At 58.7% G+C, this 57,522-nt stretch carries 51 protein-coding genes and 1 tRNA gene (1 of these 52 only partly in view); 34 read left to right on the forward strand and 18 right to left on the reverse strand.

What is annotated here, in order from left to right:
• The first annotated feature begins 152 nt into the window (after positions 1–152).
• Entirely contained in the window at positions 153–1,337 is a 1,185-nt protein-coding gene (locus tag ADM64_RS07525; RefSeq protein ID WP_049193114.1) for an IS256-like element IS3503 family transposase, read from the forward strand.
• Between the two features lie 123 nt (positions 1,338–1,460).
• On the opposite strand, the gene ADM64_RS07530 is transcribed toward ADM64_RS07525, so the two are convergent.
• Positions 1,461–1,531, reverse strand: a tRNA-Gly gene (locus ADM64_RS07530).
• 265 nt (positions 1,532–1,796) lie between these two features.
• Between ADM64_RS07530 and dcd the strand changes: the two genes are divergently transcribed.
• Positions 1,797–2,378: a dCTP deaminase gene (dcd, locus tag ADM64_RS07535; RefSeq protein ID WP_005511764.1), complete on the forward strand. Its 582-nt coding sequence runs from the start codon at positions 1,797–1,799 to the stop codon at positions 2,376–2,378.
• 201 nt (positions 2,379–2,579) lie between these two features.
• Positions 2,580–3,962: a UDP-glucose dehydrogenase family protein gene (locus ADM64_RS07540; protein WP_049193752.1), complete on the forward strand. Its 1,383-nt coding sequence runs from the start codon at positions 2,580–2,582 to the stop codon at positions 3,960–3,962.
• Here the strand turns inward: ADM64_RS07540 and ADM64_RS07545 are convergent.
• The 3 genes from ADM64_RS07545 to ADM64_RS07555 form a co-directional block, all read right to left on the reverse strand.
• Positions 3,959–5,446, reverse strand: a complete 1,488-nt coding sequence (locus ADM64_RS07545) for a YibE/F family protein (protein WP_049193753.1) — start codon at positions 5,444–5,446, stop codon at positions 3,959–3,961. The two genes, ADM64_RS07540 and ADM64_RS07545, sit on opposite strands and share 4 nt — an antisense overlap.
• A gap of 496 nt (positions 5,447–5,942) precedes the next feature.
• Entirely contained in the window at positions 5,943–7,313 is a 1,371-nt protein-coding gene (locus ADM64_RS07550; protein WP_370449407.1) for a pyridoxal phosphate-dependent aminotransferase, read from the reverse strand.
• Positions 7,314–7,461: 148 nt separating this feature from the next.
• On the reverse strand, positions 7,462–7,998 hold the full coding sequence (locus ADM64_RS07555; protein ID WP_048734412.1) for a YceI family protein: 537 nt from the start codon (positions 7,996–7,998) through the stop codon (positions 7,462–7,464).
• A 304-nt stretch (positions 7,999–8,302) separates the two neighbouring features.
• Here ADM64_RS07555 and ADM64_RS07560 point away from each other — a divergent pair, with 304 nt between their 5' ends.
• A complete protein-coding gene (locus ADM64_RS07560) occupies positions 8,303–9,424 on the forward strand; it encodes a CE1758 family FMN-dependent luciferase-like monooxygenase (RefSeq protein ID WP_049193754.1) in 1,122 nt (373 codons plus the stop codon).
• Entirely contained in the window at positions 9,424–10,191 is a 768-nt protein-coding gene (locus ADM64_RS07565) for an FMN reductase (protein WP_049171746.1), read from the forward strand. The genes ADM64_RS07560 and ADM64_RS07565 overlap by 1 nt, the downstream gene beginning before the upstream one ends.
• A 50-nt stretch (positions 10,192–10,241) precedes the next feature.
• On the opposite strand, the gene ADM64_RS07570 is transcribed toward ADM64_RS07565, so the two are convergent.
• Positions 10,242–10,433, reverse strand: coding sequence for a hypothetical protein (locus ADM64_RS07570; protein WP_049171743.1), 192 nt, complete (start codon positions 10,431–10,433; stop codon positions 10,242–10,244).
• A gap of 518 nt (positions 10,434–10,951) precedes the next feature.
• Between ADM64_RS07570 and ADM64_RS07575 the strand changes: the two genes are divergently transcribed.
• From ADM64_RS07575 to ADM64_RS07585, 3 genes are read left to right on the forward strand one after another with little or no spacing between them, the layout of a single operon-like run.
• The gene (locus ADM64_RS07575) at positions 10,952–11,545 is read left to right on the forward strand and encodes a hypothetical protein (protein WP_016421574.1); all 594 of its coding nucleotides are present in this window, start codon (positions 10,952–10,954) and stop codon (positions 11,543–11,545) included.
• Between the two features lie 45 nt (positions 11,546–11,590).
• Positions 11,591–12,265, forward strand: coding sequence for a hypothetical protein (locus ADM64_RS07580; RefSeq protein WP_005511744.1), 675 nt, complete (start codon positions 11,591–11,593; stop codon positions 12,263–12,265).
• Between the two features lie 8 nt (positions 12,266–12,273).
• Positions 12,274–12,873, forward strand: coding sequence for a hypothetical protein (locus ADM64_RS07585; RefSeq protein ID WP_016421572.1), 600 nt, complete (start codon positions 12,274–12,276; stop codon positions 12,871–12,873).
• 140 nt (positions 12,874–13,013) lie between these two features.
• Here ADM64_RS07585 and ADM64_RS07590 read toward each other — a convergent pair whose 3' ends face one another.
• The 3 genes from ADM64_RS07590 to ADM64_RS07600 all read right to left on the reverse strand — a co-directional run bounded on the left by ADM64_RS07590 (position 13,014) and on the right by ADM64_RS07600 (position 18,539).
• Complete coding sequence (locus ADM64_RS07590; protein WP_016421571.1) at positions 13,014–13,667, reverse strand: response regulator transcription factor; 654 nt, start codon at positions 13,665–13,667, stop codon at positions 13,014–13,016.
• A 133-nt stretch (positions 13,668–13,800) separates the two neighbouring features.
• Positions 13,801–14,907 carry a histidine kinase gene (locus tag ADM64_RS07595; protein ID WP_222865557.1) on the reverse strand — a complete coding sequence of 369 codons (1,107 nt, stop codon included), beginning with the start codon at positions 14,905–14,907 and terminating at the stop codon, positions 13,801–13,803.
• Positions 14,908–15,170: 263 nt separating this feature from the next.
• Complete coding sequence (locus tag ADM64_RS07600) at positions 15,171–18,539, reverse strand: (Fe-S)-binding protein (protein ID WP_049193756.1); 3,369 nt, start codon at positions 18,537–18,539, stop codon at positions 15,171–15,173.
• Positions 18,540–19,327: 788 nt separating this feature from the next.
• Here ADM64_RS07600 and ADM64_RS07605 point away from each other — a divergent pair.
• Positions 19,328–19,936 (forward strand): YdcF family protein, encoded by a 609-nt coding sequence (locus ADM64_RS07605; protein ID WP_049193757.1) that lies wholly within the window; start codon positions 19,328–19,330, stop codon positions 19,934–19,936.
• A 6-nt stretch (positions 19,937–19,942) separates the two neighbouring features.
• Here ADM64_RS07605 and ADM64_RS07610 read toward each other — a convergent pair whose 3' ends face one another.
• Entirely contained in the window at positions 19,943–20,719 is a 777-nt protein-coding gene (locus ADM64_RS07610) for an enoyl-CoA hydratase (RefSeq protein ID WP_049193758.1), read from the reverse strand.
• A 246-nt stretch (positions 20,720–20,965) separates the two neighbouring features.
• On the opposite strand from ADM64_RS07610, the gene ADM64_RS07615 reads away from it, so the two are divergent.
• The gene (locus ADM64_RS07615) at positions 20,966–21,730 is read left to right on the forward strand and encodes a cyclase family protein (RefSeq protein WP_049171735.1); all 765 of its coding nucleotides are present in this window, start codon (positions 20,966–20,968) and stop codon (positions 21,728–21,730) included.
• A gap of 277 nt (positions 21,731–22,007) precedes the next feature.
• Here ADM64_RS07615 and ADM64_RS07620 read toward each other — a convergent pair whose 3' ends face one another.
• Positions 22,008–22,739 (reverse strand): YcnI family protein, encoded by a 732-nt coding sequence (locus ADM64_RS07620; RefSeq protein WP_049171733.1) that lies wholly within the window; start codon positions 22,737–22,739, stop codon positions 22,008–22,010.
• Between the two features lie 518 nt (positions 22,740–23,257).
• On the opposite strand from ADM64_RS07620, the gene dnaK reads away from it, so the two are divergent.
• The 4 genes from dnaK to ADM64_RS07640 are packed head-to-tail and all read left to right on the forward strand — an operon-like array spanning position 23,258 to position 27,356.
• Positions 23,258–25,099 carry a molecular chaperone DnaK gene (gene dnaK, locus ADM64_RS07625; protein WP_048734453.1) on the forward strand — a complete coding sequence of 614 codons (1,842 nt, stop codon included), beginning with the start codon at positions 23,258–23,260 and terminating at the stop codon, positions 25,097–25,099.
• A 2-nt stretch (positions 25,100–25,101) separates the two neighbouring features.
• Positions 25,102–25,689, forward strand: coding sequence for a nucleotide exchange factor GrpE (gene grpE, locus ADM64_RS07630; protein WP_016421563.1), 588 nt, complete (start codon positions 25,102–25,104; stop codon positions 25,687–25,689).
• Between the two features lie 60 nt (positions 25,690–25,749).
• Positions 25,750–26,946 (forward strand): molecular chaperone DnaJ, encoded by a 1,197-nt coding sequence (gene dnaJ, locus ADM64_RS07635; protein ID WP_005511752.1) that lies wholly within the window; start codon positions 25,750–25,752, stop codon positions 26,944–26,946.
• Positions 26,946–27,356, forward strand: a complete 411-nt coding sequence (locus ADM64_RS07640) for a heat shock protein transcriptional repressor HspR (RefSeq protein WP_016421562.1) — start codon at positions 26,946–26,948, stop codon at positions 27,354–27,356. The genes dnaJ and ADM64_RS07640 overlap by 1 nt, the downstream gene beginning before the upstream one ends.
• A 108-nt stretch (positions 27,357–27,464) precedes the next feature.
• On the opposite strand, the gene ADM64_RS07645 is transcribed toward ADM64_RS07640, so the two are convergent.
• On the reverse strand, positions 27,465–29,027 hold the full coding sequence (locus tag ADM64_RS07645; RefSeq protein ID WP_049189444.1) for an alpha/beta hydrolase: 1,563 nt from the start codon (positions 29,025–29,027) through the stop codon (positions 27,465–27,467).
• Positions 29,015–29,332 carry a hypothetical protein gene (locus ADM64_RS07650; protein ID WP_016421560.1) on the reverse strand — a complete coding sequence of 106 codons (318 nt, stop codon included), beginning with the start codon at positions 29,330–29,332 and terminating at the stop codon, positions 29,015–29,017. The genes ADM64_RS07645 and ADM64_RS07650 overlap by 13 nt, the downstream gene beginning before the upstream one ends.
• A gap of 143 nt (positions 29,333–29,475) precedes the next feature.
• Here ADM64_RS07650 and ADM64_RS07655 point away from each other — a divergent pair, with 143 nt between their 5' ends.
• The 3 genes from ADM64_RS07655 (at position 29,476) to ADM64_RS07665 (ending at position 31,763) form a co-directional block, all read left to right on the forward strand.
• Positions 29,476–30,324 (forward strand): carbon-nitrogen hydrolase family protein, encoded by an 849-nt coding sequence (locus ADM64_RS07655; protein ID WP_049193760.1) that lies wholly within the window; start codon positions 29,476–29,478, stop codon positions 30,322–30,324.
• Positions 30,325–30,423: 99 nt separating this feature from the next.
• Positions 30,424–31,041 carry a trimeric intracellular cation channel family protein gene (locus tag ADM64_RS07660; protein WP_016421558.1) on the forward strand — a complete coding sequence of 206 codons (618 nt, stop codon included), beginning with the start codon at positions 30,424–30,426 and terminating at the stop codon, positions 31,039–31,041.
• 83 nt (positions 31,042–31,124) lie between these two features.
• Positions 31,125–31,763 carry a DedA family protein gene (locus ADM64_RS07665; RefSeq protein WP_016421557.1) on the forward strand — a complete coding sequence of 213 codons (639 nt, stop codon included), beginning with the start codon at positions 31,125–31,127 and terminating at the stop codon, positions 31,761–31,763.
• Positions 31,764–31,894: 131 nt separating this feature from the next.
• Here the strand turns inward: ADM64_RS07665 and ADM64_RS07670 are convergent, their stop codons facing one another.
• Positions 31,895–32,782 (reverse strand): fructose bisphosphate aldolase, encoded by an 888-nt coding sequence (locus tag ADM64_RS07670; RefSeq protein WP_038626781.1) that lies wholly within the window; start codon positions 32,780–32,782, stop codon positions 31,895–31,897.
• A 360-nt stretch (positions 32,783–33,142) separates the two neighbouring features.
• On the opposite strand from ADM64_RS07670, the gene clpB reads away from it, so the two are divergent.
• The 3 genes from clpB (at position 33,143) to ADM64_RS07685 (ending at position 38,321) form a co-directional block, all read left to right on the forward strand.
• Positions 33,143–35,722 (forward strand): ATP-dependent chaperone ClpB, encoded by a 2,580-nt coding sequence (clpB, locus tag ADM64_RS07675; protein WP_049193761.1) that lies wholly within the window; start codon positions 33,143–33,145, stop codon positions 35,720–35,722.
• A gap of 184 nt (positions 35,723–35,906) precedes the next feature.
• Positions 35,907–36,554, forward strand: coding sequence for a GNAT family N-acetyltransferase (locus ADM64_RS07680; RefSeq protein WP_049193764.1), 648 nt, complete (start codon positions 35,907–35,909; stop codon positions 36,552–36,554).
• Positions 36,555–36,782: 228 nt separating this feature from the next.
• Positions 36,783–38,321 (forward strand): HNH endonuclease signature motif containing protein, encoded by a 1,539-nt coding sequence (locus ADM64_RS07685; protein WP_049193765.1) that lies wholly within the window; start codon positions 36,783–36,785, stop codon positions 38,319–38,321.
• A gap of 24 nt (positions 38,322–38,345) precedes the next feature.
• On the opposite strand, the gene ADM64_RS07690 is transcribed toward ADM64_RS07685, so the two are convergent.
• Positions 38,346–38,639 carry a hypothetical protein gene (locus ADM64_RS07690; RefSeq protein ID WP_193390814.1) on the reverse strand — a complete coding sequence of 98 codons (294 nt, stop codon included), beginning with the start codon at positions 38,637–38,639 and terminating at the stop codon, positions 38,346–38,348.
• A 131-nt stretch (positions 38,640–38,770) separates the two neighbouring features.
• On the opposite strand from ADM64_RS07690, the gene ADM64_RS07695 reads away from it, so the two are divergent.
• The 8 genes from ADM64_RS07695 to ADM64_RS07730 all read left to right on the forward strand — a co-directional run bounded on the left by ADM64_RS07695 (position 38,771) and on the right by ADM64_RS07730 (position 47,412).
• Positions 38,771–39,601, forward strand: coding sequence for a sulfurtransferase (locus ADM64_RS07695; protein ID WP_049193768.1), 831 nt, complete (start codon positions 38,771–38,773; stop codon positions 39,599–39,601).
• Between the two features lie 207 nt (positions 39,602–39,808).
• Complete coding sequence (locus ADM64_RS07700) at positions 39,809–41,848, forward strand: hypothetical protein (protein ID WP_049193769.1); 2,040 nt, start codon at positions 39,809–39,811, stop codon at positions 41,846–41,848.
• Positions 41,849–41,899: 51 nt separating this feature from the next.
• Positions 41,900–42,460: an orotate phosphoribosyltransferase gene (gene pyrE / locus ADM64_RS07705; RefSeq protein ID WP_049193770.1), complete on the forward strand. Its 561-nt coding sequence runs from the start codon at positions 41,900–41,902 to the stop codon at positions 42,458–42,460.
• Between the two features lie 117 nt (positions 42,461–42,577).
• Entirely contained in the window at positions 42,578–43,423 is an 846-nt protein-coding gene (locus ADM64_RS07710; RefSeq protein WP_016421548.1) for a lysoplasmalogenase, read from the forward strand.
• Positions 43,410–44,081, forward strand: coding sequence for a TrmH family RNA methyltransferase (locus tag ADM64_RS07715; RefSeq protein WP_038626765.1), 672 nt, complete (start codon positions 43,410–43,412; stop codon positions 44,079–44,081). Before ADM64_RS07710 ends, ADM64_RS07715 begins: the two co-directional genes overlap by 14 nt.
• Positions 44,082–44,150: 69 nt before the next feature.
• On the forward strand, positions 44,151–45,368 hold the full coding sequence (locus ADM64_RS07720; RefSeq protein WP_049169856.1) for a glycoside hydrolase family 76 protein: 1,218 nt from the start codon (positions 44,151–44,153) through the stop codon (positions 45,366–45,368).
• Positions 45,369–45,500: 132 nt separating this feature from the next.
• Entirely contained in the window at positions 45,501–45,911 is a 411-nt protein-coding gene (locus ADM64_RS07725) for a DUF3151 domain-containing protein (RefSeq protein ID WP_016421545.1), read from the forward strand.
• Positions 45,912–46,008: 97 nt separating this feature from the next.
• Positions 46,009–47,412, forward strand: coding sequence for an FUSC family protein (locus ADM64_RS07730; protein ID WP_005510217.1), 1,404 nt, complete (start codon positions 46,009–46,011; stop codon positions 47,410–47,412).
• Between the two features lie 101 nt (positions 47,413–47,513).
• Here the strand turns inward: ADM64_RS07730 and ADM64_RS07735 are convergent, their stop codons facing one another.
• Both ADM64_RS07735 and ADM64_RS07740 read right to left on the reverse strand, forming a co-directional pair.
• Positions 47,514–48,206, reverse strand: a complete 693-nt coding sequence (locus tag ADM64_RS07735) for a DUF1707 SHOCT-like domain-containing protein (RefSeq protein WP_049193771.1) — start codon at positions 48,204–48,206, stop codon at positions 47,514–47,516.
• Between the two features lie 133 nt (positions 48,207–48,339).
• Positions 48,340–49,284 (reverse strand): hypothetical protein, encoded by a 945-nt coding sequence (locus ADM64_RS07740; protein WP_224433541.1) that lies wholly within the window; start codon positions 49,282–49,284, stop codon positions 48,340–48,342.
• A gap of 51 nt (positions 49,285–49,335) precedes the next feature.
• Between ADM64_RS07740 and ADM64_RS07745 the strand changes: the two genes are divergently transcribed.
• The 6 genes from ADM64_RS07745 to purT all read left to right on the forward strand — a co-directional run bounded on the left by ADM64_RS07745 (position 49,336) and on the right by purT (position 56,189).
• A complete protein-coding gene (locus ADM64_RS07745; protein WP_016421542.1) occupies positions 49,336–50,625 on the forward strand; it encodes an adenylosuccinate synthase in 1,290 nt (429 codons plus the stop codon).
• Between the two features lie 257 nt (positions 50,626–50,882).
• The gene (locus tag ADM64_RS07750) at positions 50,883–51,473 is read left to right on the forward strand and encodes an LppP/LprE family lipoprotein (RefSeq protein WP_049193802.1); all 591 of its coding nucleotides are present in this window, start codon (positions 50,883–50,885) and stop codon (positions 51,471–51,473) included.
• Positions 51,474–51,635: 162 nt separating this feature from the next.
• Positions 51,636–52,274, forward strand: a complete 639-nt coding sequence (locus ADM64_RS07755) for an LppP/LprE family lipoprotein (protein WP_049193773.1) — start codon at positions 51,636–51,638, stop codon at positions 52,272–52,274.
• A gap of 193 nt (positions 52,275–52,467) precedes the next feature.
• Positions 52,468–53,724 carry a glycerophosphodiester phosphodiesterase family protein gene (locus ADM64_RS07760; RefSeq protein WP_049169869.1) on the forward strand — a complete coding sequence of 419 codons (1,257 nt, stop codon included), beginning with the start codon at positions 52,468–52,470 and terminating at the stop codon, positions 53,722–53,724.
• A 96-nt stretch (positions 53,725–53,820) separates the two neighbouring features.
• On the forward strand, positions 53,821–54,852 hold the full coding sequence (locus tag ADM64_RS07765; protein WP_049189472.1) for a nucleoside hydrolase: 1,032 nt from the start codon (positions 53,821–53,823) through the stop codon (positions 54,850–54,852).
• A 116-nt stretch (positions 54,853–54,968) separates the two neighbouring features.
• On the forward strand, positions 54,969–56,189 hold the full coding sequence (purT, locus tag ADM64_RS07770; RefSeq protein ID WP_048734516.1) for a formate-dependent phosphoribosylglycinamide formyltransferase: 1,221 nt from the start codon (positions 54,969–54,971) through the stop codon (positions 56,187–56,189).
• Between the two features lie 90 nt (positions 56,190–56,279).
• Here the strand turns inward: purT and ADM64_RS07775 are convergent, their stop codons facing one another.
• The gene (locus ADM64_RS07775) at positions 56,280–56,783 is read right to left on the reverse strand and encodes a phosphoribosyltransferase (protein ID WP_048734520.1); all 504 of its coding nucleotides are present in this window, start codon (positions 56,781–56,783) and stop codon (positions 56,280–56,282) included.
• 64 nt (positions 56,784–56,847) lie between these two features.
• A protein-coding gene (locus ADM64_RS07780; protein ID WP_049189473.1) for an FAD-dependent oxidoreductase crosses the window boundary here: on the reverse strand, positions 56,848–57,522 show its 3' portion. It continues 831 nt past the right edge of the window; 675 of the gene's 1,506 nt are visible here — the last part of the coding sequence; its start codon lies off the right edge, out of view; its stop codon occupies positions 56,848–56,850.

Consider the following 57,522-nt stretch of genomic DNA (forward strand, 5'->3'; position numbering starts at 1 on the left):
GGGTTAAGTAAAGAAAAGTGTGTCCGCATGCCACCATAACCCCAGACCACACACCACAAATCACCAAAGAATAGCTCCCCGAAAGCTATTACCCACACCATCCCGCACCTCCGGCCACATTTGTGCTAACCGCACACCGGTTGGATTAAAGGATGACCACCAACCGCCCCAGCTGCCCACTATGCGGCAACAACACAAAGAAAAACGGCACCACCAGCAAATCAACCACCCGTTGGCGCTGCACCCACTGCGGACACTCCTTTACCCGCAACACCCAAACCCACAACAAAAACACCGCCACCATGGCTTTGTTCATCCAATGGGCCACCGGCACCCAATCTCTAACCACCTTCGCCGCACACCATGGCGTAACCAGGCAAACCATGCACCACCGATTCCGATGGTGCTGGTGGATCATCCCCACACCCACCATCGACTCATTCCGCATCCATGACCAAATCTTCCTCGACGCGACCTATCTAAAGTCCGGATGCCTCCTGATCGCAGCCAGTAAAACCCACGTCATCAACTGGACCTGGGCCAGACACGAAACCACCGCCGCCTACACCGAACTCCTACGCCCCATTGCCGCACCACTAATCGCAGTCACAGACGGCGGACAAGGTGCCCAATCAGCCATCCACCACTGCTGGCCAACAACACGCATCCAACGCTGCCTCGTCCACGCCCAACGAACAGTCTGCCGCCACACCACCAGCAACCCCCGCACCGATGCCGGCAAAACCCTCTACCGCCTAGCCCTGAAACTCACTCGCATCACCGACCTTGACCAAGCATCCACATGGGTCGCCCACCTGCACGAATTCGACCACACCTACCGGGAATGGATGAACGAGAAAACCACCATCAAAGACCCCGTTACCGGCGCCTACACCAAGGTCTACACCCACCAACGCGTCCGAGCGGCCTATCAATCATTGCTATCTCTGCACCGCAGAGACCTGCTGTTTACCTACCTGCAACCCCCACCAACAACCATCGACCCCGACAACCTTGCAGCAACAACAAACAGCCTCGAAGGTGGCATCAACGCCCCCATAAAAGAACTAGCCCGCAGACACCGCGGACTATCACTACCGCATCAACGCACAGTGATGGATTGGTGGCTGTATCTACATACAGAAGTCCCTGACGATCCGGTCAAGATCGCCAGGGACCAACGATGGGGTCAAGACGCACTTTCCACAGCAACAGACCTGATCACCCACAACACCACAGCCACTACCAATGACATCGGTGCACCAGCAGAATACGACACCGCCATCGACACCAGCTACCAACACAACCTCGGCATCCAAAAAGGCTGGATCAAATAACCGCAACACGCCCGGAAAAGACACACTTTTCTTTACTTAACCCTGTTGTGGTACCGCGGGATGTAGCTGAAAACAGCGGAAACAAAAATGAGGCTCAGCTTGACGCTGAGCCTCATTGGGCGGAGCCGATGACGGGAATCGAACCCGCGCCGCCTGCTTGGGAAGCAGGAGTTCTACCATTGAACTACATCGGCACACAGTAGGCGGAATGATTAAAAGCACGCCACGGGATTGGCACAGTAGGTGTGGCATGCAGGCAATCAGTCGCCCTCTGTAACTTCAATGTAGCACTCTCGATTCGTGTCGAAAAAATTGGTCTTGAAGACCCTCTGTCCGTCTTTTCGGGTTAAGCGCTGATCTCCTTGTAGGGCCTCATCCAGTCCTGCCCGGGGGATTCAGTGCGGGCATATCCTGCAACCCGCACACGCTGTGTATTACAGAGCGGTTAAGCTGGTCTATGTGTTGCTCTCAGATCGTGATATTCGTGCCGCTATCGATGCCGAAGGCTCCGGCCATCTCGGCATTGATCCTTTTGACCCGAAGATGATTCAGCCTTCGTCCATCGACGTGCGTCTGGACAAGTTCTTCCGAGTTTTTAACAACTCGCAGTACACACACATCGATCCGAAGTTGCCACAGGAAGAACTGACGTCCCCGCACGAGGTTCCAGAAGGGCAGCCCTTCATTCTTCACCCGGGCGAGTTCGTCCTGGCATCGACCTTGGAGTACTTCACTATTCCTCCGCACTTGGCAGGCCGCCTGGAAGGTAAGTCTTCGCTGGGGCGTCTGGGCCTGGCAACGCACTCGACCGCCGGCTTTATTGACCCAGGGTTTTCAGGCCACATCACGCTGGAGCTATCCAATGTGGCGAACTTGCCTATCGCACTGTGGCCGAACATGAAGGTCGGCCAGCTGGCACTGTTCAAGATGTCCTCGCCGGCAGAGGTGCCTTACGGTTCCGGCAAGCTCGGTTCGAAGTATCAGGGGCAGCGCGGCCCGACGCCGTCGCGTGCGTACCTGAACTTCCGCGATGAGGAATAAGGCACCTGAAACTCGGGATATGAACTCGGAATATAAATGAATTGTGAATAGCCCCGAGTGAATTCTTGGTGAAGAAATGGAAACAATTGTTCAATAAAGAGTTTTCGCAGGTGAAAAGCCTAAATATGGGCCTTTAGTTCACACCATTTAAGGGTTAAATCGGCTTGATGGCCTTTTATCTTTCGATAAATAATAGCCCTTATGCGTATTACGGTTATTGGTACGGGTTACCTTGGCGCCACTCATGCCGCGGCGATGGCGGAGTTAGGCCACGAGGTTCTCGGCGTAGATGTTGATCCCGCCAAGATTGAGGCATTGTCCGCAGGCCAAGTTCCTTTCTTTGAGCCTGGCTTGCCCGAACTGCTAAAGAAGCACGTTGAGTCAGGGCGACTACGTTTCACCACTAACTACGACGAAGCCGTTGAATTTGCGAACGTCCACTTCGTAGGTGTCGGAACTCCGCAGGTTAAGGGCTCGTACGCCGCCGATGTTCGCTATGTGGACGCCGCCATTACCGAATTGGCTAAGCGCGTCGTCGGCAAGCATTTAGTGTTTGGTAAGTCCACTGTGCCCGTCGGTACCGCACCGCGCCTGCAGGAGCTGGCTGCGAAGATGATCAGTGAGCGCGCAGCAGCTGGTGATGAGCAGTTGAAGAACACCAGCCTCGAAATCGCCTGGAACCCGGAGTTCCTGCGTGAGGGCTTCGCAGTAAAGGACACTCTCGAGCCGGACCGTGTGGTGCTGGGCACCCAGAAGCCGGGCATGATCCTCAATGGTGCGGGTCAGGAGGTCGAGTCAATCGCTGAGGACAGCCTGCGCGAGTGCTTCGGTCCTATCTTCGAGCGCGAGACGCCGCTTATCGTCGCGGACACTGCCACCGCAGAGCTGGTGAAGGTGTCGGCGAACGCATTCCTCGCCACCAAGATTTCCTTCATCAACGCGGTCTCTGAAATCTGTGAGGTCACAGGTGCGGATATCACTACGCTTGCCGACGCCATCGGTATGGACGCCCGAATTGGTCGCCGCTTCCTCAACGCGGGTCTGGGCTTCGGCGGCGGTTGCCTGCCGAAGGATATCCGCGCATTCATGGCCCGCGCCGGTGAGCTGGGCGTTGACCAGGCGCTGACCTTCCTGCGTGAGGTCGATGCGATTAACATGCGTCGCCGTGAAAAGACCGTTGACCTGGTGCGTGGTAGCTTCGGCGGCTCGCTGCTCGGCCACACCGTGACCGTGCTGGGTGCGGCTTTCAAGCCGAACTCTGACGATGTGCGTGACTCCCCGGCGCTGTCGATTGCTGGTTCGCTGTCTCTGGCGGGCGCTTCGGTGAGTGTTTATGACCCGCAGGCCATGGAGAACGCCAAGAAGAATTTCCCGACCTTGGAGTACGCACCGAGCATCGAAGCTGCCCTGGAAGGCACGGAGATGGTTGTCGTCGCCACCGAGTGGCAGCAGTTCCGCGACATCGACCCGGTGGCTGCGAAGAAGCTGGTCAAGCGTGCAGCAGTGCTCGACGGCCGCAACTGCCTGCCAGCCGACCAGTGGCGTGCCGCAGGCTGGGATGTCACCTGCCTCGGCCGCGGCTAAATGCTAGCCGCCCTCGAGCGCTTCGGAAACTTCATACCCTCCGGGGCCACGGTATAGGCGGCGATGAGGGTGGTAATCGGCACTGCGAGTACCAAAGCCACCGCACCGATGGTGGAACGCAGCAGCTCTGTGGCCACGACATCGGAGGTCAACGACTGCATCAGCGGCCGGTCGGAGACGCTTAACAAAATCGATAGCGGTAGTGCGGTGCCGAGGTACGCCAGTACCAGTGTGTAGACCATCGACGCGATGTGATCGCGACCGACGCGCATTGCCGAGCGGAAGACCTCCATAGGCCGCGACCGCGGAGCTGCTTCGTAAAGCTCCTGGACGGTCGATGCCTGGGCGATGGTGACGTCGTTAAGCACGCCCAACGCGCCGATGATGAATCCCGCCAGAAGCAGACCTGTGACGGAGACGTCAGGCAGGTAAAGCTGAATGAGCAGGTTGTCCTCGTTGCCGAGACCACGTAGCTGTGACGTGGAGATTGCGAGGTTGGCCAGGCCCGCCGCCAACACCATCGTGGTGAGTGTTCCCGCCAGTGCGGAAGCTGACTTCCAATTGATGCCATGTACGAGGAAGAGCACCGGGAAGAGGATCGCCGCGCCCGCCGTGATGGCTAAGGCCACAGGATCGCCACCGCGTAGCAGTGCCGGAACCAGGAATCCCATCACTGCGGCCAGCGTGATGCCAAGACCAATGAGGCTCAAGACTCCGCGAGTCATGCCGACGAGGATGATGAGCAGCACCGCTGCGCCGAGCCACATCCAGATGGTCGTGGTGCGATCCATGTCCAGGAAGGTGTAGGTGTTGCCGATGCTAGCGGTGTCGACAACCTGATGAGGTGCGAGGTCGACGACATTAGTGTCGGTGGCAGGAGCAGGAGCTTCGGGGGCAGCGGGGGCAGCGGGGGCTTCTGCGTCGGATTCAGGTGCTGGTTCCTGCTCCGGGGCTGGAGCTGGTGCCGGAGCCTCTGCATCAGGAGCAGGCTCACCCTCTGCGCCCTCAGGGGCAGGCGCGGGAACAACGCCGGGAGCCGGTGTCATCAACCCCGGATCCGGCACGGCACCATTGTCGACAGCTCCGGTACCGGCCGCGTTTGGACGGTGAATTGCCAGGACGACCTTGTCTCCCTCCTCCAGCTCAATCTCGCCGGGAAGGCCGGATGCTTCCAGCAGAGTCTTCTTGCCCTCGTCTGGACCCGAGGTCAGCTCAATGACCGAGAGCTGGCACTTCGGCGCCGCGGGGTCATTGAGGGAGGCCGCCAGTCCTGGCCGCGGCTGGTCATCGAAGACGCGTCCGTTGTCAGGCGAATTGCACGCGCCGACGCTGTGCTTTACGACGGTTCCCTTAACCGTCTCTGCAGCTGACGTCTGTGACTGCAGGAATCCCGGCCCTGGGCTCGGAGCTTCACCCGATGGCCAGAGCCCAATCACTGCGAGGAAAGTGGCAATACCAGCAACTGTGAGAACTGTGGCCAGCAAGCGACGTGCTCTTGTGGGGTTGTGCCGCGGTTTCGTTGGTTTTGGTTTGGCTTGCGCAGGTTCGTTTTGCCGTGCCGGTGCTGGTTTTGAATGTGCGGCAGGCTCTGCATGTCGTGCTGGGGCAGCCGAAGTTGCAGAGTTGGGTTGATTCGCGGCATTGACAGCCCGGAACCGGCCGGTAGGGGAGCCGTTGTTCGAGTTCTTCAGTACGTCGAGATGCGCACCTATGTCGGAACCCGGAGCAACGCGAAAAGGTTGCTGGTTGTCAGAGTTCATTGAATCTTTTGAATGCCTGCCCACCCTTAATAACCTAATCGCTGCACCAGCACCGGAAGGCGTACCGCCATTCCGGCGCGCCGAGCCGTAGTCATCAGCGCTATGGCCCACCTATCGATGCAATACTCACTCATCGATGCGCTCCAGTGTGTCCATAAGTGAATAGCGCATCGATATGTGAGAAGGGCAGAACCAGTAGCGTGCGCAACCTTAAGTACTGCTATTGCTTGTAGCTGACCAGGAAGTTGCCTAGGCGCTCGATAGCTTCCTTCAGGTCGCGTGCCCACGGCAGGGTGACAATTCGGAAGTGATCCGGCGTCGGGTAGTTGAAGCCAGAGCCGCCGACCATCAGGATCTTCTCTTCACGCAGGATGTCGAGCATCAGCTTCTCGTCATCGTGAATTTCGTAGACGTTCGGATCCAGCTTCGGGAATGCGTACATGGCGCCCATCGGCTTCACGCAGCTCACGCCTGGAATTGAGGTCAGTCCCTCGTAGGCGACATTGCGCTGCTCCAGCAGGCGACCGCCTGGCAAGATCAAGTCCTCGATGGACTGGTAACCGCCAAGTGCCACCTGAATGCCGTGTTGAGCAGGGACATTCGGGCACAGACGGGTGCTGGCCAGCAGGTTGATGCCCTCGATAAAGCCCTCTGCGTGGCGCTTCGGGCCAGTCAGCACCATCCAGCCCGCGCGGTAACCGGCCACACGGTAGGTCTTGGACAGGCCGTTGAAGGTGATACAGAGCAAATCCGGGGCCAAGGAGGCAGTGGAAATGTGCTCTGCATCGTCGTAGAGGATACGGTCGTAGATTTCGTCGGAAAGCAGCAGGAGCGAGTGCTCACGAGCGATATCCACGATGGCTTCGAGTGTCTGGCGTGTGTAGACCGCGCCGGTCGGATTGTTCGGGTTGATGATGACAATCGCCTTCGTGCGATCCGTCACCTTCGAGCGAATGTCTTCGACATCCGGGGCCCAGTTATTCTCCTCATCGCACGTGTAGTGGACGGCCTTGCCGCCGGCGAGGGTGGTTGCTGCAGTCCAGAGCGGGTAATCCGGAGCTGGAATGAGGACCTCATCGCCCTCGTTGAGCAGCGCCTGCGTGGTGATGGAAATCAGCTCGGAGACGCCGTTGCCCAGCCAGACGTCGTTGACGTCGAAACGGGGGAAGTCCGGGTCCATCTCATAGCGCGTGACGACGGCACGGCGTGCGGAGTAAATACCCTTGGACTCGGAATAGCCCTGTGCGTGGGGGAGAGCGCGGACCATGTCCTGCACGATGGTGTCAGGTGCATCAAAGCCGAACTTCGCCGGATTGCCAGTGTTGAGCATCATGATGCGGTGGCCGTCGGCCTCCATCTGCTCGGCGAGAGTAGTCACCGGACCGCGAATGTCGTAGAGGACGTTCTGCAGCTTGGAGGATTGGTCCAGTGTCTTCAGTGGAGTGCGGCGAGGTGCCCTGATGTTTCCACGACGGGCGGCAACACGGGCAGCACGGGACTGCTCGGCCTGAGCGGCCTGCGCAGCCTGAGCGTCCTGCGTTGTCTCGTTGGTGGTTTCGGTGCCCTGGGAAGTGTCTTTACTGGAACTCACCTGTCTAAGCATGCCACTTTTTTGCTCCCGCACCATGCTTTTCTCACAGCGGGGGCAGATTAATTGCACATTGATTGCGCAAAAGCGCCCTGCATGAGGATGCAGGACGCTTTACTGGGTTGCGGGCAGCTGGGGTTCTGGCTGCTAGTTACTGCTTAACTGCGGAGCCGTCGATCTGCAGGGAAATCTCGTTGCCAAGGAGCAGGCCGCCAGTCTTAATAGGAGCGTTGTAATCGATGCCGAAATCGGTGCGGTCAATCTTGGTGGCTGCCTCGAAGCCAACGCGAGTCTGACCCCATGGGTCTTCAGCGGAGCCGAAAATGTCGACATCCAGGGTGACCGGCTTGGTGATGCCGTTGATGGTTAGGTCGCCGGTAACGGTGGCCTTTTCTTCGCTCTGGAGCTCGATAGCGGTGGAAACGAATTCGAAGGTTGGGTTTTCGTCGGTGCCGAAGAAGTCCTTCGAGCGCAGGTGGTTGTCGCGCTCTTCATTGTTGGTGTTGATGGAGTTCGCCTGAATGGTCGCCTTTGCCGTGGAATTCTCCGGCTTGTCGGCATCAAAATTAATAACGGACTCAAACTGAGTGAACTGACCGTGGACCTTAGTGATCATTGCGTGACGAACGGTGAATCCAACGGTGGAGTGCTGTGCATCAAGAACGTAGTTGCCAGACTGAAGAGCCATAGTGAATCTCCTAAAAGTTAAAAGTATCTCGAATGTTTCGAAGTATTTTTGTCCGCCGGAACCAACTTCCGGTGTTGACGTGTCAACGATAACTCTAGATGTGATGATGTGTCAACAAAGGTCAAAGAAAATGCCGAATATTTTTTTAGAAGCGCACATCCGGTCGGGCGATCGGTTCGGGGTTTTGTCATGGCTGGGCGAGGCTCCTTTGGTTGGAGACGGTTCATATGGAGTCGTTTTAAGTGCTTATGTCCAGCATAACAGGCGTTGACATGTCAACAACTGCTATTTAGGATTGAGAATTATGCAATTCGGAATTTTTACAATTGGCGACGTCACAAAAGATCCCACGACTGGACAAATCCCTACTGAACATGAGCGAATTAAGGCAACTGTCGCGCTAGCGAAGAAGGCCGAAGAGGTCGGCCTCGATGTATTTGCTACTGGCCAGCACCACAATCCACCGTTTGTGGCACCGGCGAACCCGCCGATTTTATTAGCCAACCTCGCAGCACAGACCGAAAATCTGATTCTGTCGACCTCGACAACGCTGATTACCACCACCGACCCCGTGCGCATCGCCGAGGATTACGCCTACCTCCAGCACCTTTCCGAAGGTCGCATTGATCTCATGATGGGCCGCGGCAACACCGGGCCGGTTTATCCGTGGTTTGGCAAGGATATTCGCAAGGGAATTCCGCTGGCCATCGAGAACTATCACCTGCTGCGCACCCTTTGGCGTGAGGAGAATGTGGATTGGCAAGGTCAATTCCGCACTCCGCTGCAGTCCTTTACGTCCACACCGCGCCCGCTCGACGGTGTAGCACCTTTCGTGTGGCACGGCTCAATCCGCTCCACTGAGATTGCTGAGCAGGCCGCCTTCTATGGGGACGGCTTCTTCCATAACCACATTTTCTGGAATATCGAGCACACCACAGCCATGGTCAACCTCTACCGCCAGCGCTATGAGCACTACGGCCATGGTGCTGCTGATCAGGCAATCGTCGGGCTTGGCGGGCAGGTCTTCGCCGCTGAGACGGAGAAGAAGGCCAAGGAGGTTTTCCGCCCATACTTCGACAATGCCCCGGTCTATGGACATGGGCCATCTCTGGAAGAATTCGAGAACATCACTCCACTGACCGTCGGCACGCCTGAGCAAATCATCGAACGTTACCTGGGCTATGCAGACGCCGTTGGCGACTACCAGCGTCAGCTCTTCCTTATCGATCACGCCGGCCTGCCGCTGGAAATGGCGTTGGAGCAGGTTGAAATCCTGGGAACCGAAATCGTTCCGGTCCTGCGTGAAGAGTTCGAGCGCCGCCGTCCGGCGCACGTGCCTTCCGACCCGCCGACGCATGCCTCGCTGGTTGCCGAGGGCGCAGATTCCCCGCACCTTCTCGTCCGCCCGGCTGAAAGGAATCAGTAGTGAAAAAGCTCGTCGTCGTAAGTGCCGGTGTTTCCGATCCATCAACCACGCGCATCCTTGCCGACCGCATCGCGGAGGCCGTCGAGGCGCAGGTCTCCAAGCGTGGCGAGGGGGTCCAAGTTGAGTACGTCGAGCTGCGCGAACTCGCTGTCAGCCTCGGCACTGTGATGTCCACAGGGCTTTACGACGAAAAATTGCGCGCCGCCCTCGATACTGTCAGCGGTGCTGATGGATTGATTGCCGCGACCCCGGTGTTCGCAGCGTCCTACTCTGGGTTGTTCAAGATGTTTTTCGACGCCCTGGATAAGGATGCGCTGACTTCCATGCCGGTCATTATTGCTGCGACGGCTGGCACAGCACGACATTCGTTGGTGCTGGAGTATGCGATGCGTCCGCTGTTTAGCTACCTGCGCGGCACGGTTATGCCGACTGCTGTATTTGCAGCCACTGAGGACTTTGGTGCTGGCGATGGTGCCGGAAATGGCGCCGGCGGAGTGTCCGGCGCGGAGATGAATAATCGCGTGGTGCGTGCAGCTCGTGAGCTTGCCGAGTACCTTGTCGGTGTTCGCTCGGCCGTAGTCGGTTTTGGTCCAGATTTTGGGAACGAAGCTGAAGAAAAGGGTGCGGAGCATTCAGCGGGCGGGGCCAGCGAGGGGAATCGGGGTGTTGGCGAGCCGAACCAGCGACGCAGTACAAACACGCGGGTGGATACTAATGTCACGGATTTTGCCACACTGCTAGAGGGGCTCGACGGCACCGCGAAGTAGCCGCGCTCACGTGAAGGGGCGGCAGAGGAGGGGTAGGGGGTCAGCGCTCTTTAGCGGCACCACGGGAGGTTGTAGTAGTCGCAAGAGAAGGTATCGGAAAGAGCGTATTCCTTAACCTGCAGGTCGTCGCTGCTGGTCGTAGCTGTCGGTGCTGCGGTAGCGGTCGGGGCGCCGGTCAGCGCGCCCAGGGAAAGTGCTGCGGATGCAATGGTGGTAGCAAGAACGGAAGTGCGTCGAAACATTAGGTAGTACTCCGAAAGATATCTGCCTCGGCAAAGTGTCAGGGCTTTGTGGACTGCCGGACTTCGCCAGTGATTAATAAAGAAATCATAACTATTTAATCAAGAGTGTGAAGTGTGGAGGTCTCTCTACCTGCCCGCGCCTGGGGGTGGCCATTCGGCTACTCTCTGGTGTCTTTATGTAGGTGGGCTAGTGGCCGAAATGTTGATTGTCTAGTACCAAGTGGCCGACCGAGGCATTTTTGAATTGGTTCAAAAGGCGTAGTTCTGATGCGATTGAATTGATCGCCGAAATCTTATTGTGGCGCCCATAATCGCTGGTCAAAGTCAATTAGATGTCGTATTTTCGCGTGGTAGAAATCGGTGAGATTCCATTTTTACTATGTGGATAATCGCTGCGGCCGTCGTAAAGCCAGTCGAAAATTTTCCATTACAAAACGCTGAATTTCGACTTACCTTTGCAGGTGTCAGTTCAAGTATTTCCTTACGAGTTGCTCGTCACATCCTGAAAGGATTTCGCCGTGAAGAAGACCCTGCTCTCCGGCTCCATTGCAGCCCTGGTCACCATGTCCTCGCTGGCTGTCGCCCCGATGGCTGAAGCTGCCCCAGCCCCCACCCCGGGCACTGTCGGTGGCACTTGCTCCGTTGAAGGCCAGTCCGGCCAGTCCCTGAAGATCACCGGCTCGAAGTTCGAGGTCGAAGGTACTGCGACTGTCGCTAACTACGGCGACACCGACCTGCCGCTGACTCAGACCCTGAAGGAAGGCAAGACCAAGTCCTGGAACGTCGGCGGTTCGGTCGACTTCGATTTGCTCAAGCTCTTCCACGTCACCTTCAGTGCCGGCTACCAGTCCACTCAGACCTGGGAAGTTGGCCAGACCCTCGGCCCGTACCCTGTCAAGCCCGGCTACACCGGTGTTCTGGAGTATGGCTTCCTGAATCAGTCCTTCGAAGGTACTCACCTGACCTGTAAGGGCGGAAAGTGGATTGACGCGGGTCGTCCGTACTGGGGCACCATCCCGAAGGAGCGTCACATTCGCGTTTCCATGCGCGCCAACGAAGCTGACCGCTCCGTGGACGGTGCTGCTCCGCAGGTCAAGGAGTACGCCGTTTAAGACGGCCAGAGCCCCTAAAGCCTCGAAGCAGAAGGAAGTTTCTCCATGTTGAGCCTGAAAAAGAAGGCCCTGGCCTGCGCGGTGATGGGTGCAAGTCTTCTTGCACCAGGCATCGTTGGACAGGCCGCGGCGACCCCGCTGACCCAGACCCCTGACCAGGATGAGCACCACACCGGTTTCACCAATACGGATAAATGTGACCCGGTCAAGGATGCCAAGCGTCACCCCTGGGAACAGTGGATTACCGACGAATGGGACCGCTACAATGGCACTAACTCATTCACCAACCGCACTGACCGCCCTATTCAGTACACCCTCGAGGTGACAGAGGGAGTCAACGAGTCTGTGAAGGCCATGAGCTCCGGAAATATGTGGGACGTGTTCCTCCACGGGGTGAAGAACAAGTACGGCATCGTCGAGGTCAGTCAGTGGTCGGTTGGCGACAAGCTGGGCCCGGTGACCGTCAACCCCGGTGAGACCGTTCGCGCAGACTACGGCGTGCACATGAAGTCCTTCATTGGCCGTGTTCGCACCTGTGACCAGAAGACCGGCCTGTGGCGCGGTGAGCCCTACTTCGGTGAGTACAACGGCAAGGGGCCGTCGACTCGCTTCGTGGTCTGGCACAAGACCACCAAGGAGGGCGAGCACCGTCAGCAGTGGGCGCCTGTCAGCGGTAACTCCGGTGACGGCGGCCCGGCATCCGCCACGATTAACGACTAGGAGCAGTTATGAAAAAGCGTGTTGTCGCCATGTGCTTGACGACGGTCTTTGCGCTCGGACTCGGTGCTCCGACAGCGGTGGCCGCCCCGAATCCAGGAGCCGGTGAACCGTTCGCGCCGGAGGAGTGGGTACCAGTGCCCAAGCCGGCGGCAGTTGACCGCGGTCCGGCACCGGGAACCACTTGTGAAGCTCCGGGTTCGGTGGCTGAGTTCGTGGAAATCACCGGCTCTCGCTACGACGTTGAGGGCGTTGTTTCTACGAAGAATGACATCGGTGATGAGCCGATTCCGCTGACGCAGACCATCAAGGAGTCCAAGACCAAGAAGTGGTGGACCAATATCTCTGTCAGTGTGAAGGTCAGTAAGGAGCTCAACCGCAAGTACTCCTGGGAATACTCCCGAGAGATGGTTTGGAGCCTCGGGCAGAAGATCGGACCGTACGAAGTGCGCAAGGGTGAAACTGGTCGTCTGAGCTGGGGATTCCTGGTTGACGAGTTCGCCGGACAGACTGTTCGCTGCAACGCCAACTCGAAGACGTGGGAGCCAATTGGGCGCACCTACTTCGGTGTGGCTCCGCGCGAGCGACATGTCGAGGTGACCATCCAGTAGTTACACAGTTCTCTCTCCACACTCAGCACGGGTAAAAGGGGCATATTCGCGAAAGTGAATATGCCCCTTTTTGCTATCCATCTCGGGCCTGCAAAGGCTCAATTCAGAGCCGCTAACCGGCCAAATCTCAGAGCCCCTGGTTATTCTGCGGCAGCGGATGCCGGCGGGTGGAAGCCTGCGTCTATTGCTTTCAGCGCCAGGTCCAGGCGAGAGGTAGCTCCAAACTTATTGAACATGCTGGAGAGGTGCTTCTTGATAGTGCCCGGCGACTTGCCGAGTTCCTTGGCGATGTCGTGGTTTGACTTACCGCGGCAGATCAGGCCGAGAACCTCTCGCTCGGCTTGAGTGATCTTGTACGAGGAAATGTTGCGGGACGGCAGGGTTTTAATCAGCCGAGTCGCAGAAATCGGTGAGATGACGGTGCCGCCCTGGAAAACATCTTCAACGGTGCCAATGACGGATTCCGGGCGGGCAGTTTTGAGAATGTAGCCATTTCCGCCGAGACTCAAGATTTTCAGCATTGTTTCATCGGTATCAAATGAGGTGATAGCGATGAATTTCGGTGGATTCTCCACCTTCTTAATGCGCTCAAGTAGCTCAACGCCGTCCATGTTAGGCATATGAATATCGGTCAAAACTACGTCAACGCCACCACGGGCAATAATGTTGAGAGCCTCGTGGCCATCGCTGGCTTCATCGACCACGGTGATATGCGGTGCCTTCTTGAAATAGGTTCGCAGCGTCGAGAGTACAAGTGGGTCGTCATCGACAATGAGAACCTTAATGTCAGACATCCGCGAACCTTTCATAGAAGTTATAAAAACCGAACAATATCTGTCATCGTGTGATATTACTACGCTAACCAGGACTTTTCGAGAGATATCTTCGTCACAGGCGGCTACTACATCAATCTTACGCTAGCGTAACCTACTGGTTGGTAGGTGGCATGTGGAGTTTGCAATTCCACACATTTCCTTCTCGTTCTGACGTGATGGAACCGTCCCACGGTCGCACTCGCCGATGCAGTGAGGAAAGCCCCAAACCGCTCGAGAGCATCGCCCGCGGCAGAAAATGCGGTAGCGCCTTCGATATCTGATTGCTGATGTCGAGCGTGAAGCCATCTTCCTCATTGCTCAGCGCCAGAATGTGAACGTTCGTTTGCGGTTCGCCGTACTTCTGAATGTTCGTGCAGAACTCCGACAGCGCCGGCGAGATAACCTCTGAAATCTGCGTCAAAGAGGGCTCGGTTTCAATCTTCGTGGCCAGCGAAACGTTAAACCCAGCTTCCTGCAGTTCATCCTTGGCCTGTTGGAGCACCTTGTTCATGCTGGGAACTCGCTCATCCTGGCCGATAGCTGAGGTCAAAGAACTCTCGTCGTCAGCTGATTTCAGCAATGAAAGCAACTGGCGAAGCTGTAGCAGGCCTTCTCGGGAGGTCTCTGCGATGTCCTCCAGGGATTCTTCAAGTTTTTCATCGGTCCCTTCTCGCTCGATGGCGAGCGCCTGCGCCAGCATGGTTACGCGAGTAAAGGACTTGGCAGTGGAGTCGTGCAGTACGGTCGCCAACTCAAGGCGTTGCTCTTCCAGAGCGCGGTTAGATTCAATCGTTGCCCGCCGGCGTTGTTCTTTGTAGCGACTGCGCATCATGCCGATGGCGTAGGCAATTACAAAAAGCAGTGTTGTCACAAAGGTCGCGACATGGTCACGTGCGAAAGTACTTGTGTTGACGTCGTAGTTTGAGATCACCAACAAGAGCAACGCAGTGATTCTCGCCGGCATCTTGTTGTTGTTAGCACGCATCACTTCCACGATGAGAAGCGCGCAGAAAATCTGCATTGGAGCCTGCTCTGTGGGAAGGAAAGTCAATGCCAAGAAATTCGCTGGGACAACCACCATGGCAAAAAGTGGCAGATAGGTCGCCACTGCAACAAGAATGACCTGAAGGCCACCGATAATGGTCGGCAACAACAGATCAGAGTTGCTCTCGCGGAAAATTAGCGCATCGAGAGCCGTGAGAACCAGCGCAATGACCATCTCCACTGACCCTGGAGTCCTCAGAAAGTCCCTTATCTGTGACAGCGATTTCTTAATCACTACGCCAAGACCTCTTTCCACACCACAACGCGGTCATCTCTAACGGGATGCAGTAATCAATATGCAGTAATCAATATATTGTCAGTGCGGTTGAGAGTGCCATTTGCATGATTAATGCCGTGGCGCAGGGATCGTCGTAAAGCACAAAAAATCCGCCCGGGAAGAATAACCTCTCGGGCGGATTCCTGCTTACTTAGCGAGCGCTACTTACGTCGCGCCGATCCTGGCAGCGGAACTCCGTGCTGGTTGCGCGGAAGGTTCTTAGCGCTTGCCGACGGCGCCTGCGTCTCCTCGGCTGGGGTCTCAGTGGCCTGCTCGGTGGAGGTGGCATCTTCCGCCGACTGCTGTTCGGTAACCTCTGGTTGCGCCGGAGCCTGCTCTGCCTCTGGCTGAGCAGGAGCCTCCTGAGCTTCGGTTTCCTCTGCTGCCGGGGCAGGGGTGCTAGCGACTGGCTTGGCCTTGCGTGCGCCACCCGGGATTGGAGCGCCCTTGCGTGCGCCGCCCGGAACCGGAGCACCGGATGCGGTCTTCGGCTGCTCAGCTGCTGGCTGCTCGGACTCGGTGGCCGCTACTTCAGCAGCGGCTTCCTCGGCGGGAGCGGTTTTCTCGGCCTTCGGCTTCGCGGCCGGAGCTGCCTTCTTAGCGCCACCCGGAACCGGAGCGCCCTTGCGTGCGCCACCCGGAATCGGAGCGCCCTTCGTTGCCTTCGGAGCCTCAGTCGGAGCTTCGGTTTCTGCAGCTGCTGGCTCTGCCTGCGCGGCCGGTTTAGCGGCCTTGGCGCCGCCCGGAACTGGAGCGCCCTTCTTAGCGCCGCCTGGAACCGGGGCACCGCCCTTGGCACCGCCTGGCTTCGGAGCGCCGCCCGGAGCTGGAGCACCCTTCTTGGCACCGCCTGGGGTCGGGGCGCCGCCCTTTGCACCACCTGGAACCGGTGCGCCGGCCTTGGCACCGCCTGGCTTCGGAGCGCCACCCGGAGCAGGAGCACCCTTCTTGGCGCCACCCGGAGTTGGTGCGCCGGCCTTGGCACCGCCTGGCTTTGGAGCACCGCCTGGAGCTGGAGCGCCCTTCTTGGCACCACCTGGGGTCGGTGCGCCGCCCTTGGCGCCACCCGGCTTCGGAGCACCACCCGGAGTCGGAGCGCCACCCTTGGCAGCAGCGCCTGCAGCAGCACCAGCAGCTGCGGCACCAGCGCCGGCAGCGGATGCCTTCTCTGCCTTCTTCTTCTCGGCAGCCTCAGCCTTCTTGCGCTTAGCTTCCTCTTCCTCGAGGCGCTGACGCTCTTCCTCTTCAGCCTTCTTTGGATCGACCCAGCCACGCTCCGGCTGCTCAATCCACTCCGGTTCGCGTGCCTGCGGCAGCTCGCCGTCGACCTTCACGGAGTCGCGGAGCATCTGGGCGATGTCCAGGACCTCCGGCTTCTTCTCGTCGTCCTCGATGACGTTGTTGACGCCATCGTTCATCATCGTCTTACAGAACGGGCAGCCGATGGCAATTGCCTCAGCGCCGGTTCCGACAGCCTCTTCGGTGCGGTTTACGTTGATGCGCTGACCGATGGTCTCTTCCATCCACATGCGAGCGCCACCAGCACCACAGCAGAAGCCGGTGTTCTTATTACGCGGCATTTCGACGAGGTTGGCGCCGGACGCGCCAATCAGTTCACGCGGAGCCTCGAATACCTTGTTGTGGCGGCCCAGGAAGCATGGGTCGTGGTAGGTGACCTGGCGGCCCTGACCCGAAGCAACCGGCTGCAGGCGGTTAGCACGAACCAGCTTGTTCAGCAGCTGGGTGTGGTGGACAACTTCGTACTGTCCGCCCAGCTCCGGGTACTCGTTCTTGAAGGTGTTGAAGCAGTGCGCACAGGTGACGACAATCTTGCGCTGCTTCGGCGGCACACCGTCGAAGACCTCGTCGAGCTGCTCGATGTTCTGCTCAGCCAACATCTGGAAGAGGAACTCGTTACCAGCACGGCGAGCGGAGTCACCAGTACAACCCTCAGCCTGGGAGAGCACAGCGTACTTCACACCGGCGGTGTAAAGCATCTCTGCAACAGCCTTGGTGGTCTTCTTCGCATTGTCGTCGTAGGCACCGGCACAACCGACCCAGAACAGGTACTCGGTGTCGTCGAAGCTCTCGACATCCTCGCCCCAAATCGGGACAACGACGCCTTCCTTGCGGACCTCATTGATCCAGTCGGCGCGAGTGGAAGCGTTCTGGCCCCACGGGTTGCCCTTGGTTTCAAGGTTCTTGAACAGGCCAGCCAGCTCGGTCGGGAAGTCCGACTCGACCAGAACCTGGTAACGACGCATATCGACGATGTGGTCGATGTGCTCAATGTCAACCGGACACTGCTCGACACAGGCGCCACAGTTGGTGCAGGACCACAGGACGTCCTGGTCGATGATGCCCTCATCGCCGTCGCCAACCAGCGGCTTGGTCAGGAGTGCTGCGCCAGCGCCTTCGCCCTCGCGAGCGGTTTCGATGGTCTCGCCAGCCAACAGGTACGGGGCAGAAGCGTAAGCGTGGTCACGCAGCTGGTTAACCAGCAGCTTCGGGGACAGCGGCTTGGAAGTGTTCCAGGCCGGGCACTGCTCCTGGCAGCGACCACACTCGGTACAAGAGGTGAAGTCCAGCAGAGCCTTCCAGGAGTGGTCGGTAACCACGCCGGTGCCCATGGAGTCAACCTCCGGGTCAGCCTCTTCCAGGTTCAGGATCTCGCCGTTAGAGGTCATCGGCTTAGCCCCAGCGAGGGCGTTGTAGCCGTCAGCGTTGCGCTTGAGCAGGATGTTGGCGAACGCCAGGAAGCGGTGCCATGCGACACCCCAAGTGAGGTTGCGGCCAACAACGAAGAGCCAGACCATACCGGACAGCAGCTTAATCAGCGCGAAGATGGACACCATGACTCCGGAGGCCGGCAGAATCTGTGCGATACCACCGGTGACGAAGTTCGCCCAGGTCCAGACCTCGGCGCCAGTGTGACCGTGGTCGCCGTAGGTAGCCAGCTTGGCAGCCTTGACGAACATCATGCCCAGGCCCTCGATGAGGACGACGGCCTCAACGAAGTAGGCAGCCTTGGCGTTGGATCCGTAGAAGCGGCTCAGACGCTCCTTGCCCAGGTTGGTCTGGCGGACGAGAATCAGTGCCAGGATGCCCAGGGTGGTGCCCAGGCCGAGCAGTTCGTCGATGAAGTGCCAGGCGGTCAGATTCCTGAGGATTGGCCAACCACCGGCTGGCCAGAAGGTCTGAATGTACGCCTCGAACCACACTAGGGAACCGAGGAGGAAGCCCACCATGACGAACCAGTGAGCCACAGCAACGCCGGGCTTCTTGGCCATCTTGGTGTGACCGACGATCTCTCGGATCATGGTCCAAATACGGGTTCCCCATTCACCGGTGTGACCGTACGTCTTTTGGCCCACCATGATGGTCTTCACCATATGGGTGAATCCCTTAATAAAGATGAACCAGCAGGGCAGGGACAACAGGACGCCAATAACGCCGACTGCGACGGTGAATCCGGTAGATTCCGGAATCGCCGTGTCAGCCGTCGCCGCGGCGAGGTTGAGCACGCTCATAATGTTCCTTCTAGGCTGGCTCAGCCAGGGTGATGGCTGAGTGAAAATAGTTCTCTTGTGAGTTCTATCACGAGCCGCGGACGCTTACCTAACTAATGTGCAAAATAGTGCTGAATTCATTGATACACGGTGTAACCAGCGGTTATTTGACGAATTACGCAAAAAAATCGTTGTTTTATTCGAGAGGGGTTCGAGGGGGTTGACGCCTTCGCTTGACGACGGCGCGCGGCACTTTCGTCGTCACGCATTTGTAGGCGGAAGTGGCGGCGGAGTTGCGTGTATGTAGTTGTCGAGTGTTGTCGATTCGATGTTTTGCGGACGCATTGTGGGGGTAGTGCTGGAGTGCAGGGGTGGGGCTGTGTTGCGAGGTGGAGAAGATGTTCGGTGGCGTGTTGATTTTTGAAGATTGACTGAAGCGGACATCTATTCACATGCGTTACATCCTTAACTTAAATAACAATAGTGACTTCTGTACCTGTGTTTTGGTGGATAATTTGCTATTGGATCCCGGGATTTGCTGGCAGTTAACGAAAAAGTCATTAAATGTAACTCACTTTTATGAATCCCAAGTGGATTTAAAAGCCTCTACGTCCGCAATTTACCTGGTAGGCGGCGTGCTATTTTGGTGGCGAAGAGAGTGCCTGGCCACCCCCGCGTAATTCTTATGTAGGCGCCATTTTGTGTAGCGCCTAGTATTAGCGGCGTGATACTGCGGATTTATCCGCCTGATTCTAAATGGCATGTGGGGTATGGATTTTTCCGTGCCACTTTTCTTGAGAGGGACTTTAATGGCGCGATCTTTCCGTGCAATCGCTATGGCTGGAGCTGGCCTTATTCTTACTGCGAGTGCGGTCTTTGGCTCGGGCGCAGTGGCAAACGCCAATCCGGTCAGTGCAGTCGCAGTCAAGGCGTTCAATAGCTCGCTTGCGACTCCAGTGGTGGTTTCCCCGGTCGGACGTGCAGCTGCGGAGACTGCGTTACTTGATCCTCAGGTGCCGATTATTGTGCTCGGGGCCCGTCTCAATCCCGACTGCAGTGCTCCTGCTGTGTTGACGTCCCGATTGGAAACTGCACGTTCGCTGGCGCTGCGTCATCCGCTTAACCCGGTCGTCGTCACGGGTGGTCGTACTCAGCCGGGCTGCCAGACTGAGGCTGAGTACATGCGTGATGCGCTTGCATCTATGGGAGTGTGGAAGCGACGAATCACGATGGAAACAAACTCAGACTCCACCGTTGAAAACGCGGCAGGCACTGCATACCTTGCAGGATCGGGAGCCCGTGGCGTTCGTGCTGCTGTCATTGTGACTTCTCCAACGCACACACCGCGTGCACGAGACACCTATGCTGCCGCCGACAACTCGGCTCTGTGGCTGGCAGTCCCGTCGACTGTGAATTAGCAGTTTCTAGGAATTGGTGAAGTTTGCCTCGCGCTTTTCAGTGAAAGCGGCCATGCCTTCCTTCTGGTCATTGGAGGAGAACAGGGAGTGGAAGGTGCGACGCTCAAAGAGCAGTCCCTGCGACAGCGTCATTTCGTAGGCCTGGTTGATCTGTTCCTTAATCTGGGTAGTGGCAACCAGAGACTTCGACGCAATGGTGTCGGCGACTTTCAGGGCCTCGTCGAGAAGCGCGTCCGGCTCGACGACGCGGGCGACCAGACCTGCGCACTCAGCTTCCTCGGCACCCATCATGCGGCCGGTGAGGCACATCTCCATTGCCTTAGCCTTGCCGATTGCGCGGGTGAGACGCTGCGAGCCGCCCATGCCCGGAGAGATGCCGAGGTTGACCTCAGGCTGACCGAACTTGGCCTTAGCGCCAGCGATGATGAAGTCCGCCATCATAGCGACCTCGCAGCCACCGCCCAGGGCGTAGCCGTTGACGGCGGCGATAACTGGAGTGCGGACGGAAGTCAGAACATCCCAACGTGCGAACCAGTCAGAGACATACATCTCGGTGCCGGACTTGTCCGCCATCTCCTTAATGTCCGCACCTGCGGCAAACGCCTTCTCGGAGCCGGTGATGATAATCGCGCCGATTCCCGAGTCGTTGTCGAAAGCGGTGGCTGCTGCGCCGATCTCTTCCATGGTCTTGTGGTTCAGGGCGTTCAGTGCCTTCGGGCGGTTCAGGGTGATAATGCCGACGCGACCTCGGGTTTCGGTAAGGATGTTTTCGTAGGTGGTCATTAGATACTCCTTTGGGATGGCTTGAGTTTGGTGAAAGTTGTGTATGTAGCCCGCAATTCCAAAATCTGAAGAACGTGGCTGCGGCTTGAAAAGTCTTTCCTGTATGCGAGGGTACCTGCGGTAGCGGGTGTCGTCAGGCTGTTTGAGCTGATAGGTGCAGGGTGGGGCGAGTTGGTGTCTTTTAGTGCTCGATGTGCCGGTGGCCATATTGGCTAACTAGACAGCTTTGTCTATATACTTCGCTTTATGTCGAACAAGAACACCGCAAACACGCACGAACTATGGGACATTGCTCGCAAGCTTCGGGAAAACCACACCTATGTTGACTTGACTCACGCGTTTCACGCCGGTCAGCCGAAATTCCCTGCGCTTCCCGACGAACAGCGAACACGGCTTTTCACCGTTGCTGAGCATGGATTTGAAATCGACCAGTATCAGTTTGTTGGCCAGTGGGGTACGCATGTGGATCCGCCTGTGCATTTCGTCCAAGAGACGAGAACTCTTGACAATATTGGCGTCGAGCAGATGATCCTGCCTTTGGTCGTCCTAGATTTCACTGCTGAAGTCGCTCGGGATAATGATTTCTCCCCTTCGATTGCTGATGTCGAGGCGTGGGAGGAACGCAATGGTTTGATTCCGGGCGGTGCATTTGTCGCATTTCGCAGTGACTGGTCAAAGCGGTGGCCTGACGCTGAGGCAATGGCCAATGCGGATGAAGAGGGCGTGACTCACTACCCAGGATGGAACGTTGAGGTTGTCGAATGGTTGATAGACAACCGTGGCGTTGTGGCGATTGGGCACGAGACCACTGATACGGACCCCGGCATCGTGGCTCATGGTGGCAGCTTGCCGACGGAACTCTATCTATTAGGGCGTGACCGATGGCAGATTGAACTTCTGGCTGGGCTCGACCAGGTGCCGGAAACGGGGGCTCTCGTGGTTGCCTCCTGGCCGAAGCCAAAGGATGGGACGGGGTTCCCAGCTCGAGTTTTTGCTGTTTTGCCAGTGTAATCCTCCCACTGCCTTCGAACGGTTTTCGAATACGCCATAAAGCTTCGCCTAACTCAATCCGAGCCTAGATGCGTGATTCAGCCGTCATTGTTTGAGAGCTTTGCATTGTCCGTTCACTGCGTCGACCGAAACGACGAGCCGACAGCACGGATTATCCTCCGGCGTGCATTGTCAAGATCGGCCGGCTCTATGTGCTCGCATGGGGTGAGCTCTGTGAAGGCATGGGCGGCAGTGCCGCGGTGAAGGCGGATTCCCGAGTGGCAATCCGCCTGTGGTCTTAACCTCGCTTACGCAGTGAAACTACCAATGCGGCAATACCGGTCAGCGCGCCCACGAGGCCGAGCCCCAGGCCCCAGCCGCCAAGCGTGCTGCTCGAATCCTCGCTGGTAGCAGCTGCGGAATGCTCCACGTCGTCTGAGCGGCTATCGCCGTGGTTTGTCTCGCTGGTGCCATGGTTGTGGCTGTGGTCGTGGCCGTGGCTATGTTCATTGTCTTCCGACTTCTCAATCAGCTCCACAGTTGGAACCGGGTAGTCACTATCGTGGTCCTTTTCAGCCCAGTTCATCGAACCCTTTTCACAGGTTTGCAGCGTCGGCACCTCAACTGTCGACGGCTTTGCGTCATCAGCCACCTTCACGCTGAGCGTCAGAGAATCCTTCAGGTCCGACGGCAGTGGAGTCTTTGCGGTGTAGATGACCTTCTGCACCTTTTCATTCTTGCCAGAGCCGGTCGACTCCTTGGTGACATCCCAGTTCGCGTTCACGTTCGGCGTAACCTTTTCGAACTCCTCCGGGATGGTGAACTCGACCTTCGTCGTCGGCGAACCGTCGCAGCCATGGCCGACCCCGAAAGCCAGATCCGCGTAGCCGCCAATCGGGGCAGACGACGGGGTTGCATGCACATGTGCGGATGCAATGGCAGGGAAGGCGAGGGTTAGTGCGGCGCTTGCCGACGCTACTGCGAGCCCACGGAAAAAGGGGAAATGGTGTCGCTGTGCATTCTGAGGCACGAAAAACTCCTAAATAAGTGGGATGAATTCTTGGCTCAATCGCCCCGTAAATGGGGAGAATTTAGACATGTATTAGTGGAGCCGCCAGAGCTGATTCGGTGTCAGGCCATGGGGTAACAAGGGCATGGCCTGTTGATGAGCCGGTGGCTGCAAAACACGTCAGGGGATTAGTCGGTTCGCTGTGCAGGAAAGTTCCCAGGGCTAGTGCTAGGAAATTCTTTGTCCCCCTGGAGTCCAGAGGCAGGATTCTGTATAGAAAATTGCGCTGTCGGCTACCGTGAGTGGCTTTAGAGCATAGTCTTGTAAAAATCTTTTATCGCGGTGACCTGCGGTGATGACGGTTTTTTTAGAAAAGTTGAGTCGGGTTGGAATAACTTTGTCCCATAGTCCGTTGCATAGCATGACAAACATTGAGTCGGACACACTCAAGTTTGCTTGACAGATTTTCTACGGCAATGCAGACTTGAGCGCGTAAGACTTAAGGGCAATTCTTTTACTCTTCTAGAAAGGTGTTCATCATGGGACGCGCTGTTGGTATTGACTTGGGTACGACGAACTCCTGTGTCTCCGTCCTCGAGGGCGGCGAGGCTCAGGTGATTGCGAACGCTGAGGGTTCGCGCACCACTCCGTCGGTGGTTGCATTTGCAAAGAATGGTGAGGTCCTGGTTGGCCAGTCCGCTAAGAACCAGGCTGTCACTAACGTTGATCGCACTATTCGTTCGGTCAAGCGCCACATGGGTACTGACTGGAGCATCGAGATTGATGACAAGAAGTACACTCCGCAGGAGATTTCCGCTCGTACGCTGATGAAGCTGAAGCGCGACGCTGAGTCTTACCTGGGTGACGACGTCACTGATGCGGTTATTACCGTTCCGGCTTACTTCAACGACGCTGAGCGTCAGGCAACCAAGGAAGCGGGTCAGATTGCTGGCCTGAACGTCCTGCGCATTGTCAATGAGCCGACTGCTGCTGCACTTGCTTACGGTCTGGAGAAGTCCGACAAGGAGCAGACCATTCTGGTCTTCGACCTCGGTGGCGGTACCTTCGACGTCTCCCTGCTGGAGATCGGCGACGGTGTTGTTGAGGTTCGCGCAACTGCTGGTGACAACAAGCTCGGTGGCGATGACTGGGATCAGCGCATCGTTGACTGGTTGGTTGAGAAGTTCCAGTCCAGCAACGGCATTGACCTGACCAAGGACAAGATGGCTCTGCAGCGTCTGCGTGAGGCTGCTGAGAAGGCCAAGATTGAGCTGTCCTCCTCGCAGCAGGCATCTATCAACCTGCCGTACATCACCGTTGATGCTGACAAGAACCCGCTGTTCCTGGACGAGACCCTGTCCCGTACTGAGTTCCAGCGCATCACCTCTGATTTGCTTGACCGCACTCGTAAGCCGTTCCAGCAGGTCATTGCTGACGCTGATGTTTCGGTTTCCGACATTGACCACGTCGTGCTGGTCGGTGGTTCCACCCGTATGCCGGCAGTCTCCGAGCTGGTCAAGGAACTGACCGGTGGTCGTGAACCGAACAAGGGCGTTAACCCGGACGAGGTTGTCGCAGTTGGTGCTGCTCTGCAGGCCGGCGTTCTGCGCGGTGAGGTCAAGGACGTGCTGCTGCTCGACGTCACCCCGCTGTCGCTGGGTATTGAGACCAAGGGCGGTGTCATGACCAAGCTGATCGAACGCAACACCACTATCCCGACCAAGCGTTCGGAGACCTTCACCACTGCTGAAGACAACCAGCCGAGCGTTCAGATTCAGGTCTTCCAGGGCGAGCGTGAGATGGCTGCTGCCAACAAGCTGCTGGGCTCTTTCGAGCTGGGCGGTATCGCTCCGGCACCGCGTGGTGTCCCGCAGATTGAGGTCACCTTCGACATCGACGCCAACGGCATTGTCCACGTCACCGCTAAGGACAAGGGCACTGGTAAGGAAAACACGATCACCATCCAGGACGGCTCCGGCCTCTCCAAGGAGGAGATCGACCAGATGATCAAGGACGCTGAGAAGCACGCTGACGAGGACAAGAAGCGCCGCGAGGAGCAGGAAGTCCGCAACTCGGCTGAGTCCATGGCTTACCAGACCCGCAAGTTCGCATCGGAGAACGAGGACAAGGTTTCCCAGGACATCCGCGACCGCGTTGAAGAGGCCGCCAAGGAAGTCGACGAGGCTCTGAAGGGCTCCGACATCGAGGCCATCAAGTCCGCCGTCGAGAAGCTGTCCACCGAGAGCCAGGAGATGGGTAAGGCTATCTACGAGGCTCAGGCAGCTGAGGGTGCAACCGCAGCCGAGGGTGCTGAGGCCGCTGACGCTGACGACAACGTCGTTGACGCTGAGGTCGTCGACGAGGACGAGAAGGACAAGTAAGAATGACTGACCAGGATCAGGGAAACCAGCCCACCCCGGAGGAGCCGGCCAACCTGGCCGATCAGGTCAACGAGGTCTTCGAGCAGGCCAAGCTTGACGACGACGTGGAGCCGGCGACCGAAGGTGCCGCCGGCGACACCGCCGCGGAGGAAGCTGCAGACCCAGTTGCAGCCATCCAGCGTGAGTTGGATGAGCGCACGGAGGACCTGCAGCGCCTGTCGGCGGAGTTCGCAAACTACCGTCGTCGAGTTGACCGAGACCGTGAAGCCGAGCGCGTACAGGCGAAGGCAAAGCTGGCTGGAGAACTGCTGGTTTTGGCTGATGACCTCGACCGGGCTGAAGAGCACGGCGACTTGGCAGACGGCACGCCGCTGAAGGCTTTCGCGGATAAATTCCGTGGCGTGCTGACCGCACAGGGTGTTGAGGAATTTGGTGCCGCAGGAGAGGAGTTCAACCCGGACATCCACGAGGCTGTCCAGGATCTCTCTGAAGGGGATGACAAGGTTCTAGCCAATGTGCTGCGCAAGGGCTACCGAATTAATGACCGTGTCATTCGTACGGCGATGGTAATCATCGGCGATCCGCAGTAGCGGAGACACAAGTGACGCAGATTTCTTTGAATTAGTTTTTCTGAAAGGAGGAGATGCACCATGACTCAACGGGAATGGGCAGATAAGGACTATTACGCTGACTTGGGCGTCTCTAAGTCTGCGTCACTCGACGAGATTAAAAAGGCCTACCGCAAGTTAGCCCGGGAGAACCACCCGGACAAGAACCCGGGTAACAAGGCCGCTGAAGATAAGTTCAAGCGAATCTCCGAGGCATACTCGGTGGTCGGTGACGAGGACAAGCGCCGCGAATACGATGAGCTGCGTGCAGCTCTCGCAGGTGGTTTCCGATTCCCCGGTGCCGCAGGTGCCGGCGGAGCCGGTGCTGCCGGTGCACGTGGATTCGACTTCGACGTGTCGGATCTCTTCGGCGGAGGTGCCGGATTCGGTGGCAATGCTGGTGGTGCAGGTGGCCTAGGTGATTTCCTGGGCGGCTTCGTAAACCGCAATGGTGGCGCTGGTGCTGCCGGGCGGCAGAAGGCCCGCCGTGGTGCGGATGTGGAGACAGAGATTACGCTCGATTTCCGCGAGGCTGCCCAAGGTGTCACCATCCCGCTGCAGCTCACCAACCCGTCGCCATGCACGAACTGCAATGGTTCGGGTGCAGCGCCGGGAACCTCACCGGTGACGTGTACCACCTGTCATGGTTCGGGATATGTCAAGGAGCAAAAGGGGGCCTTCGGCTTCTCCAGTCCGTGTGCGGACTGTGGTGGCCAGGGCACTCGTATCGAGAACCCTTGCTCGCAGTGTAACGGCACCGGTGTGACCACCCGCCGTCGTACCATCACCGTTCGCGTCCCCGCAGGTGTGGTGGACGGCCAGAAGGTCCGTCTTGCGGGCCAAGGTGAAGCGGGACTGCGGGGACGTCCGGCCGGTGACCTCTTTGTCACCGTTCATGTTCGCCCGGATGAAGTCTTCACCCGCAGCGGCAACGACCTTGAGGTCACGGTGCCCGTGAGCTTCGGCGAGCTCGCACTCGGCGGCACCATTACCGTGCCGACGTTGGGTGACAAGATTCGCGTGCGTGTCCCGGCTGGCACAGCCGATGGCCGAACACTGCGTGTGCGCGGTCGAGGAATCCCGAAGCGCAATGGCACTCCGGGTGACCTGCTGGTAACCGTGCGTGTGAAGGTGCCGACCAATTTGGACGACAATGCCACTTCGGCATTGCGCTCCTACGTCGAAGCGGAACGTGCCAGCGGGTTCAATCCTCGTGAGGGTTGGGCAGGTGCGAAATAATGTCCGACAACACTGAGGTCTATGTCATATCCGTAGCCGCGAATCTCGCGGGCATGCATGCGCAGACGCTGCGCAATTATGACCGACTCGGGTTGGTAACTCCGCAGCGAACCTCCGGCGGAGGTCGGCGCTACACCAAACGCGATGTGGCGCTGCTGCGTGAGATTCAACGTCTGAGTCAGGAAGACGGCGTCAACCTGGCCGGTATTAAGGCCATCATCGACCTGACTGAGCGGGTGGATTCGCTTGAGCAGGAAAATGCAGAACTGCGAGAGCAGCTCTATCAAGCAAAGGCACAGGCTCGTCGTTCGCGAGGCGAACTGGTTCACGTCCCACGCTCTACGGCAGTGGTGATGTGGGAGCCGCGCACACGACGCCGGCACAAAGACAACCGCGGTGGGGAAAGGTAATCCCACACGGCTGAGTGAACGGACTAACCAGCGTCGCCTGGTTAGTCCGTTTTCTTTTGGCTTGTTAATTTGGGCCGTGGATTCGCAACCGCTGATCTGAGAGACCGGTCAGCTGTCAGTTAGCCACCGGTTGGCCTCGCGGGTGAAAACTTCGTCGTCAAAGTAGTGTTCGATGTGTGGGTTGCCCTGGATGTGCCGATACTTTTGAGGAATATCCTGCACGGGAGTGACCATGAATTCGGCCAAGTCTCGCATGGACAGGCCACGCTCACTCAGGTTGAGTGCGTACGCGCCGAAATCCTTATCCGCTGGGTTTTTCCCATGAATCCCCAGTTCGGCAGGAATACGAATGGGGTCCATCGGGGACGTCGCCACTGCCACACGGTGGCTATTTTCATCTTCGGGTCGGACTGTGCCGTCCGGCTTGAGTAGTTTCATGTCGTTTGCGCGCTCCAGTCCGGGGCCAACACCTGGCGGAGCTATGAGCAGCACCCTATCCGCGTAGAGGCCACTACCAAGGGAAGCCTGCGAGACCACCGTCGCCCCATAGCTATAGCCGGCAACAACGTGCCGCTGAGTAGAAGACGTGCCGTGGCTAGTAATGCCACCGGCAATCGCAGTGTCACCACTATCGACACCACCGGAACGTTCAATCAAACCAGCTTGCAAATGCTGCAGCCGCTCAGCGGCAAAATTGTGATACTCGGTGCGTATGGCCTCACGGAGGTCGGGCGGCGCGTCATAGGAAAACAACACCACCGCCACATCCTCCGGATCTTCACCGGCGGCGTGGAAGGTCGCGGCTACGCGCTCGAACTGCCTGCTAGCATCCTCCGCGCTAGAGCTGGTGCCGGGGACGAGAGTAATCACAGTCGATGCTCGCTCAACGTCACCGAACGCAATCGCAGAATGTCCAGGCGAGGACTCCAATAGTTGTCCAGGAGGCAGCCCCAAAGCCCGGGCGCGAGCGGACATGGCAGCGTCTATCTCCGATAGCGGTCTACTCGAATACGCCCCAGTCAATCCGCTCCCAACTTCCAAGTCCCAACCACCGTCAAGCCCTCTGTCAGCAGGGTTGCCAGTACCACTGCCAGCCTGTGATGGCTGCAATCTACCCGAGCCGCTAACTTCGCTTGCCACCAGTGGTGAAAGAGCTGAGATTGCGCCCGCCGCCTTCTCATCGAGTCGGTTGAGTTCAGCCAAAGCCGACTGAATCCGAAGCTGCGAGGTTGCACGCCATTCGGCCATGGTGAAAGGCCCGGCAGGAATTTTGGGATGAACGAGGCTGCGCGCAATCGCAGACAGCATGCCCTCCGGCGGAGTCACCGCACCAGAAACCAGGTTCACCTGAAACCCCAGGTTGGTTGCCTGGTTTACCGCGGCGGTAAGTTCGCGGATGACGTCGTTAAGCATGGCGGCGGTGTCGCTGCAGCAGGCGGCGAGACGTTCGAGCGCGACGCTGCTTCGGCGCAGACGCGTGGAGCTGTGGGTGACAGAAACCTCGGCGGCGCTGCGGTTGTCGCCGGCGAAGTCATCCTCTGAAAGCGCGTTGAGTGCGGCCTGGGAACTGTCGGCGGAATCGGCGAGGGCGCGCGCCCCGGAACGCAGTGCCCGGGCAAGCGTCTCCAGCGAATCCACACGCCACAGCAGCGCTTCGCCTACCGTGACCATGACAGCTTTTCCAAGGCGGCGGACTGGTCATGCTCGTGCGCGAGAGCGCTGACAGCGAGGGCATCGGCAGCCTGCGCAATAACGTCGATGTTTGTGCACGCAGCAAGCAATGATTCCGACCACTTCCCACAGGTAGTGGAGGCAGCGGGGACGATCCGTGAGCCGGGCAGGGCAGAGGTGAGCTCGGCGCTTCCCGGGGCAGCTGCGACGATGGTGGAAAGACCATCAATACGAGTGGAAATCTGCTGGTAGGAACGACTTAAGGCGGATAGTTGAGCTGGGTTGACTGTGATGTGTTCGGCCATGTTTTTGATTCTGCTGGGTGGCGAAAGGCAGCGGAAGACCATCTTCAGCGAACTGTGGATAACTCTGAGCGGAAGCAACGCAGGAAGCCGCGCTGTGGATAACTTCAGGGCGGTCAATCCGGGGTAGTCGGTAGCATTTAGGCATGCGTATTGCACTGGCTCAGTTGGAATTGTCAGCGTCGGTTGAAGAGAATCTGGACGCGGTGAAGGTGACTATCGCGCGGGCAGCACAGGACAACGCCGATTTGGTGGTTTTCCCCGAGGCCACGATGAAGGCGTTCAATTCCGGTCGCCTGGATGTCGTGGCGGAGTCCAGCAGCGATAGGTTCGTAGCGGAGGTCTCGCAGGCCGCTCACGATGCCGGAATCAGCGTGGTGGTCGGCATGTTCCGGCCGGCAGATGAAGTGGAGCGCGACGGTAAGACGATGCACCGCGTCTTCAATTCGCTGCTTCTGGCTTGGCGTGATGAGGACGGCCCCGGTGTCGAGTTCTACGACAAACTCCACCTCTTCGACGCTTTTGGGTTTCGCGAATCGGATACTGTCGCGCCGGGCAACGCGCACGTGGTCTGTGATGTCCCGCTTGCCGACGGATCGTCGGTCGCCCTCGGTCTTGCGACATGCTTTGACATCAGGTTCCCGGAGCAATTCATTCAACTGGCCAACCTGGGCGCAGAGGTCATCGCGCTGCCTGCATCGTGGAATGACGGCCCGGGCAAGGTAAGGCAGTGGCAGACGCTGGTGTCGGCACGCGCACTGGATAGCACTTGTGTGATTGCGGCAGTCGATGCAGCCCGGCCTGGTGGGGCGAAGGCCGCGGGGAAAGATGAGGGGCCGACCGGCGCGGGGCACTCCATGTTGGTCAATGCGGACGGCGGAGTTATTGCCTCGGCGGGCTACGACCCGCAGTTGCTTGTGGCCGATGTGGATATAGCGGAGGTGGAGCGGATTCGTCGCTCGATTCCGGTGCTGGAAATTCGCGATCAGGGCTAGCCGGGAAGCAATGAAGCGGGCCGAGTCGAGGGGGCGAAGATTGCGGGATATTAGCCTATAGTTCTACCGATTCGGGCGAAGTCCTTTATATTTCTTATCATGCTGCTCCACATCCTCTGGGTCATCGGAATTACGGCCGAAGGCGTCACCGGCGCACTAGCGGCCGGTCGAATGCGCATGGATCTCTTTGGAGTTTCAACAATTGCGTGCATGACTGCTATCGGCGGCGGTACCCTGCGCGATGTCATTCTCGGTCACTATCCGTTGGTGTGGGTTGCAAGCCCACAATATTTGCTGGTTATTGTCGGTGCAGCACTGATCACGGTGCTGTTGGCCGACTTCCTGATGAAGCACTTCCGGGTCGTGTTCTTGGTCGCTGACGCAATCGGTTTGTCGGCGTTTTCCATCATTGGTGCCCGCGTGGCCATGGAAATGGGGCACGGCGTCATCATCGCTATTGTCGGCGCCGTTCTTACCGGTGCGTTTGGAGGTGTGCTCCGCGACCTGATGTGTGACCGCGTCCCGCTGGTGTTTCAAAAGGAGCTCTATGCCTCCATCGCAGTCGTCGCGGCGACGCTTTACTACGTGCTCGACATGGTTGGCCTGCACGAGAACATCAACATCATCTGTGCGGTGCTGTCCGCACTGTTCATTCGACTAGCGGCGCTTTGGCGTGGCTGGTCGCTGCCGGTATTTGACTATCAGGGGCGCGATTAAAACACAGTACCCAGAAAAACTCTCAGCAAAATACTCTAATTAGCTCAGCAGAATCGATAGTTGTTGCTGAAAAGATTGCCGTTATGGATTTTTCTGGATTCCTCTCCGGTATCGGAGACCCCGAAGCTCTACTCCAGGGGTTTGGCCCTTGGGTGCTTGCGGGGCTTGGACTCATCATCTTTATTGAGTCCGGTGTGCTCTTTCCTTTTCTGCCCGGTGACTCGCTGTTGGTCACTGCTGCCGTCTTAAGGTCAGAGCTAGATGTCCACACCTGGCAGGTGCTGGTTATCGGTATTATTGCCGCGGTGCTGGGTGATCAAGTCGGTTACTTCTTAGGCCACTCCTTCGGCCGCAAACTGTTCAGCGACAATGCCAAGGTGCTCCGAACTAATCGGCTGGAAGCGGCCGAGAAGTTCTTTGCCAAGTACGGACCACTGTCGTTAGTGCTGGGGCGATTTGTTCCCATTGTGCGCACCTACGTTCCGCTGGCGGCGGGCACTGCGAATATGCCCTACGGAAAGTTCATCGGCTGGAATGTCACCGGTGCGATTGGCTGGGTCGCCAGTATGGTCGCTGTTGGTGTGCTGCTGGGCAACATTCCGGGAATCACCAGTTCCATCGACAAGATCATGTTGCTGGTCATTGCAATTTCCGTGCTACCGGTTGTCATTGGTGGTGTGAATGCGCGTCGTAAAGCAGCTGTTGCGAAGCGCTCGGTGTAGGACGGTGCTGTCGTAAGGGCAGAGGCGCCGACAGAAAAACTCCCGCACCAAGAAAACCTGGTGCGGGAGTTTTTAATTGCGCTAGCGACTACCTAGAGGTGCGCACAAGCGCAGATGCACAGCGCGGACGATTAGGAAATCGAAGCCTCGTAGATGCCCTTGACGGACTCAGCCATAGTTGCGTTGAACTCTTCGTCGGACTGCTGAGCGGACAGGCCCTCAGACAGTGCACGGGAGAAGGAAGCAATCATGCCGTGGTTGCGGGACAGGCGCTCGTTGGCGTCCTCGCGCTCGTAGCCACCGGACAGGGCGACAACGCGCATGACCTTCGGGTGCTCAATCAGCGGCTTGTACAGGTCATCCTTGGTTGGGATGGAAACCTTGATCATGACCTTCTGGTCATCAGCCAGGTCATCCAGGCCAGCGAGCAGCTCGCGCAGGACAATGTCCTCAGCCTCTGCCTTGTCAGCAGCGTTGATGTCGACCTCCGGCTCCAGGATCGGAACCAGACCGTGGGACAGAACCTGCTTGCCGAACTCGAACTGCTGAGCAATGTTGGCCTTGATGCCCTCTTCGTTTGCCTCAGCAATGAAGGAACGCATCTTGGTGCCGAAGATGCCCTTAGCGACAGCGCGCTCCAGCAGCTCATCCAGGCCCGGGCACGGCTTCATAAGCTGAACGCCGTTTTCCTTGTCTGCCAGGCCCTTGTCGGTCTTCAGGAACGGGACGATGCCCTTCTTTTCCCACAGGTACTGAGCGGTCGGGATTCCCTCGATGTCGCGATCCATTGTCTGCTCGAAGAGAATCGCGCCAATAATCTGCTCAGAGTTGAAGGACGGGGAAGTGATGATGCGGGTACGCATCTCGTGAACCAGGTCGAACATTTCATCTTCGTTCGAGTACTGATCCTCGTTGATGCCGTACAGGCGCAGAGCCTTCGGGGTAGATCCACCGGACTGGTCGAGAGCGGCGATGAAGCCCTTGCCCTCAGTCATCTGACGTGCCTGCTCGATGTTCATTCGAGTCCTTTCGTGAGAATGAAGGAATGTCACCTACTAGGGTAACCAAAACAGTATGAGTGCGCTGTCCACCCATCACTCACATGGGGGAAGTTGAATCCGGCGGGAGTGTGCTGGTGAGGACGTCGGGCGGTGTGTCGGAGTGTGTTCGCACGTGGTTTCTGGAGCTTTCCAACGTTTTCTAGTGCTTTCCGGCGCGCTACTACGCTTAACGACGCTGCCGAGCTCAATCCTTTTTGCTATAGGTGTGGTGTGAATCACGGTCGGGAAATTGAAAAACTTGAAGTTGAGTGGAACAGACTCAAGGTTGAATGCGTTATGGGTAGTGAATGACAAAGTTGAGCCAAAGGGGCGCAAGTTATGAGTTTTACACCAACAACTAAGACTGGAGAAGTTCTCCAGGAAGCTATGAAGGCCGCGACCAGCGCGGGTAACCCGGATATCCGGCCTGGGCACATTCTGGTAGCACTGCTGGAGCAAAAGGAGGGTATTGCGGCTCCACTGCTTGAAGCAGCGGGCGTTAATCCTTCCGGGGTTTTGACCCGCGCTAAGGAGTTGGTCGCGGGGTACCCGTCGGCAAGCGGGGCGAATATGGCGAACCCACAGTTTAATAGGGACGCCGTTAATGCTCTGAACGCCGCCGAGGAGCTGGCGGGGGAGCTGGGAGACGAGTACGTTTCCACGGAAATTCTGCTTATCGGTGTGGCAACTGGCCAGTCGGAGGCGGCAACTGTGCTGCAGTCGGCGGGTGCTACTGCCGAGGCGTTAAAGGGTGCGCTGACTAGTGTGCGTGGATCGAGGAAGGTAACAACGGAGAATCCAGAAGAGCAGTACCAGGCTCTGGAAAAGTATGCGACGGACTTAACCGCGCGGGCACGTGAGGGCAAGATTGACCCAGTTATTGGCCGCGATGCGGAGATTCGTCGCGTGGTACAGGTCTTGAGTCGTCGTACCAAGAACAATCCGGTGCTCATTGGTGAGCCGGGCGTTGGTAAGACGGCCATTGTAGAGGGGCTGGCACGACGCATTGTTGCAGGTGATGTGCCGGAATCTCTGAAGGGCAAGACGCTGATGAGCCTGGATCTGGGCTCTATGGTCGCCGGTGCGAAGTATCGCGGTGAGTTCGAGGAGCGCCTGAAGGCGGTTCTGGACGAGATTAAGGAATCCGACGGTCAGATTATTACCTTCATCGATGAGATTCACACCATCGTTGGCGCTGGCGCCACGGGTGATGGCTCGATGGATGCGGGCAATATGATCAAGCCGATGCTGGCTCGTGGTGAGCTGCGTCTGGTCGGTGCGACGACCCTGGATGAGTACCGCAAGTACATCGAGAAGGATGCTGCGCTGGAGCGTCGTTTCCAGCAGGTCTTTGTCGGTGAGCCGAGCGTTGAGGACGCCATTGGTATTCTGCGTGGTCTGAAGGAGCGCTACGAGGTCCACCACGGTGTTCGCATCCAGGACTCCGCGCTGGTGGCTGCAGCAACGCTGTCGGACCGCTACATCACATCCCGCTTCCTGCCGGATAAGGCTATCGACCTGGTTGATGAGGCCGCATCGCGTCTGCGTATGGAGATTGACTCCTCGCCGGAGGAAATCGACTCCGCGGAACGCATCGTGCGCCGCCTCGAAATCGAGGAAATGGCCCTGGAGAAGGAAACTGACATCGCGTCGAAGGAGCGTCTGGACAAGCTCCGTGAGGAACTTGCAGATGAGCGCGAGAAGCTCAACGCTCTGAAGACTCGCTGGCAGAACGAGAAGTCCTCGATTGATGATGTCCGCTCCGTCCGCGAAGAGCTCGATGCCCTGCGCACTGAGTCCGAAAAGGCTGAGCGCGAAGGTGACTACGGGCGCGTCGCAGAGCTGCGTTACGGACGCATCCCTGAGTTGGAGAAGAAGCTGGAGGCCGCCGAGGAATCGGTCGCTGACGCAGAGGAAAACTCCATGCTCAAGGAGGAGGTCACGCCTCAGGAAGTCGCTGAGGTTGTCTCCGCCTGGACGGGTATCCCGGCTGGCAAGATGATGCAGGGTGAGACCGAGAAGCTGCTCGAAATGGAGCTCAACCTCGGCCGTCGCGTTGTTGGTCAGAATGCCGCTGTGGAGGCTGTCTCCGATGCCGTCCGCCGTTCGCGTGCGGGTGTTGCCGATTCGAACCGTCCGACTGGTTCCTTCCTGTTCCTCGGTCCAACTGGCGTTGGTAAGACAGAGCTGGCCAAGGCGCTGGCGGAGTTCCTCTTCGACGATGAGCGTGCGATGGTGCGCATCGATATGTCCGAGTACGGCGAGAAGCACTCTGTCGCTCGTCTGATTGGTGCTCCTCCTGGATACGTCGGCTACGACGCTGGCGGTCAGCTCACCGAGGCTGTTCGTCGCCGTCCGTACACCGTCGTGCTTTTCGACGAGGTCGAGAAGGCTCACCCGGACGTGTTCGATGTGCTCCTGCAGGTGCTCGATGAGGGTCGCCTGACCGATGGTCAGGGCCGAACCGTGGACTTCCGAAACACGATTCTGATTCTGACCTCCAACCTCGGTGCTGGTGGTACGCATGAGCAGATCATGGATGCGGTCAAGATGGCCTTCAAGCCGGAGTTCATCAACCGTCTCGACGATGTAGTGATCTTCGATCCGCTGACCTCCGAGCAGCTGCGCGGCATTGTGGACATTCAGGTTCGCAACCTGGCAGAACGCCTGGAGGCACGTCGTCTGGTGCTGGATGTCTCCGATGAGGCACTGGATTGGCTGTCGGAGCGCGGCTACGACCCGGCCTACGGCGCCCGTCCGTTGCGTCGTCTGGTGCAGAAGGCAATCGGCGATGAGCTGGCACGTCGACTGCTCGCTGGTGATGTTCGCGATGGTGACCGCGTAGAGGTCACGGTTGCTGACGATGGCGAGTCGCTGAAGGTTGTCGGCTATGACGAGGATGGCGTAGCCCGAATCTAGGGCGCCTGATACTCAGGGCGATAACTGCTGAGCAGGCTGTCTGTTTGTTGGGGCGGTTTGAGAGAGTTTTCTCCTGAACCGCCCTTTTTGTGCTTTTATTGTCCAGATTTATGTGTCTTGTGACCGACCGTGTGGGCTTGTTGCATTCCGGTCAGTCTGGAGTGCGCCGGTATAGTGCGCAAATATGACTAACTTTCAGTGGCGACCAGCGACAGACTCCGACCTCCCCTTCATTGCCTGGATGGACGAACTAACGGAAACATTCGGAGATGAAAGTCAGCCACTGCCGGAAGATTATGTAGTCACGAGGCGTCAATACGTCGACCAGTGGGACGCGAGTCAGGGCGGGGTTATCCTTTTCGCCACTTCGCTTGACGACGCTGACCTCGAGTCGCTCAGTAGCGACATGACCCGCACTGACCCATTTGAACCGAGGGTTTCTCGCGAGGCTACCTACAGTGCGGCCGCCATTAAGAAGGAATGGTTGGAGCGCGGGGATTCGTCGTCAAGTGAAGAGCACGAGAGCTACGAAGTGCCGGTGGGGGCGGCCTGGCTGCGTACGTTTACGCAGGACGGACCGGGGTACGGTTTCGTGGAAAATGGGATTCCTGAGGTAGCGATTGCGCTGCGTCCAGGTGTTGTTGGGCGCAGGCTGTCGCAGCCGATGATTGCGGGGCTCCTTGAGTATGCGCGTGAGCTGGGGTACCCGGGGGTTAGTCTGGCTGTCCATGATGCCAATCCGCGGGCGGCGAAAGCTTATGTGAAGGCGGGGTTTGAGCTAGTGGGACGCTCGAGCTTCCCGGACCATGACGTGATGGTGGTGCGGTTTTAGGGTTTCGGCGTGCAGTTTTTGGTGGGGGCTGCGCGGGTTGGTCGGGTGTTCAGGGCGGATGGTGGGGTGTTTAGGCGCTGGAAGCGAGGCAGCGTTTCGGAAAAAAGTTCGAAAAAGTTGACTTAGGGGGTTGTGGTGTGTCGAATGGGTGTGCGATAATGTGGGGGAGGGAAATTAGTTAGTCCATTTGGGGATTCGGATTGCTAGCGTTTTAAAAGGGGTGGGGAAATGTCTACACCATCGGCGTCAAACGGCGGTGGACCGCTTTCGACATCGCAGGTTTTAGATGCGGTTGCGCAGTTTGAAGCTCTGTCGACAGTCATCGTGGAGAACTTCGAAGTACTTTCGCCGGATCATGCGCACGATGCATATAAGTCGATTGAGAAAGCGCGAAAACGACTCGCAGTAATTGATGCGACTTATGTGGAGACCATGAAGGGGCGGATGCCCAGCGCGGAGCACCGAAGGATCGCGTGGCTAGCGCAGGAGATGCGAATCTCGCGAGCAGAAGCGAGGCAGCGTATCAATGTCGTCGGACGTCTGAGTAGGAATGTTGATCCGTTTGCTCCGGCGAATGAGGATGTGCGAATGCCGAACCTTCGTCAGAAGGTTGAGGAAGGTGTTGTCGGTGCGGATGCTGTTTCGAAGATTGACAAAGCCGTTCGTGAGCTGCCGGCAACGGAGCATGCACAGCTGTCTAGGCTGCTGGACAAGCACATTGCAGATTTAGTGGACAAGATCCGTGTTGATGATCTCAATAAATTGCCGAACCGCCTGCGGGCGATGTTGGGGGTTGATGACCCGTATACGGATGAGGACCGCGCTCGGAAACGAAGCCTAAAAATCGGTGCTCAGGGGCCGGACGGCATGAGCCGGTTGAGCGGTGTGGTTACGCCTTCGTTTGCAGCGGTGCTCAAAAGGCTGCAGGCGGATCATGCGCGCCCTGGCGGGTTACTCGAAGAAGGTGCCGATGACCAGCGGAATCCGGAGCAGCGTTTTCATGATGCCGTGGAAGCGGCGGTGAATGGGGGCTTTCAGCCAGGCGGTGACCTTCAGCCGGCGCGGGGGACGACATCGGTGGTCACCGTCGCGCATATCGCAGATGTGGCAGCGCTAGCTGGAGTCTCCTTGCCTGATGGGAAAGATTTTGTACTTCCTGGATCGGGCAAAGCGGTCTCTGATGCGGGAGTGCGATTTTCCATTAGTCAGGCCGTGCAACAGATGGTTGATAGAAATTCGTTCCTCCAAGTCTTGGGGAATGAGGGGCAGACCTTGTACTTTGGTCGGTCCCGCAGGCTGGGGACTTTGCCACAGTATCTGGCCCTTCTTGGAGAGGAAGGAGGTTCCTCCGCGCCGGGCATGGGCACTCCGGGAGCTATGTGTGATGTTCACCATGTGCAGTCGTGGTCTTCCGGTGGTGGCACTGATCTGGATAATCTCACGTTGGTTGATCCGGGTACGCATCGAAAGATCGATGATGCTCGATGTGATGAAAATGCTTGGTGGACGCTTCGGCCGGATGAGGTGCCGGGGATTCTAGGAACTGACGAAGGGGACGGGGTTAGTGGGGAGTGCGAGCCGGTCTCTACTGATCGTGTGGTCTGGGTGGCCCCGAAAGGCAAGGAAGGAAACCGAAAAGCGGAATCCAATGAGGACCCCGATACGTTCGATAGCCCGGGGCGCTGGTTGCGTCGTAAAGCGCGAGAGACACGGGCGGGGGACACAGCGGATGGCAATGGTGAGACGGGACAGGATCCCGGTGGGTAGTCGGGTAGGGAGCGGGGTCCTGGCTTAGAGGCTGATCTTCCGTTTCGTAGTCAGCTTTGCGTTAATGAAGCGGTTGAGGAAAGGGGCACCGACGCTGGCGGCATAGTGCAGCAATTTTGTCGGCAGGCTGACAGGGAAGTCAGCCTTAGTAATCGTGTCCTGTTTCTGGTCGATGCAGTCGACGATTGCGTTGGCGACATCAGCTGGTGTGATGCGAATACCCATGCGCTTGGTGCCGTCAGTGCTGACATTTTCGAGCAGAGACGTCAACAACTCCGACGGTTTAGCCGCGGGAAAGCAGTTTTTCTGCGGTGGCACGGCCGATTCCATGGCCTGCGTTTGAGATGAAAACGGCCAGGTGGGCAGCATCTTCAGACATCTTCCCGAGCTCCTAGTTTTAATAACGTACATATCGCGCTACCAAGTCAATCGATTTAGAATCCGGGATTATGACAACATCCATCTCGGTACAAGAGCTTCGTGACAAGATTGCCGGCGGCGGTCGCATCGTCGTCGTTGACGCACGCTGGTCGCGCGCTAAAAAACCATATGACTCCTACGCTACGGCTCACATCCCTCTGGCCGTGTTTTGTGATCCCGAGTTGGATCTAGCGGGTGTTCCCAGCCGAGAAGCTGGTCGCAACCCGCTGCCGGATATCGAGCGTGTGCGCGATGCCGTCCGTCGTTGGGGAGTCCGCTCGGAGCATCTGGTGATCGTCTACGACGCGGGCGATGGGCTGTTCGCGTCACGTGCTTGGTGGATTCTGCGCTGGGCGGGTCTGGAGAATGTGCGTGTCCTCACCGGCGGGTTAGCTGCTTGGGAAGCAGATGGAAACGAGACTGCCTTCGGTCCCGGCAATCTGCCGCAGCCTGGAACGATTGCGGTGAGCGAGGGCAATATGCCTGTTGCCAGCCTCGACGACGTACGCACCTGGTCTGAACGTGGAATTTTGGTGGATGCGCGTGAGTCCAGCCGCTTTGAAGGCCGCAGTGAGCGCGTCGATCTGCAGGCAGGTCACATCCCGGGTGCCGTGAACCTGGCGGCTCGCAGTCTGCAAAATGCCGACGGTTCCTTCCTGCCTGTTGAGAAGCTCCGTGAGCGCTTTGCCTCCGTCGGTATCGAAGCCGGTCGTAACGTAGCGGTCTACTCCGGTTCCGGTCTTCATTCCTCACTGTTCATTCAGGCCATGGAAGAAGCGGGCATTACTGACGCCTCGCTGTATGTCGGAGGCTGGTCCCAGTGGGCTGGCAATCCGAGCCTGCCTATCGTCCGTTTCTAAGCGGCGCCGGACTCGCATGTGTCCGGGGCAGGGCGACCGCCCCCCAGGGAACCCCTGATGTGTCGTCCATGTGGATATTTCCCCTCGCCCTTACGGTTCTAGAGAGTCCTGTACGCTCTCGCCTCGGGCATTGGCATTGCGCCAGACGGGGGACGGCATATTGTCGCTGACCAAATAGAACGGCTTCTGGCTTAAGCTAGGAGATTAATGATTCCCCTAGTATTCACCCTCGCAGCGATCCTCATCATCGCCGCAGTCGCGCTGTTCGTTGTCGACCGCCGCCGTCGCAGCACAAGTGAGACTGCTGTGGCGTCTCCTTCGTCGCCATCGCTTTACGACGAGCCTTCGGACTCCACCGGCGAAGTAACCGGTGTGGCGGCAGAAGATGTTGTGCCTGAACAGCCGGATTCTTCAGAGCAGGGCAGCTCTGAGACAGCTTCTGTGGTGAGACCGAATGTCGCAGCTGGCGCTGACTCTGAGGTTGTCGCTGAGACTGATGGTGCCGCTGAAGTTGACCCTGAAACTGAGTTTTCGACGACAGAACTGGGTACTTCAGCTGGGCAAATGATGCCGGCGGAGCCTGAATCTGTCGCGGGAATCGAACCGGCGGCCCCTGCTGAAATGTCCGAAGCAACAGAAAACACGGGAGCTTCCGAAACATCGGGACCAGCAGCTGACCTGAATGCGGGAACGGACGGGACTCTCCGAAGTAACGCGGAGTCCGGCGCGGAGTTTGGCACAGGGGCCGGCGCGGAGCCAGCCGAGTCAGTGACTGCTGAAGATACTGATACCGTGGATGAGCCCGAGACAGGTTCAGTGGGCGACACCATTGCCACAGAGGCCAACAGCACCACCGCCGCTGACGCTCGCACTGGAACTGTTGACGGTACAGAATTCCAGGCTGCGTCGGTCGAAAATACCGAGACCGGCGAAGTGCCGCAATCATCCGATTTTGCGGCGCACGCCCAGGCCACTCAGGTCACCCAACCCGCCCAGCCCACAGAGCCCACCCAGCCCGCGCAACCGCAGCGCGCCCAGCAGAAGTCAGTGGCTCCTGTCCGTCGACGTATCAGCGGTCGCCGGGTGCGTCACTTGCGGAAGGCCTGGGCGCAGGAACGTAATTCTGTCTACAACCGTGTGGACCATGAGCTGCCGTCGTACTGGCAGCGCACGCCGGACGGCGATGCCAAGGCCGTGGTCTCCGGTTTCGCCTTTGGCCGGGAAATGCACCTCGCCGATGTCGGTGGCATCACCACCATCGCCATCCGCCGCTCTGTATCCAGCGATGAGGTTTTCGAGCTGCGCCGCAGCGGCGGCACGACGCTGCCTCACGTAGCCACCGAAGCCGGCCTGGTAGTCGCAGCTACCGACCCAGAGCTCATTCATCGCATCTTCGACGACCGTGCAACTCGCATGCTTGCCGACGTGCACCCGGCCATTACCCGCATGTGGTCCGAAAACTCCTGGTCCTTGGCTCAGTTGATTGATAATTCAGTGCCAGAGGACTGGGACGGTGCACTGGCATCGCTGTCGGACTTCTCCGACATTGCGCGCAGGTTGCCACCGGCGGAAGGTGAAACCGTCGCTCCGGACGCTAATCAGTGGGATCCCACTCGTTTGCAGCTCACCGAGCAGTCCGTTGACTCTGGTTCCTTGATCTCGGATGGAACCGGGCGTGGGCACTTGCACGCGGTACCAGACCAGCGTCGCAACGGTTCTGCTAACCATGAATCGCAGAATCACAGCTCACAGAACGGGCATGCCCAGAGTCACAGCGCGCAGAATAGCAAGGGCGAAGAGCCGCTGGACGTTGAGGAAATTGTTTACGCAGATTCTCCTTCGTCCTCGTCCGCTGCCACCGTGGATGCAACCACGGATGATTCGCAGTGGTCGTCGCAAAGCAATGCACAACCCACGGTGGTGCAGGCGATTGACGGCTCGTCGTGGCGCCCTACGCGGGATATACCGCTTGATCCGACGGCGCTGCCTTCGCGGTCAACGGCACGAAAGATGGGTGCAAACGTTGGTGAGTCGGAGGACATTGGGGATTCTGACCAGCAGATTCCTGCGCTTGGGGAGGACCCCGAACATAGCCGGATGCGCTCGAGCCAGGGGCGTGTGGTGCGATCAAATGTGAAGCCCGCCAGTATTTTTACCGACGCCGCCCCAGACCTCGACAGCAGCGACGACCCCACCGAATCTATGTCCGAGGACAAGGGCGTAACCCCTGATTCCGCGGACGAGTAGAACCAGACATATCCTTGAGCACACAGTCGTTTATTTAGGAGACAACCTCAGATGAGCATCCACACGAGCAATGTCAATCAGGAGAAGCTGCAGCGTTTGGCCGAGCTGGTCAAGGAGCTGGCGGTTGTTCATGGCAAGGTCACGCTGTCGTCTGGACGTGAGGCTGATTACTACGTTGACCTGCGCCGCGCCACTCTACATCATGAGGCCTCGCGTCTGATTGGTTCTCTGCTACGAGAGCTCACTGGAGACTGGGACTACGCGCACGTCGGTGGTCTGACGCTTGGCGCGGACCCGGTGGCTACCTCTGTCATGCACGCCGAAGGGCGCCCAATTGATGCCTTTGTGGTGCGTAAGGAAGCCAAGAAGCACGGCATGCAGCGCCGCATCGAGGGGCCGGACATTGTGGGCAAGAAGGTCCTGGTTGTTGAGGACACCACCACGACGGGCAACTCTCCGCTGACTGCCGTCGCTGCCCTACGTGAGGCCGGTGCTGAGGTTGTCGGTGTCGCCACGGTGGTTGACCGCGCGACGGGTGCCGGCGAGGTCATCAAGGCTGAAGGCCTGGAGTACCGTTATCTGCTCGGTTTGGATGACTTGGGTCTGGCCTAAGAATCTGAGCGCTAGAGCTATCGCCGAGCCTCACCCTGCTCGCCGAGCCTCACCCTGCTCACCGAGCCTCACCCAGCTCACCGCCCCAACGCAGTCCCACGAAAGAGGAACATCCCCATGACCACCAAGCGCGCAGGACTCCTGTCCAAGCTCACCACGACCAAACTTCCCGGCACAAAGGAAACCGTCGCTGACATGTTTGTGCGTCGCACGGGCGAGGGCCTCGGCGCACTCGTCGGTATCGCCAGCGCGAGCTCCGACACTCGCCGTGCCCCAGAACGTGCCGGCTACATCGCCGCCAGTGCGGTCAACGTTGTCTCCAGTGCCTTCGGCTGGGAGACTCCACGTCGAGTTTCCAAGACTGTCCTCATGCCACTGTTGGCGGCCAATGTTTGGCGCCGTCGCCACGAGACGTCTCGCTTTACGACGACCACCCTGCTCATCGGCCTCGCCGGCGGTTGGCTGGGCGACTTGATTCTCATGCCGAATAAGCCGAACCTGAACCGCGGTTCTGTGCCGTTCGCAGTTAACCAGGTTGCCTACCACGTGCTGCTGTGGCGTGCCGGAGCTCGGATTAGCGCGCTGCGTGCTGCCATTCGCTTCCCACTGTGGGCTGGTTCGGTACCGCTGGTCGGTGCTGTAAAGCCCGAGGCGCTGCCCGCTGCTGTTGGCTACGGTCCGCTGCTGGCTGTGACCTCCGCACTGGCCGATGACCCGGCGCTGCTGGAGGGTGCCGGTGCTGTCGGTACTGATGAGCAGACCGGCCTACCGATTGCCGATGCCGCCTACGGCCTCGGCCACGGTGGCAACCTGTTCCTCGTCTCCGACACGCTACTGATGGCTCGAAAGATGTTTGCGGAGGAGGGCGTCGTCGGCAAGCTTCTGAATGCGGCAGTGATGGACACCTACACCGTGGCGCAGTTGTTCCTGGTCGAGGGGCTGTTGGCTCTTGACCGCGCCTGAGCCCGGGAAGGGGCCGACGGAATGGTTTGAGGCTCGTGTCGGGGTGGGGCCGTGGGAGCAGGAGCACCCGAACGAACCCCGGCCGACCGGCCCAGAATACGATGAGCAGCTTCTGGATGAGGGCGACCGACGTAATGTCGTCGATGCCTACCGCTACTGGACGATGGAGGCTATCGTCGCGGAGCTGGATAAGCGTCGTCATCCGTTGCATATCGCCATCGAGAATTTTGAGAATGACTCCAACATTGGCACCGTGGTACGCACCGCAAATGCCTTCCTGGTGGAGGCCGTGCACATCGTGGGGCGCAAGCGTTGGAATCGTCGCGGCGCGATGGTGACTGACCGCTACCAGCACTTGCTGCACCACGAGACGGTGTCGGAGGTCATTAGCTGGGCGCGCGAGCATGATTTGGCTGTCGTGGCCGTGGACAATGTGCCGGGCTCCGTACCCATCGAAACCGTTGAGTTGCCCGAGCGTTGTCTTTTGCTCTTCGGCCAGGAGGGGCCGGGAGTGACTGAAGAAGCACAGCAGGCGGCGGATTTGACGGTGTCGATTGCCCAATTTGGCTCGACGCGTTCGATAAATGCGGGGGTAGCGGCGGGTATTGCCATGCACTCTTGGATTCGTACTCATGCAGATATCACCGCGGCCTGGTAATTGTCTGCTTAGGTGTTTTATTTCGAAGGCTGTTTTAGAGCTGTTTCACAGCCGTTTTAAGGAGAGCCAGTGGTTCTAAAAATGTCGCGTCCGGAGGCCGAAACGTGGGCCTATCGTGCGGACGTGGCTGAACAGGCGATTCGCAACCGTCATGCGGCGAAGCTGTGGGGTCTTCCGGGCACGAATTTGGCAATGGCTTCCTGGCCCGCGCCGCTTCGACATAAGGTCTTCATCAACTGGCATTACTGGTGGCAGGCGCAGTATCTCGACTGCCTGGTAGACGCAGCCAAGCGCGTGCCTTCTAAGGAGAAGTACCGCGCTATCCGCCAGACCACTCGGGGTATCCGCATTCGCAACCTCACGCTGCTGACCAAGAACAAGTACTACGACGATCGCGCGTGGATGGCGTTGGCGCTCGGGCGTGCCGACGCTGTCCTCGGCGCATCGGTGCCCAAGAAGACGACAGCACGGCTGATTTCATGCTTGGGCGATGGTCGGCAGGAGTCCACGGGTGTGCTGCCGTGGCGTGAGCAGGACCTCTTTTTCAACGTCCCCTCGAACGGTCCTGCAGCCATCGCTCTGGCCCGGGCTGGTCGTATCAAGGAGGCAGAGGAACTTATCGATTGGGTTTACGCCAACCTCCTGTCGGACTCAGGGCTGCTCTACGACGGCATTCGCTTGTCCATGGCAGGTGCCGTCGTGCAGAAGGGCATGTTTACGTACAACCAGGGTGTCATGATTGGCGCTTGCCTCGAAGTGGGACTTGCGCTTCGGGCGCACGGCCAGCGTGAACAGGCGACGAAGTATTTCACGCGCGTGCAAAACCTCATCCACGCGGTGGCAAAGGATTTGGCGACCACCGACAATGTTATCGCCGGTGCCGGTGGCGGCGATGGTGGTCTGTTCAACGGCATCCTGGTGCGATACCTCGCCGATGCGGCGGTGCGTTTGCCTGGAGACAATCGCATGAATCGCGCGGCAGCTCGCATTGCTCGCCGACTGGTTCTGGCTTCGGGGGAGAAGTGCTGGTACCACCGCCTCGAGGTTGATGGCCTGCCGCTTTTCCCCGCAGATTGGAACGATAATGCTCAGTTCCCACAGGGCGGTTCGGTTGCGCAATCAGTCGGTGGCGCGGTTCGCGGTTCGGCGATTAAGGAGCGTGACCTCTCTGTCCAACTGTCGGGTTGGATGCTGATGGAAGCGTGCGCCCGAGTGGCCGATTTTGTTGCGACCAAGCTGGAAAATGGTGAGTCGTTGGATTCGACGAAGCCGAGCTGCCCGGAGTAGTCGGGGAACGCTAGTTGGTCGTCATCTGGCGCTTGCCGACGTTGTACCACCGCGCTGTGCCCGCCGTTGCCAACAGGGAGTCACCTACTGAGCCCCTGCCATCGCCACGTGATGCCTGGCACAATAGGACGCATGAAACTCAATGACATGATGGCTCCTGCTCCCGTGAAGCTCCCCGTTCTTGACGAGGCCGTTGCTGCCCGCAACGGTGGCGCAAGCCCGGAGGCCGTGGTTCGCGCATGCCCGCGCGATTCCCAGGCTTGGGCGGATTTGGCTGAAAGCGCCTTGTCCGAGGGCCAGGAGATTCAGGCCTATGCCTTCGCTCGCACTGGTTACCACCGCGGTCTGGACCTGCTGCGTGGAAACGGCTGGAAGGGGTTCGGAGCCATTCCGTGGGAGCACGAGCCGAATCGTGGTGTGCTCCGCGCCTTCGCAGCGTTGGCTAAGGCTGCTAAGGCTATCGGCGAGGATGATGAATTCGATCGCATGATGGCGTTGCTGCGTGACAGTGATGAATCCGCGTTGCCAGAACTGGGTCTTTAATCGCGCACAGAGATTCAGCGGGCACATAAGAGTGCACAACAGCACAACGGGTACATAAAAAGCGCACAGTTTTTTACATGAGGATGGTGACTTCGGCATGGCTGGCATAGCTGGTGGGGAAGATAAGGATGCCGCAGCTGCCAGGAATCTAGAGGACCTTGCTCCCGCGCATGTCGACGACCTCGTCGAAGCTAAGGAAACGCAATTCGTCGAGGATAATCCGCGCCCGGATTTCCAAGATTTTCGCAATACGTACCTACATCCGGCCTCCCGCGCAGCAAACAAGTTGCGTCAGAAAGTGAGGCCCCGCACGCGTTTCCTCCATGCGATTGACCGTGTGCGCTCCCGTTGGATGCTCATTGTCCAAGCCACGTTAGCCGCTGGGTTGGCCTACTGGTTCGCACTTGAGGTACTGGGGCACCCCAACCCGTTCTTCGCGCCGATGGCCGCTTTCATCAGCCTCAACGTGATGACCGCAGGTCCTCGCTTAAAGCACTCTGTGGAGTTGGTGCTCGGTGCCTCGTTGGGAGTCGGCATTGGTGATGTGATTATCTCCATCCTCGGCTCGGGTATCTGGCAGCTGACCGTCGGTGTGTTCGTCGCCATGGTCATCGGTGTGTTTGTCGGTCGAGGACCGCTTGTGGTCAACCAAGCGGCATCTTCAGCCGTGCTCATCGCCACCATTATTCCGCCGGGCACCGCTGGTTCTTATTACCGAATGATCGATGCTCTCGTCGGTGGTGTGGTGGGCATTATTGTGCTCATGATATTGCCGCGAAGCCCGCTGGCGGGTGCTCGCCGCAAGGTGGCCAAGGTCCTCGACATGGGTGCAGATGTACTTTATGACATCGGCATCGGCATGAAAGAGGGCGACACCGATCGCATCCGCACCGCACTGAGCGTGGTGCGCTCCATGCAGGCGCAAGTCTCGCTGATGGACCGCACTGTCGCCGACGCGGGCGAGCAGGTCCGTATCTCGCCGTTGCTCTGGCGCTCCCGGGATCGAATCCACTCGCTGTCACGTATGGTTCATCCCGTCGACAACGCCATGCGCAACATCCGTGTGCTCGCGCGTCGCGCTATCACAGCACGTGAGGACCACATCGACTTCTCGTCCGAACTGTGCGCACTTGTTCTCGGCGTGTCTGAAGGTACGCGTCTGGTCAGTCATGTGCTTGACGACGAAGCCGCCGTGCGCCGAATCCCAGAGTGGGGCGAGTTGCCTTTCGAGTCCGGCGACATCGCTATCGCTCAGCTTTCCGAGGGATCCGGAGAGGTCAAGCTTGAAGACGTGGTTCGGTACTTGCGTCGTTTAGCGGCGAAAATGCACCCACGCGTGATCGAGGACGCAACGCTGTCGGAACAGGTTGTGTTTGCGCAGTCCCGCTCATTGGTGGTGGACCTGTTGCAGGTGTGTGGCCTGTCCAGGCGTTCAGCTGTGGCAACGCTGCCGCCGACGACCCCGTTCCCAGCAATGCCGCCGGAGGTATGGGACGAGTAGCCGGTGAGGAGTGGGTGAGTAGCGGCTCGCTAGGCGCCCGTCGGTTACTGCCCACGTGCTCCGGCGCACATGCTACTGCCCACGTGCTATTGCAGCATGCTCTAGTGCGGTACGCGCTTGACCTCGACGCCGCCGAAAGCGACAAAGCCGCGCACAATAATCTTCGGAGCCTGTCCTGCGCCAGGAGCAGGAAGGTTACGTCCCGGGTTTCCAGTAACATCCGTGCCGCCGAAGATGGGCAGCACGTCGACATCAACCTGGTAGTGGTCGGGGACAATGACGTCGACTCCACCGAAGGCGCAGCCAATGTTGACGACAGTGGTTTCCGCGGTCAGGATGGCCTCGCGGAAATCCAAGCCAGTCCCGCCGAAGGCCGCCACCGTGGTGTGCGTGGGAGCGCACGTCCACGGGCCTCTCTTGTCGGTGCCGCCGAAGATGCCGATGGAGAGCTTCGAACCAGTTGCCGCGGCGGAGCTATCAATCCGAGCTGGTTGATGATTGTTGGCTGCATTCGGTGCCACCGAATGGTGCTCGTCCGGGACGCTGTGTAGGTTCGGGCGCAGGTTAGGGTTTGGGTGCGCATGTGGAGTCGGCTCGGCCAGGTTCGCGGGCAGCGACAAGTCCTGTGTCAATGCGGGCAACTCATCGATGTACGTCGCCTTTTGGGCTTTCTCGGTGCGCTCCTGCAATTCCGCAAAGTCAATCTGGCCATCGCGGAATGCCCATTCCAAGCGTTCCAGCGCAGTGTGGCGGGCTTGGTCGCCAGCGCGTAGCCGTGGGGTGTTGTCAGTCATGATGCTGTCCTATCGAGGCAGTGGCGGGCAGTGGCTTTAACACCCAAATGTTATCTGTACTCGAACTTTCGCGCAGGTCACTTTCATGCACGCCACTTTCGCACAGGCAGACCGTGGCTATTGCCCGCCGCAGTTAGTGCACAATCTGCAAGTCGCGAAGGTGTCGGTACAGAGTTGTCTTCTCTCTCGGCTTTCGTGACTCCACGCCATCGCGCACATATCGGAAGCCCAGGCCACCAACTTGAACTGCCCGACCCGTCATCGGACGGTGTAGCTCGCGGGCCGGGGCTTCTTTCGCTTTACGACGGCCACCGCGCCCCAATCCGAGTCGGCTCAGCAGGCCTTTGCCGCTCTCACCCTCGTTACCGTTTTCCGCATCCGGCGCCGGAACTTCGGCCGCAACGATGCCCGGGGCATCGGGGGTAGGGCGAATCTGCAGGCCGGTGGATGTGCCGGAGAACATCTGATGCTCGTCGACATAGACCTCGCCAGTAAACCCGTTTGCCGAGGACACTCCGGTAATTCCCGGCTCTGTCAGTAGGGCGTAACCAACAATTGCGTGGCCGGTGTCGTCGCGAATCAGCGGCACTGGCGTCGTCGGGCGTGTGAGCGCGGCCGCCGCATCGAGCCCTTCTCCTCCTTCGATGCCCCAGTTTTTGGCCGCGGTCGAGGGCGCGGTGGGGACATGTGCCACTTCAATCCACAGGAGGTTCTTGCGCATCAGGTAGGTTGCCACGGTAGCCAGTGCCGCGTCGGTGCCAACGACCACAATTCGTAACGGCTCGCTCGGCTTTTGCGGAGCGGGTTGCGGAGCGCCTAAGTGGTCGACTTTCTTCTGCTTGGAGATTTCCTCCGGCGTCGGAGCTGTATCGACAGGCAGTACGTCCTTGGCCAGGTCGTCGATGAAAGCCAGCTCCTTGCGGGTGGGGATCATCGCGACGTCGTGAAGCGCATAGGCGGGTGGTGCCGGAGTAGCTGGTGCTGATGGTGTGGACGGTGCTGATGTAGACCATGATTGGCGGAGCAATTGGGAAAACGCGGGTACATCGGGGCCACACTGCAGCACAACAATACGCATAGGACTACACTCTAATGCGTCGTCTGCAATCCCAGGAGTTGAAGTAGGACTATGGCCGCAATCATTATCGTCGGTGCCCAGTGGGGCGACGAGGGCAAGGGCAAAGCAACCGATATTCTCGGTGGCCGCGTCGACTACGTCGTCAAGCCCAACGGTGGCAATAACGCCGGCCACACCGTTGTCGTCGGCGGTGAGAAGTACGAGCTGAAGCTGCTTCCGGCGGGTGTGCTGTCGGAAAACGCTGTGCCGATTATCGGTAACGGCTGTGTGGTCAACCTCGAGGCGCTTTTCGACGAGATTGATGGCCTCGAAGCTCGCGGTGCAAAAGCCTCCCGCCTGCGCGTTTCCGGCAATGCCCACATGGTTGCTCCGTACCACCAGACGCTGGACCGCGTGACCGAGCGCTTCCTGGGTAAGCGCGCTATCGGCACCACTGGCCGCGGTATCGGCCCGACGTATGCCGACAAGGTCGGCCGTACGGGCTTGCGTGTCCAGGACATTCTGGATGAGTCGATTCTGCGCCAGAAGATTGAGTCTTCGCTGGCTCAGAAGAACCAGATTCTGGTCAAGCTGTACAACCGCCGCGCTATCGACCCGGATGAAGTCTTTGATTACTTCATGGGCTTCGCCGATCGTCTGCGCCCGATGATTATCGACTCGGAGTTTGAGCTCAATCAGGCTTTGGATGCCGGCAAGCACGTCCTCATGGAGGGCGGCCAGGCCACCATGCTCGACGTCGACCACGGCACCTACCCGTTCGTGACCTCCTCGAACCCAACCGCTGGTGGTGCCTGCGTGGGCACCGGCATCGGCCCGACGAAGATCACTTCGGTGCTGGGCATCATGAAGGCCTACACCACCCGCGTCGGTGCTGGCCCGTTCCCGACGGAGCTGTTCGACAAGTGGGGCGAGTACCTGCAGACCACCGGCGGTGAGGTCGGAGTCAACACCGGCCGTAAGCGCCGCTGTGGTTGGTACGACTCGGTGCTGGCTCGCTACGCCGCGCGCGTCAACGGTTTCACGGATCTGTTCATCACCAAGCTGGATGTCCTGACTGGTATCGGCGAGATTCCGATTTGTGTCGCTTACGACGTTGATGGCGTGCGTCACGACGAAATGCCACTCACCCAGTCGGAGTTCCACCACGCTGTCCCGATTTACGAGACCATGCCTGCATGGGACGAAGACATCACTGGCTGCCGCACCTTCGATGAGCTGCCGGACAAGGCCAAGGATTACCTGAACCGCCTGGAGGAGCTCTCTGGCGCTCGCATTTCCTACATCGGTGTTGGCCCGGGTCGTGACCAGACTATCGTTGTCCACGACGTGCTGGACAACTAGCGCTGGACACTTAGTCTGGGGACAGTGGCGAACTAGCCGGAAAATAGTCCGGCTTTCGACCCGACTTTATCGAACTGTTAGATAAAAAATCTTCGGTGTCGAAACCGCTGGCTGCTGTAAAAAAGAACATTTGCTAACCACGAGAAGGCTCTGGGAATTGTCAGTTGACACTGGCATCCCAGAGTCATTTTTGTATCGTAGGCCTCACCGCGTGGTCCAACGACAGAAGTCCAAACGACAGAAGGCGTGTGGTTTTCATGCAAAACACAGGACACCGAGTACAACGACTGGCAAGTTCCGCCGTACTTTCCGGCGCGATGATTTTCTCCGCAGTAGGTGGAGCCGTTGCAGCTCCTGCGGCTCAGGCGGAACCGGCCCCAGCACCGGCGCCGGCTCCAGCTCCCGCGAAGGCGGATCGCTGTACCCCGAACCCGGCTGCACCTGAAATCCAAGAGGCCCTGGATAAGGTCAACAGGGAGCGTCCGAACAACCATGATGGGTGGAAGTACACTGGCACCTCCAACTTCAGCCCGTGTAGCGATTTGAGCTTTGCTCTCGCAGATCAGGCCAAGCAGGGAAACGCTCAGTCCTCCACTGTGCTGTTGATGTTCCACAAGGGTGAGTTCATTGGTACGGACTCTGACCGGCCTCAGCACATCAACAAGGTGACGCCGACCCCCGATGGTAAGAACATCTCAGTGATCTACCACGACTGGGAGGCCCAGGAGGCCGCAGGTGCGCCGAACGCTGATGCGGCCAAGTTCACCTCTAATGTTCACTTCTTCTGGAACGGAGATCACGTTGTCCACGAGGGCAAGATTCCCGGCGGCGCGACACCCGCTTCCTAAGGACTCCCGAGAATTTTCGAGAGCTTTCGAAAATTCTTGGACACTCCCGGGGTCTCTTGAGTTTTCCCAAGTAAACTCAATTCCGAGTCGGACATGAGAAAGTAATGCTCCGTCGTAGCGCAGTGCTTGAGAAAACTTGAGAGAACAGAAGAGGTTCCAGCCATGAGTGGTCATTCAGTTCGTCGCGGGTCGATGCTGGTTAGCGCGGCGGTCGCAGGTGTAGTGGCTTTGTCCGGTTGCTCCACTGATGAGACCGCAGCACCGACCTCTGCTTCTCAGGTAGATCAAGAAACGACGACCATCACTACGACCACCACTGTCGAGGATGACAGTGAAAGTGCAGATACCCCCAATCCGGATGTCGATGACAACGACTCCGATGGGGGTTCTTCTGCGCCAACTCAGGAAGAGGCTTTCGAAGAAGCGGTTGCCGACCTGAACTCAATGGAAGGTGGCAATGGCAGCGGTTGGACAGTCACGGACGATACGAACTGGGATACCACCAGCGAGTTGACCTTTGCCTCAGCAGTACAGAATGAAATTACGCATTCAACTACCGCTGGTGCAGTGCTGCTGTTTCATAAGGGCGAGTACGTGGGTACCGCCGGTGGTCCGCAGACAATCAACTCGGTCGAAGGCGATGGCAAAACTGTGACCGTCAATTTCTTCGATGTCAATAAAATGATCGAAGACGGCGGTGCCTTCGCCTTTAAAGACCAGTACAACGCTCCCGTTACGTACTCCTGGGATGGGTCAGAGGTCGCTCAAGACGGCGAGATTCCAAAGGCAGAGGGAAATTAAACGCTCACCCAGCACTCGCTCCAGATGCGAGTGCTGTCAGGCCGTTTTAAAGTAGTGGCGCACCACACAGTTTTCACCCAGATTTCTGTGTTCCGTAAACCTCCGACGGTAGTTTGTCGACACTGTGTTGTCGGTACTATGCCGTCGCTATGAAGTCGCTAATACTACGCCCAAAGAGGAAAAATCACCGGCCATGTCTTCTCGCAACTCATCTGACTCCATGTTTGACGAACGGACCAAGCAGAGCGAGCAGCCTCAGAATTCACGCGTCCACGGCACGCGTCGCGCAATCGCGGCCATCGCTATGGGCGCGTTTGCTATTTCTCCTATTGCAGCATGCAGCAATGATGCGGACAACGACGCGGCATCGTCGTCAAGCAGTGCAAGCGCGGTTAGCACTACGTCGAGCGAAGAGAAGACCTTTGAAAAGCAGCAGGTCGCTGAGCTGAATGCGGCCGCGAATGTGCGGCCGGCTGCGATGGCTAAGCTGCCGGAGGGTTTTGATCTGCAGTCACACCGTGGTGGTCGCGGTGAGTGGACGGAGGAGTCCAAGCAGGCGATGATCAACTCGTTGGAGCTGGGCGTTACGACGTTGGAGCTGGACATCGTCCTGACGAAGGATGGCGTGCCTATGGTCTGGCACGATCCGGAAATCCAAGACGACAAGTGCTCGGACACCGAGCCAGTGACGGAGGGGGACCCGCAGTACCCGTACGTCGGCAAGCTCGTACATGATCTCACCTATGAGCAGGTACAAACCCTGGTCTGTGACAAGAAGCTCGAGGACTTCCCGGATGCGGAGCCAATCAAGGGCAATAGGATGATGACCCTGCCGGAGCTGTTCGAGCTGACTAAGGATAACCAGGACATCCACTTCAACATTGAGACCAAGATCGAGGGCGAAAAGCGCGCTGACTCGGCAGAACCGCAGGAGTTCGTCGATGTGATTCTCGACGAGATTGACCGCGCGGGTGTGGCTGATCGTGTGATGATTCAATCCTTCGATTGGCGCTCGTTGCCGCTGGTCGCGGAACGGAACCCGGAGATTCCGCTGGTCATGCTGTGGGACGAAACCACCTGGAAGAAGGATTCTCCTTGGATTGGCGATGTCAATTACGACGAGGTCAATGGCGACATCATCGAGGCCGCCAAGCAGCTCGGCGTGCAGGTGCTCTCGCCGACGCACAGCATTCCTTACGGCAAGACACCGTCGGATGCTGACTACCACCCGGTCGCCACGCCGGAGCTAATCTCCCGTGCGCATGAGGCCGGCATGAAGGTGGTGCCATGGACGGTGAACGAAAAGGAGACCATGCGCGAGCAGATTGCCGCTGGTGTCGACGGCATCATCACCGACTACCCGACGCGACTGCGCGAGGTCTTGGCCGAGCTGAATATGCCGCTGCCGGAGCCTGCTCCGGTGGGTGATGCAGCGATGTCGACGAACTAGTAAACCCGGCCAGCACCAGCGGAAACTCGTCTGTATCCCTGTTTTGCCCATGTTTAGCTCTGCGGGCCGAGCGTGTTTCGTGTCACACTTGACCTTATGACGCGTTTGAAAGTGCTTGCCGACGTTGACACGGGTATCGATGACAGTCTTGCTCTCGTCTACCTCGCGGGGTTGCATACCGCAGGCGAGATCGAGCTGGTGGGTGTGACCTGCGCAGGTGGTAACACCACTGCGGCATGGTCTGCCCGTAATACCAAGTACATGCTGAATCTTTGTGGTTGTCCGGAGGTTCCGGTCGTCAGCGGTTTCGAGGGGCCCGCTGACCGTGAGCTGACCACCACGCCTGAGACTCATGGCCCGTACGGGCTGGGCTACAACCTGGCGCCACCGGCCGTCATCTACGAACCGGGGCGCGCAGGAGCGGCGGATCCGCTGGCGCTGTGGCGCCAGGTCATCGAGCAGGCACGGTCGACGGGGGAGAAGGTGCACCTGCTGGTCACTGGCCCTATGACCACCTACGTGGCCGCTTTGAAGAAGTACCCGGAACTCATGCGGGAGCTCGACGGCGTGACCATTATGGGTGGTGCTGTGGAGTACCACGGTAACGTTACCGAGTTTGCGGAATGGAACTTCTGGGTTGACCCCACCGCGGTCATCGAGGTCTTCGGCACCGCGGGCGCTGTGGCCGTCGAGCGCCCGGAGGATGCCGTGCGCAGCATCGCCACCGCCGCAGGCGCGCCGGTGCCGACGCTGGTTCCGCTCAATGTCACCGAGACCATCACCATTAGTGATACTGAGATTGAATCCTGGCGAGATGCCGGTATGAACCCGGAGCTACTGCGTGTTCTGCGTCGCTCACTGAAGTTCTACTTTGAGTTCCACCAGGGAGTTGGAGTCGGTTACAAGGCGCAGGTTCATGACCTCTTTGCCGCGATGGTGGCCGTCGGTGCGGTGACCGGGGAAGTGGAGAAGATGCGTCTCGTGGGCGTCGATAAGCGAACCTTTGCAGATGAGCCAGCACGCCGCGGCCAGGTGGTGGAGGATTCAGCCGGAGCGGTGGCGAATGTTGTCCTGGCCGCTGACCGTGAGGTGGCGCTGGCTGAGTTCCAGCGGGTGTTCCCGCGCTAGGTTCCCGCCCGTGCCCGCCGCGGTGAATCAGCTCGCTGTCGTATGCTGGAGGCAATCAATTTAACAGCTGCTGGTTGCGCAGCGTATGTGCCGTAGACGAAAGCGAATTTATCTCGATGTTCACCCCTGAAGTCACCGGAACCCCGTACCAGCCGGGAGCAACGCGAGTTCTGCTGCTCGGCTCTGGCGAGCTCGGCAAGGAGGTGACCATTGCTTTCCAGCGTCTTGGCGTTGAGGTGCACGCTGCCGATCGCTACGAGCATGCACCGGCACACCAGGTAGCTCACCACGCCTACGTGTTGAATATGTCGGACCCTAGCGCACTGCGGGACCTGATTCTCCAGGTCAAGCCACACTTCATCGTCCCTGAGATTGAGGCTCTGGCAACCGAGGTGCTGGCAGAGGTCGAGGAAGATGAGACGCTGGACGTCACCGTTATTCCGACCGCACGGGCGACTCAGCTGACCATGAACCGAGAGGGTATTCGCCGCCTGGCTGCGGAAGAGGTGGGGCTGCCGACTTCCCGCTATCACTTCGCCTCCAGCTTTGATGAGTTCACCGCAGCTGTTGATGAGATTGGCTTCCCATGCGTGGTCAAGCCGGTCATGAGTTCCTCGGGCAAGGGACAGTCCACGCTGCGTTCGCCGGAAGATGTCCAGGCCGCGTGGGATTACGCCATGAGTGGCGGTCGCGTTGAGTCCGGTCGCGTCATCGTGGAGGGCTTCGTCGATTTCGACTATGAGATCACGCTGCTGACCGTGCGCTCCGTTGATCCGGAGACCGGCGAGGGGGCAACGTGGTTCTGTGAGCCCATCGGCCACCGTCAGCAGGATGGTGACTACGTTGAGTCCTGGCAACCGGCTGCCATGAGCGAAAACGCCCTGGACAATGCTCGCTCTGTCGCCGCGCGCATCACCAACGCGCTGGGCGGTCGCGGTATCTTCGGCGTCGAGCTGTTTGTCCGCGGCGATGAGGTGTGGTTCTCCGAGGTCAGCCCGCGTCCGCACGACACCGGCATGGTCACCATGGGTACGCAGCGTTTCTCCGAGTTCGAGCTGCACGCGCGCGCAGTGTTGGGTCTGCCTATCGACGTCACGCTGGTGTCCCCGGGAGCCTCCGCTGTCGTCTACGGCGGTGCTGACATCGAGCAGCCGGGTTACACCGGGCTGACGGAGGCCATGGCTATTCCGGAGACCGATATTCGTATCTTTGGTAAGCCGGTTGCTGGCCCGCGTCGCCGCATGGGTGTTGCTGTTTCGACCGCGGATTCTGTCGATGCTGCTCGTGAGCGCGCATCGGAGGCGGCATCAAAGATTAAGGTCGTCGAACTGGGCTAGTTCGACGACCTAGTGTGCGCTGCGGTACGGCCTTAACTGGCTCCGCAGCGCACTTTTTGTGTGCCCGCTGTGGTGCGTAAGCTACTTAATCTACTTGGACTTCTGTACCGGTGGCTCGGCCGACCAGGGGAAGACAATCCAGTCATCGGTGTGCTTCCAGACGTAGTCCGGTGCAATCTCCGAGCGGGACTTGCCGTAGAGCACAGCGGAACGGACTTCAGCGCCGTGCTTCTTGAGCAGGTCGAGCACCAGATGCAGCGTGCGACCGGAGTCAGCCACATCGTCGACGACCAGCAGGCGGCGGTTGGAAATCGATTCGATGTCCAGCAGCGGCTCCAGCAGAACCGGATCCGGCAGGGTCTCCGCCACGTCGGTGTAGAACTCGACGTTGATGGCGTCAGAGAGCTTGACGCCCATGGTGTAGCTGAGTGCGCCTGCTGGCAGCAGGCCACCGCGGGCCACGGCGATAATAATCTCCGGGTCGAAGTCCGAGTCGACAATCTGCTGTGCCAGTTCACGGGAGGCGACGCCGAAGCCTTCCCAGGTCAGAACTTCCTTGACGTCCAGGTTGGATGAGTCTGCATGATAAGCCATGTATTAACTCTAATCCGAAGATCGACTGACGTGCACAATCAACTGTCCGGTTAGACCCGATGCGCTAGCTCGCGACGGTCTCCACAACAGCTTCGTGCACAGCTTCGGCCACGTCATCGGCATCTGGCTGCTTTGCGACGACCGTGGAGGCCGCAACCATGTCAGCCCACTCGACCAGCTTCTTGCGCTCGCGGCCTTCGGCTTCGCCCGCGGCACGCTCGGCGGCGTCGAGTGCGTGCCAGCCCTCCCAGGTGGTGACCTGGAGGCCCTTGTCGGCCAGGAACTCGTCGACGTCGTTATGCGTGGGCTTTGCAGGTGCGGCCAGGCGACCTGCCTCCCAGTCGGCGATGAGGTTGCCGACAGCTTCGTTGGCATCGCCCTTGGTGTTACCGATTAGGCCGACCGGGCCACGGCGAATCCAGCCGGTGGTGTACAGGCCCTGGATGTGGTTGCCGTCGATGTCGTCAAGCACGCGGCCGCCGGCATCTGGGATGGTGTGCGTGCCGGTGTCGAACGGTACGCCGGTGACTGCGTCGGAGCGGTAGCCGACTGCGCGGTAGACCGCACCGACCGGCCATTCGGTGAACTTGCCGGTGCCGCGGACGCCACCCTCGCCGTCGAGTTCGGTGCGTTCGGTGCGGATAGCGCTGACGTGCTGTACTCCATCTTCACCGGTCTCGCCGATGATTTCGACCGGGGACTCGAAGAAGTGGATGAAGAGCTTGTGCGGGGCGCCCTT

Source organism: Corynebacterium sp. 401_CJEI (assembly GCF_001076435.1).
GTDB lineage: Bacteria > Actinomycetota > Actinomycetes > Mycobacteriales > Mycobacteriaceae > Corynebacterium > Corynebacterium jeikeium_D.

Bases quoted from the DNA above. Each gene is read 5' to 3' on its own strand.
- ADM64_RS07570 (WP_049171743.1), bottom strand. From the start codon at position 10,433: ATGTTTCGACGCACTTCCGTTCTTGCTACCACCATTGCATCCGCAGCA.
- ADM64_RS07710 (WP_016421548.1), top strand. From the start codon at position 42,578: ATGACCACCAAGCGCGCAGGACTCCTGTCCAAGCTCACCACGACCAAA.
- ADM64_RS07605 (WP_049193757.1), top strand. From the start codon at position 19,328: ATGGCGCGATCTTTCCGTGCAATCGCTATGGCTGGAGCTGGCCTTATT.
- ADM64_RS07540 (WP_049193752.1), top strand. From the start codon at position 2,580: ATGCGTATTACGGTTATTGGTACGGGTTACCTTGGCGCCACTCATGCC.
- ADM64_RS07655 (WP_049193760.1), top strand. From the start codon at position 29,476: ATGCGTATTGCACTGGCTCAGTTGGAATTGTCAGCGTCGGTTGAAGAG.
- ADM64_RS07650 (WP_016421560.1), bottom strand. From the start codon at position 29,332: ATGGCCGAACACATCACAGTCAACCCAGCTCAACTATCCGCCTTAAGT.
- ADM64_RS07560 (WP_049193754.1), top strand. From the start codon at position 8,303: ATGCAATTCGGAATTTTTACAATTGGCGACGTCACAAAAGATCCCACG.
- ADM64_RS07775 (WP_048734520.1), bottom strand. From the start codon at position 56,783: ATGGCTTATCATGCAGACTCATCCAACCTGGACGTCAAGGAAGTTCTG.
- pyrE (WP_049193770.1), top strand. From the start codon at position 41,900: ATGAGCATCCACACGAGCAATGTCAATCAGGAGAAGCTGCAGCGTTTG.
- ADM64_RS07680 (WP_049193764.1), top strand. From the start codon at position 35,907: ATGACTAACTTTCAGTGGCGACCAGCGACAGACTCCGACCTCCCCTTC.
- grpE (WP_016421563.1), top strand. From the start codon at position 25,102: ATGACTGACCAGGATCAGGGAAACCAGCCCACCCCGGAGGAGCCGGCC.
- ADM64_RS07740 (WP_224433541.1), bottom strand. From the start codon at position 49,284: ATGCGTATTGTTGTGCTGCAGTGTGGCCCCGATGTACCCGCGTTTTCC.
- ADM64_RS07695 (WP_049193768.1), top strand. From the start codon at position 38,771: ATGACAACATCCATCTCGGTACAAGAGCTTCGTGACAAGATTGCCGGC.
- ADM64_RS07745 (WP_016421542.1), top strand. From the start codon at position 49,336: ATGGCCGCAATCATTATCGTCGGTGCCCAGTGGGGCGACGAGGGCAAG.
- purT (WP_048734516.1), top strand. From the start codon at position 54,969: ATGTTCACCCCTGAAGTCACCGGAACCCCGTACCAGCCGGGAGCAACG.
- ADM64_RS07760 (WP_049169869.1), top strand. From the start codon at position 52,468: ATGTCTTCTCGCAACTCATCTGACTCCATGTTTGACGAACGGACCAAG.
- clpB (WP_049193761.1), top strand. From the start codon at position 33,143: ATGAGTTTTACACCAACAACTAAGACTGGAGAAGTTCTCCAGGAAGCT.
- ADM64_RS07600 (WP_049193756.1), bottom strand. From the start codon at position 18,539: ATGAGCGTGCTCAACCTCGCCGCGGCGACGGCTGACACGGCGATTCCG.
- dnaJ (WP_005511752.1), top strand. From the start codon at position 25,750: ATGACTCAACGGGAATGGGCAGATAAGGACTATTACGCTGACTTGGGC.
- ADM64_RS07685 (WP_049193765.1), top strand. From the start codon at position 36,783: ATGTCTACACCATCGGCGTCAAACGGCGGTGGACCGCTTTCGACATCG.
- ADM64_RS07730 (WP_005510217.1), top strand. From the start codon at position 46,009: ATGGCTGGCATAGCTGGTGGGGAAGATAAGGATGCCGCAGCTGCCAGG.
- ADM64_RS07590 (WP_016421571.1), bottom strand. From the start codon at position 13,667: ATGTCTGACATTAAGGTTCTCATTGTCGATGACGACCCACTTGTACTC.
- ADM64_RS07665 (WP_016421557.1), top strand. From the start codon at position 31,125: ATGGATTTTTCTGGATTCCTCTCCGGTATCGGAGACCCCGAAGCTCTA.
- ADM64_RS07660 (WP_016421558.1), top strand. From the start codon at position 30,424: ATGCTGCTCCACATCCTCTGGGTCATCGGAATTACGGCCGAAGGCGTC.
- ADM64_RS07765 (WP_049189472.1), top strand. From the start codon at position 53,821: ATGACGCGTTTGAAAGTGCTTGCCGACGTTGACACGGGTATCGATGAC.
- ADM64_RS07610 (WP_049193758.1), bottom strand. From the start codon at position 20,719: ATGACCACCTACGAAAACATCCTTACCGAAACCCGAGGTCGCGTCGGC.
- dnaK (WP_048734453.1), top strand. From the start codon at position 23,258: ATGGGACGCGCTGTTGGTATTGACTTGGGTACGACGAACTCCTGTGTC.
- ADM64_RS07615 (WP_049171735.1), top strand. From the start codon at position 20,966: ATGTCGAACAAGAACACCGCAAACACGCACGAACTATGGGACATTGCT.
- ADM64_RS07700 (WP_049193769.1), top strand. From the start codon at position 39,809: ATGATTCCCCTAGTATTCACCCTCGCAGCGATCCTCATCATCGCCGCA.
- ADM64_RS07640 (WP_016421562.1), top strand. From the start codon at position 26,946: ATGTCCGACAACACTGAGGTCTATGTCATATCCGTAGCCGCGAATCTC.
- ADM64_RS07580 (WP_005511744.1), top strand. From the start codon at position 11,591: ATGTTGAGCCTGAAAAAGAAGGCCCTGGCCTGCGCGGTGATGGGTGCA.
- ADM64_RS07735 (WP_049193771.1), bottom strand. From the start codon at position 48,206: ATGACTGACAACACCCCACGGCTACGCGCTGGCGACCAAGCCCGCCAC.
- ADM64_RS07725 (WP_016421545.1), top strand. From the start codon at position 45,501: ATGAAACTCAATGACATGATGGCTCCTGCTCCCGTGAAGCTCCCCGTT.
- ADM64_RS07670 (WP_038626781.1), bottom strand. From the start codon at position 32,782: ATGAACATCGAGCAGGCACGTCAGATGACTGAGGGCAAGGGCTTCATC.
- ADM64_RS07645 (WP_049189444.1), bottom strand. From the start codon at position 29,027: ATGGTCACGGTAGGCGAAGCGCTGCTGTGGCGTGTGGATTCGCTGGAG.
- ADM64_RS07525 (WP_049193114.1), top strand. From the start codon at position 153: ATGACCACCAACCGCCCCAGCTGCCCACTATGCGGCAACAACACAAAG.
- ADM64_RS07585 (WP_016421572.1), top strand. From the start codon at position 12,274: ATGAAAAAGCGTGTTGTCGCCATGTGCTTGACGACGGTCTTTGCGCTC.
- ADM64_RS07555 (WP_048734412.1), bottom strand. From the start codon at position 7,998: ATGGCTCTTCAGTCTGGCAACTACGTTCTTGATGCACAGCACTCCACC.
- ADM64_RS07750 (WP_049193802.1), top strand. From the start codon at position 50,883: ATGCAAAACACAGGACACCGAGTACAACGACTGGCAAGTTCCGCCGTA.
- ADM64_RS07755 (WP_049193773.1), top strand. From the start codon at position 51,636: ATGAGTGGTCATTCAGTTCGTCGCGGGTCGATGCTGGTTAGCGCGGCG.
- ADM64_RS07595 (WP_222865557.1), bottom strand. From the start codon at position 14,907: ATGGTCATTGCGCTGGTTCTCACGGCTCTCGATGCGCTAATTTTCCGC.